This window comes from Streptomyces sp. NPDC057099 (genome assembly GCF_042671245.1).
GTDB classification, from domain to species: domain Bacteria; phylum Actinomycetota; class Actinomycetes; order Streptomycetales; family Streptomycetaceae; genus Streptomyces; species Streptomyces purpurascens.
Window position 1 is genome coordinate 1 of record NZ_JBHUTX010000036.1, and the last position, 54,968, is coordinate 54,968.

Genomic DNA, 54,968 nt, shown 5'->3' on the forward strand with positions numbered 1-54,968 from the left:
CCCGATCCGGGTGGCCGCCCCTTTGGCATCACTGCGCGCGCTCTACGGCTGCGCTCGCCCGGGGTACGACCGACGCCCGGGGTCATGCCCCGGGCGTCGGTTCGGGCGGGCGTCGGGCCCGTGTGGGGTCAGCCCAGGGCCTTGCCCGGCAGTTCGACCTTCGCGCCCAGCTCCATGAGCTTCTCCATGCTGTGCTTGCCCGGGGGACGACCCCCGGACCCCCAGCCGTACGACTGACGCCCGGGGTGATGCCCCCGGGCGTCTGGTCGTACGGGCGTCGGGCCCGTGTGGGGTCAGCCCAGGGCCTTGCCCGGCAGTTCGACCTTCGCGCCCAGCTCCATGAGCTTCTCCATGAAGTTCTCGTAGCCGCGGTTGATGAGGCCGATGCCGTGGACACGGGACGTGCCCTGGGCGGCGAGGGCCGCGATGAGGTACGAGAAGCCGCCGCGGAGGTCGGGGATGACCAGGTCCGCGCCCTGGAGCTTGGTCGGGCCCGAGACGACGGCCGAGTGGAGGAAGTTGCGCTGGCCGAAGCGGCAGTCGGAGCCGCCCAGGCACTCGCGGTAGAGCTGGATGTGCGCGCCCATCTGGTTCAGGGCGGAGGTGAAGCCGAGGCGGGACTCGTAGACCGTCTCGTGGACGATGGACAGGCCCGTCGCCTGCGTCAGGGCCACCACCAGCGGCTGCTGCCAGTCGGTCTGGAAGCCGGGGTGGACGTCCGTCTCCAGCGCGATGGACTTGAGCTGCCCGCCGGGGTGCCAGAAGCGGATGCCCTCGTCGTCGATCTCGAAGGCCCCGCCCACCTTCCGGAAGGTGTTCAGGAACGTCATCATCGAGCGCTGCTGCGCGCCGCGGACGTAGACGTTGCCCTCGGTCGCCAGCGCCGCCGACGCCCAGGACGCGGCCTCCAGCCGGTCCGACAGGGCGTGGTGGGTGTAGCCGCCGAGCTTGTCCACACCGGTGATGCGGATCGTCCGGTCGGTGTCCATCGCGATGATCGCGCCCATTTTCTGCAGAACGCAGATCAGGTCCTCGATCTCCGGCTCGACGGCCGCGTTGGACAGCTCCGTGACGCCCTCCGCGAGGACCGCCGTCAGCAGCACCTGCTCGGTCGCGCCGACGGACGGGTACGGCAGGCGGATCTTCGTACCGCGCAGCCGCTGCGGCGCCTCCAGGTACTGCCCGTCGTCCCGCTTCTCGATGCGCGCGCCGAACTGCCGCAGCACGTCGAAGTGGAAGTCGATGGGCCGGCCGCCGATGTCACAGCCGCCGAGGCCGGGAATGAAGGCGTGGCCGAGGCGGTGCAGCAGCGGACCGCAGAACAGGATCGGGATACGGCTCGAACCGGCGTGGGCATCGATGTCAGCGACGTTCGCGCTCTCCACGCGCGTCGGGTCCATCACCAGTTCGCCGGGCTCGTCCCCCGGACGGACCGTCACACCGTGCAGCTGCAGCAGACCCCGCACAACCCGTACGTCACGGATGTCCGGAACATTGCGCAGCCGGCTCGGAGCGCTGCCCAGCAGCGCCGCCACCATGGCCTTCGGTACGAGGTTCTTCGCACCGCGGACACGGATCTCGCCCTCCAGCGGGGTCCCGCCGTGGACAAGCAGTACGTCTTCAGTGCCGTTGACGGTCATGAATCTCGCGTTCCGTGGAGTCGGGCAGGGGCCAGAAGGGAAAGGGTAATCGCCCACCACCCCCCTTCTGTAAGCCTGAGTCAGACCCAGACACGTCATAGCTCTGTCACAACACGAACGGTTCCGTGCCGGGCACATGGGGTCACGGTCACTTTCGTGCGCGCACGACGCACCCGTGTGCCCTGAGCTGCATGCCCTCGCGTCCCCCCATTGCCTCCCCACGCGGAGGGAAGATGCGGGATCATGTCTGCCATGACCGAGGTGTCCTCGCTCACAGGGCGGTTGCTCGTGGCCACCCCCGCCCTGGCGGACCCGAACTTCGACCGCGCGGTGGTGCTGCTCCTCGACCACGACGAGGAGGGCTCCCTCGGTGTCGTCCTCAACCGTCCCACCCCGGTGGATGTGAACGACATCCTGGAGGGCTGGGGCGACCTAGCCGGCGAGCCCGGCGTCGTCTTCCAGGGCGGTCCGGTCTCGCTGGACTCGGCCCTCGGGGTCGCGGTCGTCCCCGGCGGCGCGTCCGGGGAGGCCGGCCCGCTGGGCTGGCGCCGGGTGCACGGCGCGATCGGCCTGGTCGATCTGGAGGCCCCGCCGCAGCTGCTGGCCTCCGCCCTCGGCTCCCTGCGGATCTTCGCCGGATACGCCGGCTGGGGCCCGGGCCAGCTGGAGGACGAGCTGGTGGACGGCGCCTGGTACGTCGTGGAGTCGGAGCCCGGCGATGTCTCGTCCCCGTGTCCCGAGCGGCTCTGGCGCGAGGTCCTGCGCCGCCAGCGGGGCGAGCTGGCGATGGTGGCGACGTATCCGGACGACCCTTCGCTCAACTGATGCGTGTGAGCTTCAGTACCCTGGGGCCTATGAGCACTCTCGAGCCCGAGCGCGGGACTGGTACGGGGACCCTCGTAGAGCCGACGCCGCAGACCTCGCACGGTGACGGTGACCACGAGCGCTTCGCCCATTACGTCCAGAAGGACAAGATCATGGCGAGCGCCCTCGACGGCACCCCCGTCGTGGCGCTGTGCGGCAAGGTGTGGGTGCCGGGCCGCGACCCGAAGAAGTACCCCGTGTGTCCCATGTGCAAGGAGATCTACGAGTCCATGGGCTCCGGCGACGACGACAAGGGCAAGGGCGACAAGTAGTCGGCGCCCGGCCCGTGTGACCTGAGGCCTCCAGGGTGCGTTTTGCGCGCCCTGGAGGCTTTTGTGCTGTCCGGGCGTTGCGCGGGACGCTTCAGCCGGTCACAGAGTGGTTGAGACCTCTTGTGGTCGTGTTCATGCAGTCCCTAGCCTCCGATGTGTTGTGCACAGCGAAACCTTCATTGCGCATGTTGCAACACTCCCTCGGAGGAGCACTTCATGAAGCTGTCCGTCCGTTTTGCCGGGCTCACGGCGCTCGCCGCCCTGCTGGCCACCGCCTGCGCGCCCCAGACCTCCGGTAACTCCTCCTCCGACAAGGACGAGAAGACCGGCTCGCTGCGTGTCTGGCTCTTCCAGGAGGTCGGCAACACCCCCAAGGAGAAGGTCGTCGACTCGGTCGTCGCCGACTTCGAGAAGGCCCACAAGGGCACCGAGGTCAAGGTCGAGTACATCCCGATCGAGACCCGCGCCCAGCGCGTCAAGGCCGCCTTCAACGACCCCGCCTCCGCTCCCGACGTCATGGAGTACGGCAACACCGACACGGCCGGCTATGTGAAGGACGGCGGACTCCTCGACGTCACGAAGGACTTCGGCGACTGGAGCGAGGCGAAGGACACCGACCCGACCGCGAAGCAGTCGGTGACGGTGGACGGCAAGATGTACGGCGCCCCGTTCTACGTCGGCGTCCGCGCCCTCTACTACCGCACGGACGTCTTCGAGGAACTGGGCCTGAAGCCCCCGAAGACGATGGACGAACTGGCCTCCACCGCCCGGGCGATCCGCGCCGCGAAGCCCGACCTCTACGGGCTCGTCGTCGGCGGCGCCTACACCTATGGCGCGATGCCGTTCGTCTGGGCCAACGGCGGTGAACTCGCCAACGGCAAGGGCGGTTCCTACGCCTCCGGCATCGACAGCCCGGAGGCCCGGAAGGGCATCAAGGCGTACACGTCCCTCTTCGGCGACGACAACTGTCCGGCCGCCAAGTGCGCGGGCATGGGCGGCAACGACACGGTCTCCGCCTTCGCCGCCGGGAAGGCCGGGATGGCGATCGGCGGCGACTTCAGCCACGCCGCCGTCGAGGCCGGGAAGGTCAAGGGCAAGTACGCCGTCGTCCCGCTGCCGGGTGTGAAGTCCGGCTCGATCGCGCCCGCCTTCGCCGGCGGCAACAACATCGGCGTCCTGAAGAGCACCTCGCACCGCACCCTCGCCGTCGAGCTGATGGAACAGCTGGCCTCGAAGAAGACACAGACCGAGCTCTTCGGCGCGATGGGCTTCCTGCCGACCTTCACGGACGTACGGCAGCAGGTCGCGACCGAGGAGCCGTTCGTGAAGCCCTTCGTCCAGACCCTCTCGGCCGGCACCAAGTTCGTCCCCGCCTCACCCGCCTGGGCCCAGATCGACTCCTCGCTCGTCCTGCCGACGATGTTCCAGGAGGTCATCGCCGGCAAGAAGGACGTGCCCGCCGCCTCCGAGGCCGCCGCGAAGAAGATGAACGCCGCGTTCGGCTCCGCCGGGTGACCCGGATGGACGACCGTACGGAATCGGCGGAAGCCGGCCTGGCCGGGACCGACACCGCCGGGGTCGATTCGCCTGGTGCCGGCTTGGCGGGAACTGCCGGGGCGGCGGGCGGTCCTGTCGGGAAGGTCACGGCGGGAGCCGCGCGTGACCTGCCCGGCGGCCATGCCGCGCCCGCTTCCACGAGCGTCGCCGCAGCGCCCGGCGGTCCGGCCGGGTCGGTCGGGTCGGTCGGGGATCGTTCCCGCGAGGCCCGCGCAGAGGAGGGCGGCGGTTCGCCGCGCCGGCTTTCGGGCAAGGTCGCCGGCGGGGCGCGGAGCGGGCGACCGGGGTCGCGACGGGCCGCGCCCGGCAGATCCGTCGGCGCCTCCGGCGGCTGGACGCCCTGGCTGTATCTCGCGCCCGCGCTCGTCGTGCTCGGCGGGCTGCTCGTCTACCCCATCTATCAACTCGGCCTGATCTCGTTCTTCGAGTACACCCAGGCACAGGTCAGCGGCGGGGAACCGACCACGTTCCAGGGGTTCGGGAACTACGCCGAGCTGTTCGGGGACCCGCAGTTCTGGCAGGTGCTGCTCGCCACCGTGCTGTTCGCGGCGGCCTGTGTCGTCTCCACGCTCGCGGTCGGCTGCGCCCTCGCCGTGCTGCTGACCCGCGTGCGGGCCGTACCGCGGCTCGCGCTGATGCTGGCCGCGCTGGGCGCGTGGGCGACCCCGGCCGTCACCGGCTCCACGGTCTGGCTGTTCCTCTTCGACCCGGACTTCGGCCCGGTCAACCGGATGCTGGGCCTCGGCGACCACTCGTGGACGTACGGGCGTCTGAGCGCCTTCTTCCTCGTCCTGCTCGAAGTGGTGTGGTGCTCCTTCCCGTTCGTGATGGTGACCGTGTACGCCGGGATCCGCGCCGTACCCGCCGAGGTACTGGAGGCCGCCGCCCTGGACGGCGCCTCGCAGTGGCGCATCTGGCGCTCCGTACTCGCCCCGATGCTCCGGCCGATCCTGGTCGTCGTCACCATCCAGTCGGTCATCTGGGACTTCAAGGTCTTCACCCAGATCTACGTCATGACGAACGGCGGCGGCATCGCGGGCCAGAACATGGTCCTGAACGTCTACGCCTACCAGCAGGCGTTCGCGTCCTCGCAGTACAGCCTCGGTTCGGCGATCGGCGTCGTGATGCTGCTGATCCTGCTCGCCGTCACGCTGGTGTACCTGCGGCTGCTGCGCCGGCAGGGGGAGGAACTGTGAATCTTCTACGCGCCCGTGTCCGCCGCCCGGGACGGCTGGCCGCCGAGGCCTCGGCCCTGCTGATCGCGGTCGTCGTCGCCTTCCCCCTCTACTGGATGGTGCTGAGCGCCTTCAAACCGGCCGGGGAGATCGAGTCGAGCGAGCCCCGGCCGTGGACTCTCGCACCCTCCCTGGATTCCTTCCGGCGCGTCTTCGGGCAGCAGGAATTCGGCCGTTACTTCCTCAACAGCCTCGTCGTCGCGAGCTGTGTCGTGATCGCCTCCGCGCTGATCGCGTTTCTCGCCGCGACCGCCGTGACACGATTCCGCTTCCGCCTGAGGACCACCCTGCTGATCATGTTTCTGGTGGCCCAGATGGTGCCCGTGGAAGCCCTCACGATCCCCCTCTTCTTCCTCATGCGGGACTTCGGCCAGCTGAACACCCTCGGCTCGCTGATCCTGCCCCACATCGCCTTCTCGCTGCCCTTCGCGATCTGGATGCTGCGGGGGTTCGTGAAAGGTGTTCCGGAGGCGCTGGAGGAGGCCGCCTACATCGACGGGGCGAGCCGGGCGCGATTCCTCTGGCAGATCCTTTTCCCCCTCGTGCTGCCGGGCCTCGTGGCCACCAGCGTGTTTTCGTTCATCTCCGCATGGAACGACTTCCTCTTCGCCAAGTCGTTCATCATCAGTGACACTTCCCAGTCGACGCTGCCCATGGCGCTGCTGGTCTTCTACAAGCCCGACGACCCGGACTGGGGCGGCGTCATGGCCGCCTCCACGGTGATGACGATCCCGGTCCTGGTCTTCTTCGTACTCGTGCAGCGGCGGCTCGTGTCGGGGCTGGGCGGGGCGGTAAAGGACTGACGTGACTGATCTGATTCCGGCACCCCGCAGCGTCGTCACCGGCTCAGGCTCAGGCTCAGGCTCCGGCTCCGGTGAGGTGCGGCTGACGGCGCACTCCCGGCTCTCCGCCGGCCCCGGGACGGAGGGCGTCGGCCACTGGCTGCGCACGGCCCTGGGGCAGGCCACCGGCCTGCCCCTCCACGAAGGGAGCGAACCCGGCGACGACGGCATCCGGCTCCGGCTCGCCCCCGAACTCTGCCCCGAGGAGTACCGCCTCGGCAGTGACGCCGACGGCCTCCTCGTCGAGGGCGGCAGCGCGGCCGGCGTCTTCTGGGGCGCCCAGACGCTGCGGCAACTCCTCGGCCCCGACGCCTACCGCAGGGCCCCGCTCGGCCGCGACCGCGCCTGGACGGTGCCGCACCTCACGATCGAGGACGCGCCCCGATTCCGCTGGCGCGGCCTGATGCTCGACGTCGCCCGGCACTTCATGCCCAAGGAAGGCGTCCTGCGTTACCTCGATCTGATGGCGGCGCACAAACTCAACGTCTTCCACTTCCATCTGACGGACGACCAGGGCTGGCGCATCGAGATCGAGCGGCATCCGCGGCTGACGGAGATCGGCTCCTGGCGGGCCCGTACGAAAACCGGCCACCGCGCCTCACCGCTGTGGGAGGAGAAGCCGCACGGCGGCTACTACACCCGGGACGACATCCGGGAGATCGTCGCCTACGCCGCCGAGCGGCATATCACCGTCGTCCCCGAAATCGACGTACCCGGCCACTCGCAGGCCGCCATCGCCGCGTACCCGGAACTCGGCAACACCGACGTCATCGACACCAACAGCCTCTCCGTCTGGGACACCTGGGGAATCAACCCGAACGTACTCGCACCCACTGACAACACCCTGCGCTTCTACGAGGGCGTCTTCGAGGAAGTCCTCGAGCTGTTCCCGTCGGAGTTCGTCCACATCGGCGGCGACGAATGCCCCAAGGAGCAGTGGCGTAGCTCGGCGACCGCCCAGGCGCGCATCAGGGAACTCGGGCTCGCGGACGAGGACGAGCTCCAGTCCTGGTTCGTCGGGCACTTCGACGCGTGGCTCTCCGCGCGCGGACGCCGGCTGATCGGCTGGGACGAGATCCTGGAGGGCGGGCTGGCGAAGGGCGCGGCCGTCTCCTCCTGGCGCGGCTACGCCGGAGGCATCGCCGCCGCCCGGGCCGGCCACGACGTCGTGATGTGCCCCGAGCAGCAGGTGTATCTGGACCACCGTCAGGACCCGGGCCCCGACGAGCCGGTACCGATCGGGTGGGTGCGCACCCTGGAGGACGTCTACCGGTTCGAGCCGGTGCCGCCGGAGCTGACGCCCGAGGAGACCCGGCACGTGCTGGGCACCCAGGCCAACCTGTGGACCGAGGTGATGGAGGACCACGCGCGCGTGGACTACCAGGCGTTCCCCCGGCTCGCGGCCTTCGCCGAGGTCGCCTGGAGCGCCCTGCCCGCCCCGGCGGAACGGGACTTCACCGGCTTCGAGCAGCGGATGACGGCCCACTGCCGGCGACTCGACGCCCTGGGCGTCGCCTACCGGCCCCCCGCCGGACCGCTGCCCTGGCAGCGGCGCCCCGGAGTGCTGGGGCGCCCGGTCGACGGCCCGCCGCCCCACCGGTAGGGACCTGCCCGCGACGACCGAACAGCTCGAACAGGCCACGGAAAAAGCGCACAAGGGTCACCGAAAGTGCCAATCGGCATGCACTGGTGAACCCGTACGAAAACGGACCATCTCCCCGATGAGGTGGGCGAATGCCTCCTAGCGGACCCGTGTCTTCGGCTCTCGCCAAGATGTGCCAGAGTTGCCACGTCCGCCCTGTCAGCACGTACCGTACGGCAGCACAGGTGGGACCAGGTGGGGCAGCGGGAAGGGGCAGCCGGTTTGACCACGCACGCACCGCAGGCGGCGCAGGCCGTCACGCTGCCCACGACGCTGGACGAGGCCGTCGCGGCACTCACCGCCGTGCCCGCCGCCGTGCCCGTCGCGGGCGGCACCGACCTGATGGCCTCCGTCAACTCCGGGCAGCTCAGGCCCGCCGCGCTGGTGGGACTCGGCCGGATCAGCGAGATCCGCGGCTGGCAGTACCAGGACGGTCACGCGCTGCTCGGCGCGGGCCTCACCCACGCGCGCATGGGACGCCCCGACTTCGCGGCCCTGATCCCGGCGCTCGCCGCCGCCGCACGCGCCGCGGGCCCGCCGCACATCCGCAACGCGGGCACCCTGGGCGGCAACATCGCCTCGGCCGCCCCCACCGGTGACGCGCTGCCGGTCCTGGCGGCCCTGGAGGCGACACTGATCATCGCGGGCCCGGGCGGAGCCCGCCGGGAGATCCCGGTGTCGCACCTGCTGGCCGGGATGGACATGCTGCGCGCCGGTGAACTCATCGGCTACGTGCGCGTGCCGCTGCTGCACGCCCCGCAGGTCTTCCTGAAGGCGACCGGCCGTACCGGCCCCGGGCGCGCGGTGGCGTCCGTGGCCCTGGTCCTGGACCCCGCGCGCCGGGGTGTGCGCTGCGCGGTGGGCGCCATAGCGCCGATGGCGCTGCGGCCCCTGGAGGCCGAGGAGTGGGTCGGCCGGCTCATCGACTGGGACAACAACCGCGCGATCGTGCCGGAGGCGCTGAACGCCTTCGGGGAGTACGTCGCCACGGCCTGCATCCCCGACGCGGCCCCGGCCGAGGACGGCTCCGTACCGCAGCTTCCGCCCGCCGTACTGCACCTGCGGCGCACCGTCGCCGCGCTGGCCCGACGAGCACTGGGGAGGGCGCTGTCGTGACCGACGACCAGCACGGACAGGGCACGCCCCGGGGCGGCAGCCGCTGGGACCCGCTGCCCCAGGGCGAGTACGACGACGGCGCCACCGCCTTCGTCGAGCTCCCCGAGGGGGGGATCGACGCCCTGCTGGCCGCCGACAGCCCCCTCGCCGCGCCCGGCCACGGCTACGTACCGCCGCAGATAACGGTCGACCCCGCCACGACCGCCGGAACCGACCCGGCCGCCACGAGCGCGTGGCCCGTGCCCGGCGCGCCCGTCGACGGCGCCCAGTGGCACGACCCGCACGCGGCACACCAGCAGCAGGGCCACGAGCTCGCGGAGCAGCCCTACGGAGCCGACACGCCCTACGGCTCCGACGCGCCCTACGGCTCCGGAACGCCGTACGGATCCGACCCCGGGGCGGGGCAGCACGGCGGGGACGACCGCTTCACGTACAACCCGGGATCCACCGGGCAGTGGAACTTCGAGGAGGCCGCGGCGGCGGAGGCCGCGCCCGGCCATGACGTGACCGGGCAGTGGTCCATCCCCGTCGCCGGGGGCGACCTTCCGGACGAGTCGGGCGAGTTCACCACGTCCTCGCTGGTCGAGCAGTGGGGCGGCAACCCGCCGGCCACGCTCCCGGGCGGCGCGCCCGCGCCGTGGGCGACACAGGCGCCGGGCGAGCCGTGGGGTCAGCAGGCCCCGGAGGACGCGCCGGGCCACGAGCACGCCGGACCGGGCTACCCGCAGGAACACGAGCAGGGCCACGGGCAGCAGGGCCTCGCCGGAGCGCCCTCCGCCTACGCACCGGACCAGAGCGCACACGCCCCGGAGCAGCCGCCCGCCGGACCCCTGCCGCAGGAGACCCGGCCCGGGGGGCTCGGTCATGCGCCGGAGCCGTCCGGCTTCGCCGACCACGGTGTCGATCACAGCGCCGATCACAGCGCCGATCACCCGGCGGAGCCGTCCGGCGTACCCGGCCACGCACCGGAACCGTCCGGCCCCTCCGGACACCCGGGCGAGTACCGCGCGCCCTCCGAGGCCTCCGAGCCGTACGAGGCACACGCCGCCGAACACCCCGCGCCCCCGGAGGCCGTTCAGGACGCCTCACAGGCCGCTCCCGGGACCGGTGAGGCCGACGGGCCCGCCGAGGACGCCCCGGACGCCGCAGAGGGCGCTGACGGCCCCGCCGAGCCGGTCGCCGTGCCCCTCCCCGACACGGCGGACGCGGACACGGACGCCGGACCGGAGGCCGCCGAGGGCGAGTCCCCGGACGCCCCGGCGCCGGAGGACCCCTCCGGCGCCCCGGACGACGAGGCCGGCGCACCCCAGGACGGACCCACCCTCCCGCAGGAGGAACACCCCCTCGCCTCCTTCGTCCTGCGCGTCAACGGCACCGACCGCCCCGTCACCGACGCGTGGATCGGCGAGTCCCTGCTGTACGTGCTGCGCGAGCGGCTCGGGTTGGCCGGCGCCAAGGACGGCTGCTCGCAGGGCGAGTGCGGGGCGTGCAACGTCCAGGTCGACGGGCGGCTCGTCGCGTCCTGCCTGGTCCCCGCAGTGACCGCCGCCGGCAGCGAGGTCCGCACCGTCGAGGGCCTGGCCGAGGACGGACAGCCCTCGGACGTACAGCGGGCGCTCGCGCGCTGCGGCGCCGTGCAGTGCGGCTTCTGCGTACCGGGCATGGCGATGACCGTGCACGACCTCCTGGAGGGCAACCCGGCGCCCACCGAGCTGGAGACCCGCCAGGCGCTCTGCGGCAACCTGTGCCGCTGCTCCGGCTACCGGGGCGTGGTCGACGCCGTGAAGGACGTCGTCGCCGAACGCGAGACACACGCCGCGCCCGCCGCGGGCGACACCGACGAGGCCCGTATCCCGCGCCAGGCGGGCCCGGGCGCCGGCGGCGTCCACCCGTCGGCCTTCGGATCGCCCCCGGACGCGCACGCCCAGGACGGCGGGCACGCCCCGGACGGGCATGCCCCGGACCCGCACGACCAGCCCTACGGCCAGGACGGAGGCCCCGCGTGAGCAACGAAGCAGCCACCGCTCAGCCCGCGGAGGCCGCCCCCGCCCCCGAACCACTGCCGCACGGCCTCGGCGTGTCCCTCCCGGCCGCGGACGCCCGCGCCAAGACGGAGGGCACCTTCCCGTACGCCGCCGACCTGTGGGCCGAGGGACTGCTGTGGGCGGCCGTGCTGCGCTCACCGCACCCGCACGCGCGCATCGTGTCGATCGACACCTCCCACGCGCGCGAGATGGCCGGCGTACGCGCCGTCGTCACCCACGAGGACATCCCCGGCAGCCCGTTCCACGGCCGCCGCACGGCCGACCGCCCGGTCTTCGCCTCCGAGGTCGTACGCCACCACGGCGAGCCCATCGCCGCCGTCGCCGCCGACCACCCCGACACCGCGCGCATGGCCGCCGCCGCCGTCATCGTCGAGTACGAGGTGCTCGACCCGGTGACCGACCCGGAGCACGCCTTCGAGGCCGAGCCCCTGCACCCCGACGGCAACCTGATCCGGCACATCCCGCTGCACCACGGCGACCCGGACGCGGCCGGCGAGATCGTCGTCGAGGGCCTGTACCGCATCGGCCGCCAGGACCCCGCGCCCATCGGCGCCGAGGCGGGCCTGGCCGTACCGCGCCCGGACGGCGGCGTGGAGCTGTACCTCGCCTCCACCGACCCGCACTCCGACCGCGACGCGGCCGCCGCCGCCTTCGGCCTGGAACCCGAGCGCGTCAAGGTCGTCGTCACCGGCGTCCCCGGCGCCACGGCCGACCGCGAGGACCAGGGCTTCCAGCTCCCGCTCGGCCTGTTGGCCCTGCGGACCGGCTGCCCGGTGAAGCTCACCGCCACGCGAGAGGAGTCGTTCCTCGGCCACGCCCACCGGCACCCCACCCTCCTGCGCTACCGCCACCACGCGGACGCCGAGGGCGCTCTCGTGAAGGTCGAGGCGCAGATCCTGCTCGACGCGGGCGCCTACGCCGACAGCTCCGCCGAGGCCCTCGCCGCCGCGGTGGGCTTCGCCTGCGGCCCGTACGTCGTCCCGAACGCCTTCATCGAGGGCTGGGCCGTACGCACCAACAACCCCCCGTCGGGCCATGTACGCGGCGAAGGGGCCATGCAGGTCTGCGCCGCCTACGAGGCGCAGATGGACAAGATCGCCAAGAAGCTCGGCATCGACCCGGCCGAGGTGCGGCTGCGCAACGCCATGGCCACCGGCGACGTACTCCCGACCGGCCAGACGGTGACCTGCCCGGCCCCGGTCGCCGAACTGCTCCAGGCCGTACGGGACTTCCCGCTGCCGCCGCTGCCCAAGGACACGCCCGAGGACGAGTGGCTGCTGCCCGGCGGCCCCGAGGGCGCGGGCGAACCGGGCGCGGTACGCCGGGGCGTGGGCTACGGCGTGGGCATGGTGCACATGCTCGGCGCGGAGGGCGCGGACGAGGTCTCCACTGCGACCGTCAAGGTCCAGGACGGGGTCGCGACGGTCCTGTGCGCGGCCGTCGAGACCGGCCAGGGCTTCACGACCCTGGCCCGGCAGATCGTCCAGGAGACGCTCGGCGTCGACGAGGTGCACGTGGCGCCGGTCGACACCGACCAGCCCACGGCGGGCGCGGCCTGCCACGGCCGGCACACCTGGGTGTCCGGCGGTGCGGTGGAGCGCGCGGCCAAGATGGTCCGTACGCAGCTCCTCCAGCCGCTCGCCCACAAGTTCGGCATGTCCACGGAACTGCTCCAGATCAACGACGGCAAGATCACGTCGTACGACGGAGTCCTCTCGACGACCGTCACCGAGGCGCTGGACGGCAAGGAACTGTGGGCCACCGCCCAGTGCCGCCCCCACCCGACCGAGCCGCTGAACGAGGCCGGGCAGGGCGACGCCTTCGTGGGCATGTCCTTCTGCGCGATCCGCGCGGTGGTCGACGTCGACATCGAGATCGGCTCCGTACGGGTCGTGGAACTGGCCGTCGCCCAGGACGTGGGGCGGGTCCTGAACCCGGCCCAGCTGAACGCCCGCATCGAGGCGGGTGTGACCCAGGGCGTGGGCATCGCGCTGACCGAGAACCTGCGCACCCCGCGCGGCCTGATCCGCCACCCGGACCTGACCGGTTACGCCCTCCCGACGGCCCTCGACGCGCCGGACATCCGCATCGTCCGGCTGGTCGAGGAACGGGACGTGGTCGCCCCCTTCGGCGCGAAGGCGGTCAGCGCGGTGCCGGTGGTGACGTCCCCGGCGGCCGTCGCGTCCGCCGTACGGGCCGCCACGGGCCGCCCCGTGAACCGGCTGCCGATCCGCCCGCAGGCCGCGGTGGTCACGGAACGCTCCTGACGTCCCTGCCGGAGGGGGGTCGTCCTCGTGGAGGCGATTCCGGCGGGAACGGAACGCGTGAGGGGTGTCTGAGCGTCTGGTGAGGTGGACGCGCGGCCGCTCGACGTGAAGGCGCTCGACGTGAAGTCGCTGGGCGCGTCGCTGTTCCGGGGCGTTGTCAGTGGTGGGGCGTACTGTTCTGGGCAGTGGGGGACGGCTGCCGGGCCTGGCCGGGCGGTCTGCCGTGCTCCGCCTGGGGACGCTGAGCAAGCACATGCGGGGGAGCCCATGAGTACGACCGACGCCGGTTCCGCGGTGATCACCCTGACCGAGTCCGAGCTGGACCCGTGGGTGACGCACGCGTCGACGCGGCACTGGCTGACCGGCCCGGGACTGCCCTGCGAGAACGGCGTGCTGAGCTTCGCGGAGCTGAGCCGGGAGGGCCTGCGCACGGTCGCGGACTCGACGGGCGACCCGGCCGACCGGCTGTCGGCGGAGCTGCGCGAGCAGCTGGTGATAGGCGGACTGCTGGGCCCCGGAGGCCTGGAGACGGAGTCGGTCCTGCTGGACGGCGCGACGGGCGAGATCTCGACGACGTCCTTCCTGCACGACCGCCCCGACCTGATGGACCGCCGCCCCCTGGCGCCCTCGCTGCGCACCCTGGTCCGCTTCGCCGAGGCCACGGACGAACTGGCGGGCCTGCGCGGCCAGTTCGCCTCCTACGCGGGCCGCTACGGCCCGAAGGCGGTGGCCCAGGCGTCCCAGCACCTCCTCGCGGTCTTCCAGGACGGCACGGACGGCGAGCCGGCCCCCTTCTGGAAGATGGCGGCCCTCATCCGCCCCCTCTCCCTGGTCGCGGGCCGCGGCGGCACCTCCGGCCTCTCCCTGGACCTCCCCCACCGCCTGCTGGACCAGGAGTTCGGCCCCGGCAAGGTGGCCCGCTTCGAGGACGTCGACTTCCCCGCGACCCTCACCCACGAACCGACCCGCCGCTTCCTCCGCGAGGTGGGCCTGCCCGAGGACGCCCATGTCTTCTCCCTGGACACGGACGTGCCGCTGGCGACGCTGGCCGAGTACTACGCCGACTGCGACGTCCCGACGCAACTCCCTCCGCACGCCCACCGACTGCTGCGGCTCGGCCACCTCATCGAGGACAACAGCCTCGTCGTCGACGGCGAGACCGGAGCGGTCCTCAACTGGAGCGAACCCGACGCGACCCTGCACCCCCTCAACACCGACGTCTCCACCCTCGCCTTCACTCTCTGGCTCCTCCACCGCGAACGCGCCATCGACTCCCAGTCGGACCACGAGCTGACGACCGAGACGTACGACCAGCTGGCCATGACGATGCTCCAGGTCTTGTCGGCGGTCGACCCTACGGGGGTTCTGGAGGGCAGATCAGGTCGCCACTACTGGACGGAAGCGTTCCAGGACGAGGCGGGTGGGGTGTTGTAGGGGGCGGGTTTGTGGGCTGGAGGGTGGTCCAGCCGGACCAGCCCCGCTGCGTCAGCAGCTCGATGAGCCGACGAGCGGACGGCACGGTGTCGAAGACGAACGCGTCCATCAACTCGGCGAGCGCCGGCTCGATGCCGCCCGGGTCGCCGACGTATTCCTCGCCTCGTTCCTCGGCCAGCTTCGTGACGTAGGCCGCCACCCGGTCAGCCAGTTCGACCAGCCGCGGATTGCCGTCGCTCCACCCGAGAGCCGCACTCAAGGCCAAGTAGAAGTCGACGAACTCCGGATCGGCGATCTGCTCCCGCTTGCGGGCGATCCACTCCGACACCCGCTCGGGTGAGCGCGCGACCAGCGGGATCCAGCCGTCGCGTTCGGCCTCGACGATCCGCTCGTCGACGCCGAGTGCCCGCAGCCGGTTGAGGAACTCGACCACCTCAGGGGGCAGCGCCAGACCGTCTCCGGAGGTGAGGCGGGCGATTCGCGCGCGATGCCGCTGCCGCTCCCGGATCTCCGTTTCCAGCCGCCCGTCGATGTCCGCGACGGCCGAGGCGAACTCCTCCTCGCCGGCCTGGAGCAACTCCCGCACACGCGCCAGTGGAACCCCGGCCTCGGCGAGAGTCCGGATCCTGATCAGCTCCACCACGGCCCCGGCGTCGTACCGCCGATAGCCGGAGTGATCCCGCTCGGGCTCCGGCAGCAGTCCCTTGGCGTGATAGTGCCGCACGGCGCGCACGGTCACCCCTGCGTAGGCCGCGAGCTCGCCGATGGTCAGCATGGGCCCAGTCTGGCTCAGGAGGCCGGCCCGCCGACCGGCTGGTGCGCGCTCCGCACGATCTCGGCGATGTCCGGTGCGTGGGTGAAGACCAGCCGGTGGTCGGCGTCGAGCCAGGAGACGGAGACGTTCGCCCGCTCCCGGACGAGCCGCTCGACGCCGTCCCGCCAGAGCCGGTTGTGCCGCGGCGCACGCCCCGCGCCGCTGCGGCCGGCGATCGCGCTGGACATGACCATGCGCACGGCTCCATCAACCTTCCGGTACCGGTCGAGGATCCCGGCCCGAACGCCATCCATCTCAAGCCCCAGCTCGAAGACTTCCTCGGCGCTGAGCACCACCTGACGCGCACGCTCGCGGCCCTTGCTCTGCTCGACTGTCTGCCGCGCCATCTCCCGGAACTCCGCGAGGTCGATGTCGGTGACGAACGGCTCGGGCAGCGGATTCGCCCCGTCGATGAGCACAAGCCCGGCGACGGTGTCGGCACACTCGGCCGCGTAGTGCACGGCCAGATCCGCGCCCAAGGAGTACCCCACGAGCAAGGGCGGCGACAGCAGCTCGAGTTCCCTCATCACGGCACGCAGATCACCCAGAAACGCGTCGAAGGTGTACCGCTCGGCGGCGGAGGAGAGGCCGTGCCCCCGAAGATCGAAGGCCACGACATCATGATCGCGCCGCAGCAGATCGATCAGTTCGTGCAGGTCGGCCTGTGTGCAGTTCAGCCCCGGGCACAGAACCAGGGGTCGTCCCCGGCCGCCACGGGACACCGGGATGGTGACGCCGTCGTGCTGAACGGTGAGGTGGTGCGTGGTGCTGTCGCTTGTGGCAGTCATGCGGATCAGGTTGGGGGCTTGCCCGTGCGTCAGGGTCAACCGCAAGGCGGGGGAGCGGAGCGGTGATCTGCGCCTTGCCCCACCCGACTGCTCCCGTTGCGCCCTGATTGCGCCCTACCCCGGTCCCGAACACCCCCTGATGCTCGCTTCCATGGGGGATACAGCCGAGTCGAGCATCATCCCGTTACCCGACCCCGACGGACACCGGCAGGCGCCGCCGGGCGTGCCGCAGCCGTGGGAGAAGACCGACCGGGCCCAGGCCGCGATGGAAGGCGCCACCGGGCCCGAGCCGCCCGCTCCGCCCGTCTGCCCCAACTGCGGACTCGTCGGTGATCGGCGCATCACCTATTACGGCTGGCATGTCCTGCTCGAACCGGACATGCCGGTCCCCGCGCACATGGTGCCCGCCTGGCACCGCTGGTTCGTGGACTCCAACGGAACGGCCTGGAACAGCCGCGCGGACGAGCCCACGCCCGGTGCCGTGTGCCGCGTACCGCACCGGATCGCCTGTCCCGGTCTGAGACTCGAGGAGATAGGCCTCTGGCGGTGGCTGGACGCCGTACGCGCGGAGAACGCGCGCCGGGCATGGCGGAAGGCCGACGAGGAAGCCGCCCGAGAGCGGCTTCCGGATGCCGGTTGATGCTGTGGAGGCCGTGGCGGGATTCGAACCCACGTAACTCGCTTTGCAGGCGAGCCCCTGAACCACTCGGGCACACGGCCGTGACCAAGTTCGAACTTCGACCGCCGTGGTGGGATTCGAACCCGCGTAACTCCCCGCGAGCGGAGCTCGCTGATGGATGCAGCGCAGGCGAGCCCCTGAACCACTCGGGCACACGGCCGTGTTCCAACTCGATGTCCTGACAGTAGGGCGGTGGGGAAGCCGTGCTCAAGGGCATCGGGTGGGTCGCAATGGGACTGCCATACGGCGTTCACAGAGCGGGGGTCCGGCCAGGGGCGTACGACCAAGGTCGGGGTGGTTTGCCGTCTTGCGACAGGGGTCAACGGGCCGTGTGGAACTTACGCTGGCGGGCATGACCGCCCCCAAGCCGAGTGACCCAGAGGTCGTAGACGCCACCGACGAACCCTCGTTCGCCGAGACGCAGGAGTCCGTGCTGGGGCGGGACTATCGGGCGTTGAGCGTCGGGATCGTTTCCGTCGTGCTGCTCATCGCCTTCGAGGCGACGGCCGTGGGGACGGCGATGCCGGTCGCGGCGCGGGAGCTGGACGGGGTGTCGCTGTACGCGTTCGCGTTCTCCGGGTACTTCACGACCAGTCTGTTCGGGATGGTGCTCGCGGGGCAGTGGTCCGATCTGCGGGGGCCCCTCGGGCCGTTGGCGGTCGGCATCTCCTCCTTCGGGGTCGGGCTGCTGTTGTCGGGGACGGCCGGGGTGATGTGGCTGTTCATCCTGGGGCGGGCCGTGCAGGGGCTCGGCGGTGGGCTGGTGATCGTCGCGCTGTACGTCGTCGTCGGGCGGGCCTATCCGGAGCGGCTGCGGCCGGCGATCATGGCGGCGTTCGCGGCGAGCTGGGTCGTGCCGTCGATCGTCGGTCCGCTCGCGGCCGGCACGGTGACGGAGCAGCTGGGCTGGCGCTGGGTGTTCGTCGGGATTCCGGTGCTCGTCGTCTTCCCGCTGGCGCTCGCGCTGCCGCAGATACGGCGCCGTGCCGCCGGTCCGGTCGGTGAGGCGGGCCCGACGTCCTTCGACCGTCGGCGTATTCGTCTCGCCCTGGCCATCTCCCTCGGCGCGGGGCTGCTCCAGTACGCCGCCCAGGACTTGCGTCTCCTCTCGCTCCTGCCGGGCGCCGCGGGCGTGGCCCTGCTGGTGCCCGCCGTGCTCGGGCTGTTGCCGAAGGGGACGTACCGGGCCGCCCGCGGGCTGCCGTCGGTCGTGTTGTTGCGCGGTGTCGCCGCGGGGTCGTTCATCGCCGCCGAGTCGTTCGTGCCGCTGATGCTGGTGACCCAGCGCGGGCTCAGTCCGACCCTGGCCGGGTTCTCCCTCGCCGCGGGCGGCGGGACGTGGGCGCTGGGCTCGTGGGTGCAGTCGCGGTCGCGGTTCGAGGCGTACCGGGAGCGGTTGACGACCGTCGGGATGCTGCTGGTGACGGCGGCCATCGCCACTGCGCCGAGTGTGCTGATCGACTCCGTGCCCGTCTGGACCCTGGCCGTCGCCTGGGCCTTCGGCTGCCTCGGCATGGGGCTCGTCATCTCCTCCACGAGCGTGCTCCTGCTCCAGCTCTCCGCCCCGGCGGAAGCCGGCTCCAACTCCGCCGCCCTGCAGATCTCCGACGGTCTCTCCAACGTCGTCCTCCTGTCCGCCGGGGGAGCCGCCTTCGCCGCCCTCGGCGGAGGCACGGTGAGCCACACGGCCGCGCATGCCTCCGGCTCTCATCCGGCCGCCTTCGCCGCGGTGTTCCTGCCGATGGCGGGAGTGGCCTTGGTGGGGGTCTGGGTGACGACGCGGCTGCGGGAGCGGTGAGGACAGCTTCGGGAGTGGTGAGTACGGTTCGGACGTGGCGTGTTCGGCACCGGGTGGTCGTAAGGCATTCGCCGGTTCCCGGCCGCCGTTCCCCGAGGACATCGCCCTGGACGCCGTACTGCACCGGCTCGCGCGGGAGTCGTCGCCGGTGCGGGTCACGGCGGAGTCGCTCGCCGGCGCGCACGCCGAGCTGTTGCGGAGGCTCGGCGAATGACCAGGCACCTCACCGTCGCGGAGGTCACGGCGATCGCCCGGATCGCCTTCGGCGGGCCGGGCGACGGGCCCGCCCCCGAGGTCCGGGAGGCCGGACTGTTCGTGTCCGCCGTGCACCGGCCGCGCGCCCGGATGTTCGGTACGGCGGCCTACGAGGACCTGCACGCGCAGGCGGCCGCGCTGCTGCACGCCATCGCGACGAACCACCCGCTCGTCGACGGGAACAAGCGCACGGCCTGGCTGGCCGCCGCGACCTTCCTGGGTGTGAACGGCGTCGATCTCACGGGCTGCGACCAGGACATCGCGTACGACCTGGTCATCGATGTGGCCTCCGGGGACGAGAGCGACATCTCCGTGATCGCGGGTCGGTTGAGGGGGCTGTGACGTGGATCCCACCCGTGGGTGGTCCGGGCTTGTCCGCGCATTGACGGGGCCGGGCCGCCGGTAGGGTGGCCCGGTTGTCATACGTAGCCGAGCCGTTTGGCTCGCTCGCACGAGCCGCCCGACCCCCTTACGGAGACCGTGACTACCACCGCCGGCACCAGTTCTGCCTCGCACCACCTGTCCCCGGCGTTCCCCGGCCGCGCCCCCTGGGGTACCGCCAGCAAGCTGCGCGCCTGGCAGGAGGGCGCGATGGAGAAGTACATCCAGGAGCAGCCGCGGGACTTCCTGGCGGTCGCCACCCCCGGCGCCGGCAAGACGACCTTCGCGCTGACGCTGGCCTCCTGGATGCTGCACCACCACGTCGTCCAGCAGGTCACCGTCGTCGCGCCCACCGAGCACCTGAAGAAGCAGTGGGCGGAGGCGGCCGCGCGGATCGGCATCAAGCTGGATCCCGAGTACAGCGCGGGGCCGCTCGCCAAGGACTACCACGGGATCGCCGTGACGTACGCCGGTGTCGGTGTGCGGCCCATGCTGCACCGGAACCGGGTCGAGCAGCGCAAGACCCTCGTCATCCTCGACGAGATCCACCACGCCGGTGACAGCAAGTCCTGGGGCGAGGCGTGCCTGGAGGCCTTCGAGCCCGCGACCCGTCGGCTCGCCCTGACGGGTACGCCCTTCCGGTCCGACACCAACCCCATCCCCTTCGTGACGTACGAGGAGGGGAACGACGGGATCCGGCGGTCCGCCGCCGACTACACCTACGGTTACGGCAACGCCCTCGCCGACAACGTCGTGCGGCCCGTCATCTTCCTCTCCTACAGCGGCAACATGCGCTGGCGCACCAAGGCCGGTGACGAGATCGCGGCGCGGCTGGGCGAGCCGATGACCAAGGACGCCATCAGCCAGGCCTGGCGTACCGCCCTCGATCCGCGCGGCGAGTGGATGCCCTCCGTGCTGCGCGCCGCCGACCAGCGGCTGACCGAGGTGCGCAAGGCCATCCCGGACGCGGGTGCGCTCGTCATCGCCGCGGACCAGGACTCCGCCCGCGCCTACGCCAAGCTGATCCGGGAGATCACCGGCAGCAAGGCCACGGTCGTGCTCTCCGACGACACCGGCGCCTCGAAGAACATCGACGACTTCAGTGCGAGCACCGACCGGTGGATGGTCGCGGTGCGGATGGTGTCCGAGGGTGTCGACGTGCCGCGGCTCGCGGTCGGCGTGTACGCCACGACCATCTCGACGCCCCTCTTCTTCGCCCAGGCCGTGGGCCGTTTCGTACGGTCCCGGCGACGCGGCGAGACCGCTTCCGTGTTCCTGCCGACCGTGCCCGATCTGCTCTCCTTCGCCAACGAGATGGAGCGCGAGCGGGACCACGTCCTCGACAAGCCCAAGAAGCAGGGCGAGGAGGACCCCTACGCCGAGTCCGAGAAGGAGATGGACGAGGCGAACAGGGAGCAGGACGAGGACACCGGCGAGCAGGAGCAGTTCTCCTTCGAGGCGCTGGAGTCCGAGGCCGTCTTCGACCGGGTCATGTACAACGGCGCCGAGTTCGGCATGCAGGCCCACCCGGGCAGCGAGGAGGAGCAGGACTACCTCGGGATCCCGGGTCTCCTGGAGCCCGACCAGGTCCAGCTGCTGCTCCAGAAGCGGCAGGCCCGGCAGATCGCGCACAGCCGCAAGAAGCCGGACGAGGACGCCGACCTGCTCGAAATGCCCGCCGAGCGGCGGCCGGTGGTCTCCCACAAGGAGATGATGGAGCTGCGACGTCAGCTCAACGGGCTGGTCGGCGCGTACGTCCACCAGAGCGGCAAGCCGCACGGGGTGATCCACACCGAGCTGCGGCGCGTGTGCGGGGGGCCTCCGGCGGCGGAGGCGACGCCGGGGCAGCTGCGGCAGCGGATCGCCAAGGTGCAGGAGTGGGCGACCCGGATGAAGTGAGTTCCCGTCGGTTGTCGGCTGCGGCTTGTGTGTGGCTGTTCGCGCAGTTCCCCGCGCCCCTATGGGGGCGCTCATACCGCCGCAAATTCGAGCAGTATTCCGCACTCACTGCCCGGATTCTGGACGGAGCCTTCCGCTCAGCGAACCCGCCCCGCTACTGTCCGGCTACGCACACGCCCCGTGGCAGCGCCGCCGCGGAGCGCAGCCGTGAAGCGACGCGGTCCGGACTGGCCGGGCCGCCGGCCGATCGGCGGCCTCTGAAGCGCGTTGCCGACGGGACTCGGTGACGCACCAGCCGCCAGAGGGCCGCCGACCTCACCACTAAGGAGTGGGCGTCGTGACCGCGGAGACCTCTCAGACGCTCGACCGGGGACTGCGTGTCCTCAAGCTGCTCGCCGACACGGACCACGGGCTGACCGTGACCGAGCTCTCCGTCCGGCTGGGCGTGAACCGGACCGTGGTGTACCGGTTGCTCGCCACCCTGGAACAGCACGCGCTCATACGTCGTGACCTGGGCGGACGTGCCCGGGTCGGGCTCGGTGTGCTGGGGCTGGGGCGGCAGGTCCATCCGCTGGTGCGGGAGGCCGCGATGCCGGCGTTGCGGTCGCTGGCCGAGGACATCGGCGCCACGGCCCACCTGACCCTGGTCGACGGGGCGGACGCGCTGGCCGTGGCCGTGGTGGAGCCGACCTGGACGGACTACCACGTCGCCTACCGGGCCGGATTCCGGCACGCCCTGGACCGGGGCGCGGCAGGCAAGGCGATCCTCGCGGCCCGGCAGCGCCCGATGGCGGACCCGGGCTACATCCTCACGCACGGGGAGCTGGAGGCGGGCGCGTGCGGGGCGGCGGCACCGCTGCTGGGTGTGACGGGCGTCGAGGGCAGCGTGGGTGTGGTGATGCTCGCGGACGTGGTGCCGGAGCGGGTGGGGGAGCGGGTCGTCGAGGCGGCACGGGAGGTCGCGGACGCGCTGCGCTGACCTCCGCCGTGTCCCCGGGCAGGGTCCGGACGCCCTGATCCGGGCCGTATCCCGCCCCCGCGTTAGATTGATCCCGTGTTCTCTCGTCTCACGCGCCCCCGGGCCATCGCCGTCTGTGCCCTGCCCGTCGCCGCCCTGCTCGCCACGGCGGTGTTCGCGCCGCTGCCGTTCTCGGTGGCGCAGCCGGGGATGACGGCCAACGTACTCGGGGAGAACAAGGGCGCCGAGGTGATCACCATCTCGGGCGCATCGGCCCGGGACACCCGTGGGCAACTGCGCATGACGACCATCGAGGCGACCTCCCCGGACACCCGCGTCTCGCTCCCCGACGTCATCGACGGCTGGTTCCGCACCGACCAGGCGGTCATGCCGCGCGACGCCGTCTATCCGAACGGGGACAGCGTCAAGGAGATCGAGCGGCACAACGAGGAGCAGATGAAGGAGTCCCAGGACGCGGCGACGCAGGCCGCGCTGGGCTACCTCGGTCTGAACGCCAAGGACGTCGAGGTGAGCCTGAAGCTCGCCGACGTGGGCGGGCCCAGCGCGGGGCTGCTGTTCTCCCTGGGGATCATCGACAAGCTCGACGGCGACGGCAGCGGCGGGGATCTCACGGGCGGCCGTGTCATCGCCGGTACGGGCACGATCGCCGAGGACGGGACGATCGGTGCGGTGGGGGGTGTCGCCCTCAAGACGCAGGCCGCGCGGCGTGACGGCGCGACCGTGTTCCTGGTCCCGAAGGCGGAGTGCGGGGATGCGCGGGCCGAGCTGCCGAAGGGGCTTCGGCTGGTTCCGGTGACCACGCTGAAGAGCACGGTGAGTTCGCTGGTGGCCCTGGAGACCGGGAAGGGCTCAGTGCCGAGTTGCTAGGGGACGGCGGCTGCCGTCCCCGGCCGGGTGGCGAGCCGTAGCCCGACCTCCACGAGGGTCCAGCCGAGGCGGGCGCGCAGGTGGTGAGCCTGCCTGGGTCTGACGGGCCTCGGGGCTTGGGCTTCGGCCTCGAGTTCGGCCGCGCGGGCGTGGTGCAGGGGCAGGTGGATGTCGGGGTGCATCTCAGTCCGTCCTGGTCGGGAACGCGTGGGTGTGGATGCGGACCTGCTCGGTGTTGGGGGTGTCCTCGGTGGGCGCGCGGTCGCGGTAGGACTCGACCAGGGCGTGCATCTTCTCGACGAGTTCCCCTGCCAGTTCGGGCGACAGACGCAGAGTGAAGCTGCTCATGTCCCCGACGTCGCGCCACTCGTCGGGCCATGAGTCACGGTTGCCCAGCCAGGTCGACAGATCCCGGGTCTGGGAGGTCGCGACCTCGTGGAGGTACAGATCCGCCGCCCCGCGTACCACCGGGTCCGAGTCCTTGAGCAGATCGCGGTTGAAGCGCAGTCCGCGGTAGACCGCTCGCCACCAGCGCTCACGCCCCTTGCCCCGCTCGGGGTCGTCCTCGACGAAGCCGTACTCCGCGAGTTGGCGCAGGTGGTAGCTGGTGGCGCCGCTGGACTCGCCCAGTTTGTCGGCCAGTTGCGAGGCCGTGGCCGGGCCGCCGAAGCGCAGGGCGTCCAGCAGCTGCATCCGCAGGGGGTGGGCGAGTCCGCGCAGGGAACGGGGGTCGAGCTCACGCACCTGAGGGTTCTGGGGTTCGGGCATGATGCAAAGCTATCCTTGCAAAGGAATGCTTGCAAGGGTTTCTTTGCAACGGTCTCTTTGGAAGTCATCCCTCCTTGACGAACCCCTCCTCCACCATCCAGTCGAGCGCCACCTGGTGCGGATCCTCCCCGTCCACATCCACCTTCGCGTTCAGCTTCCGCGCCACCGCGTTGTCCAGCTTCGCCGTGACCGGGTCGAGCACCTCCGCGATCGCCGGCCACTCCTTCAACGTCTTCGCGTTGATCATCGGGGCGGCGTTGTAGTTGGGGAAGAACTTCTTGTCGTCGTCCATCACGGCGAGGTTCATCGAGTTGATGCGCCCGTCGGTGGTGTACACCTCCCCGTAGGTGCAACTCCCCTTCGCCGCCTGGGTGTAGATGATCCCGGTGTCCATCTGCGTGATGTCCCGGGCCGGTACGTCCATGCCGTACGCCTTCTGCATGCCCGGCAGCCCGTCCGCCCGGTTGGCGAACTCGACCTCCACGCACAGGGACGCCGCCCCGGGGTCGGACTTCGCCAGCTTCGCCACGTCCGACAGGGTCTTCGTGCCGTACTTCCTCGCGTTCTCCTGGTTCATGGCCAGCGCGTAGGTGTTGTTGAGTTCCGCGGGCTGCAGCCAGGTCACCCCGTTGCGGGCGTCGTCCTTGCGCACCGCCTCCCACTGCTCGCGCGGGTCGGGGATGGGCTTGCTGTTGCCGAGGTACGTGATCCAGGCCGTGCCCGTGTACTCGTACCCGGCGTCCGCGTCGCCCTTCCGGACGGCCTCGCGGCTGCCGATGGAGCCCTGGATGCCGGTGCGGTCGATCACCTCCGCACCGGCCGCCTCGAACGCGATGCCCATGATCGAGCCGAGGATCAGCTGCTCGGTGAACGACTTCGACGTCACCGTCAACTGCGCCCCCTTCAGCGGCTCACCCCGCCCGATCGACCCCGGCTTCACGTCATCGGTCATGGGGGACCCACTGGTCAGCCCACACCCGGAGACCACGGCCAGCAGCCCGGCCACCACCAGCAGCCTCGCCACCGGCAGGGCACGTATGCCGTCCCGCACCGGTAGCTCCGCCGTCGGGCGTGTGGGGAGGCCGCCCCGCGCCGGCTGCCCCGCCGTCGGCAGTGCGGGGACGCCGTCCCGTGCCGACTGCCCCATCCCAGGCAGGGCGCGTGCACCACTCCACGACCGCAGCCCCGCCGTCGGCAGTGCGGAGACGCCGCCCCGCGTCAGCCGCCCCGCCGTGGGCAGGGCGCGTGCACCACTCCTCGACCACAGCCCCGCTGCCGACACGGCAGGGACGCCGCCCCGCGTCAGCCGCCCCGCCGCCCACAGGGCACCTACGCCACCCCTCGCCCACAGCCCCGCCGCCGACAGGGCAAGAACGCCACCCCAAACCAGCCACCCCACCCCCGCCCCTACCCCCAAGCCACCCCACCACCGCACCCTCACCCACCCACGCCCCCTCACGACTGCAACCCCCGAGGCCGCAGCAGCAACTCAGCGATCGACGCCAGCCAGTCGACCAGCAGCGCCAGTGCCACCGTCAGGATCGACCCCAGCACCAGCACCGGCATCCGCTGGTTGGTGATGCCGGTGGTGATCAGTACGCCGAGGCCGCCGCCCCCGCCGAAGACCGCCAGGGTCGCCGTGCCGACGTTGAGGACCAGGGCCGTACGGACACCCGCGAGGATCAGGGGGACGGCCAGTGGCAGTTCGACGCGGCGCAGTACGCCCCTGGGGGACATGCCGATGCCGCGCGCCGCTTCCAGCAGGGTCGGGTCGTTCGCCTTGAGGCCGGTGATCGTGTTCGACAGCACGGGCAGGATGGCGTAGATGATCATGCCGATCAGGGCGGCCCTGCGACCGATGCCCAGCCAGATGACGAGGAGCGCCAGGAGGCCGATCGCCGGGGTCGCCTGGCCCATGTTGGCGAACGCCATCGCCACCGGCGTGGCCCTGCTGAACGCCCCGCGGGTCAGGAGGATGCCCAGCGGGATCGCGATGATCAGCACGAAGAACGTGGAGATCACGGTCAGCTGGATGTGCTGCCACAGCGCCTTGGAGACCTGGCCGCCCGACAGGGCGTTCCGGGAGAGCGCGTCCAGGTCGGCCTGGAGGAACCAGAGCCAGGTGGCGAGCAGCAGGGCCACCAGCGCGGTGGGCAGGACGGTCAGCTTCTGCCAGCTGATGCGCGCGGGCCGGGGAGCCGGTGGCGTCCGGGGCGTCTCGGTCTTCTCCTCGGCCGGCGGCTCGGACGGGACGTCCCGCACCTCGGGCGCGGTCACGCCTTCCGCTCCACGCCGAGGCCCACGCCCGTGACGCTCGCGCCGCCCTCCTGCTCCGCGTGCGTCTGCGAGGCCCGCAGCGACTCCAGCTCGTGCTGGTGCTCCAGCGCGTCGAGCCGGTCGGCCTCCAGCAGTTCGTGCACGGAGTTGATGAGCGTCTCCATGTCGACGACGCCCGTGTACTCGCCGCGCCGCCCGGTCACCGCCACCCGACCCGCGTTGTCGGTGAGCACCGCCTCCAGCGCGTCCCGCAGCGTCGCGTCCCGGGTGACCGTGTCGTGCACCAGCGTCCCCGCCCGGGCCAGCGAACCCCGGGCCCGCATCAGATCGCCGCGCCTCAGCCACTTGTAGGGGCGGCCGCGCCGGTCGAGCAGCAGCACCTCGTTGGTGCCGCCGGCCCGCAGCCGGTTGAAGATCTGCTGCAACGGGTCGTCGATGGTGACGGTCGGATAGTCGGTGACCTCCACGTCCCGTACGCGGGTCAGGTTCAGCCGCTTCAGCGCCGCCCCGGCGCCCACGAACCCGGACACGAAGTCGTCCGCCGGGTTGGTGAGGATGGCCTCCGGGGTGTCGAACTGCGCGATGTGGGACCGCTCGCGCAGGACGGCGATCCGGTCGCCGATCTTGATCGCCTCGTCGAAGTCGTGGGTGACGAAGACGATCGTCTTGTGCAGCTCGTGCTGCAGCCGGATCAGCTCGTCCTGGAGATGGTCACGGGTGATCGGGTCCACCGCCCCGAACGGCTCGTCCATCAGCAGCACCGGAGGATCGGCGGCCAGCGCCCGCGCCACGCCCACGCGCTGCTGCTGACCGCCCGACAGCTGGCGCGGATAGCGACCGTGGAACTCGCCGGGGTCGAGGCCCACCAGGTCGAGGAGTTCCTCGGTCCGCTCCTTGATCCGGGCCTTCGCCCAGCCGATCATCTTCGGTACGAGGGCGATGTTCTGCGCGACCGTCATGTGCGGGAAGAGACCGGCCGACTGGATCGCGTAGCCGAGCTTGCGGCGCAGCTTGACCGGGTCCATGTCGGTGACGTCCTCACCGCCGATGCGGATCCGGCCGCCGGTCGGCTCGATCAACCTGTTGATCATCTTGAGCGTGGTCGACTTACCGCAGCCCGAGGGGCCGACGAGGATGACGACCTCGCCCGCCTTGATCTCCATGCTCACGTTGTCCACGGCCGGCTGCGCGCTCCCGGGGAACAGCTTGGTCAGGCTCTCCAGCTCGATGGAGGCCCCGTGGTCGCCGGACTCAGGCACGGATCCCCCTGGGAATGGTCAGCCGTCCGATCAGGACGTACGCGGCGTCGAACAGCAGCGCCAGGACGATGATGCCGAGCGTGCCCGCGAGGACCTGGTTGAGCGCGTTCGCGCTGCCCAGCGAGGCCAGGCCGCGGAAGATGACATTGCCGAGGCCGGGTCCTGAGGCGTACGCCGCGATGGCCGCGATGCCCATCAGCATCTGGGTGGAGACCCGGATCCCGGTCAGGATCGGCGGCCAGGCCAGCGGCAGCTCGATCCGCAGCAGCCGGGACGACCGGGACATCCCGATGCCCGTGGCCGCGTCCACCAGCGACGGGTCGACCCCGCGCAGGCCGACGATCGCGTTGCGCACGACCGGCAGCAGCCCGTACAGCGTCAGGGCGATCACCGTGGGCGGCACTCCGAGCCCCACGATCGGGATGAGCAGACCGATCAGGGCCAGCGCCGGGACGGTCAGGATGGTGGCGGTGGTCGTGGTCGCGAGGTTCCCGGCCCACTCGCTGCCGTAGGTGACGACGGCGATCAGCACCCCGATCAGGGTCGCCACGACCATGCACTGGAAGACGACGCTCGCGTGCTGGTAGGCGTCCGTGAGCAGCTGTTCTTTCCGGGTGCCCAGATACTCCAAGAAGTTCACACGCGCTCACCCCACGACTCAGGTCTCCTCCGCTGCCTGCTCCACCAGCGGGATGATCCGCAGCGGAACGGGGTTCTCCATGACGATCGCCGTGGAGGCCCGGACGATGCCATCAAAACCGACGACCCGGTCGATCACACGCTGGAGATCGGCGTTCGAGCGGGCCACGAGGCGGCAGAGCATGTCCCCGCTGCCGGTGGTGGTGTGCAGCTCCAGCACCTCCGGCACGGTCGCCAAGTGGGCCCGTACGTCGGCCCCTTGGCCCTGTCGGATCTGGAGCGTCGCGAACGCCGTGACCGGGTAGCCGAGCGCCGCCGGATCCACCTCCGGACCAAAGCCGCGGATGACTCCGTTCGACTGAAGCCGGTCGAGGCGGGCCTGTGCCGTGCCCCGGGCCACGCCCAGCCGCCGGGACATCTCCAGCACCCCGATCCGCGGCTCCCGGGCCAGCAGCAGGATGATCCGGCCGTCCAGATGATCGATCGCCACAGCAGCCTCCCGGAGTGGTCATCCTGTACAGAAAGGCCGTTGCGGCGGCCCTATCGCTAAGCAGATTGCCCAGCAGAAACGCAAACTATTGCGCACCTTGCCGAGCGGGGGGACCCTGCGGCTATGACGCAGACCACACACCACACTCCCGACACCGCCCGGCAGGCCGACCCCTTCCCGGTCAAGGGAATGGACGCGGTCGTCTTCGCCGTGGGCAACGCCAAGCAGGCGGCGCACTACTACTCCACCGCCTTCGGCATGAAGCTGGTCGCCTACTCCGGACCGGAGAACGGCAGCCGCGAGACCGCTGCGTACGTCCTGGAGAACGGCTCCGCCCGCTTCGTCCTCACCTCGGTCATCAAGCCCGCGAGCGACTGGGGTCACTTCCTCGCGAAGCACGTGGCCGAGCACGGCGACGGCGTCGTCGACCTCGCCATCGAGGTCCCGGACGCGCGCGCCGCGTACGCCTACGCGCTCGAACACGGCGCCCGCTCGGTCGCCGAGCCGTACGAGCAGAAGGACGAGCACGGCACGGTCGTCCTGGCCGCCATCGCCACCTACGGCGAGACCCGCCACACCCTCGTCGAGCGCTCCGGCTACGACGGCCCCTATCTGCCCGGCTATGTGGCGGTCGAGCCGATGGTCGAGCCGCCCGCGCAGCGCACCTTCCAGGCGATCGACCACTGCGTCGGCAACGTCGAGCTCGGCCGGATGAACGAGTGGGTCGGCTTCTACAACAAGGTGATGGGCTTCACGAACATGAAGGAGTTCGTGGGTGACGACATCGCCACCGAGTACAGCGCGCTGATGTCGAAGGTCGTCGCCGACGGCACGCTCAAGGTCAAGTTCCCGATCAACGAGCCGGCCATCGCCAAGAAGAAGTCCCAGATCGACGAGTACCTGGAGTTCTACGGCGGCGCGGGCGTGCAGCACATCGCGCTCAACACCAACGACATCGTGCAGACGGTCCGCACGATGCGCGCGGCCGGCGTCGAGTTCCTGAACACGCCGGACTCCTACTACGACACCCTGGGGGAGTGGGTCGGCGAGACCCGCGTCCCGATCGACACCCTGCGCGACCTGAAGATCCTCGCCGACCGCGACGAGGACGGCTACCTGCTGCAGATCTTCACCAAGCCGGTCCAGGACCGTCCGACCGTCTTCTTCGAGATCATCGAACGCCACGGCTCGATGGGCTTCGGCAAGGGCAACTTCAAGGCCCTCTTCGAGGCGATCGAACGCGAACAGGCCCGCCGCGGCAACCTGTAGCCCGATCGCCCTGAGACGGTGCGGGTGTCACGGGGCACCCGCACCCTCTCATTCCCCTTCCGGCTCCGGGCCCATCACCGGCACCTCCGTGTCCGGGGGCTCGCCCAGCGACTCCATCGCCGCCCGCGCCGCGGGCACCTGCAGCGGTGAGAAGTGCGGGTTGATCCGCAGAGCCTCCGCGAGGTGGCGGCGGGCCGGGCCGTAGCGTTCCAGTTCTCTTTCGATCATGCCGCGGTGAAACATGTACGCCGCGCTGCGCACCCCGCCCCCGTGCTTCTCCTCCGTCGCCCGCGTCGCGAACGCCAGCGCCTCCTCATGTTCCCCGGCCCGGTGCAGTGCCCACCCCAGGGCGTCGGCGACCGCCGTCCCGGGCTGCCGTTCCCACTCCGCGCGCAATCGTCGTACCGCGGCCTCCGGATCGCCGTGGTCCGCCTCGAACTGCCCCAGCACCAGTTCCTCGTCGGCCCCGGCCGCGGTCGCCTCGCGCACCCCCTCCCGCAGCAGGTCGTACTGCACCCGGGCCGCCTCCGGCATCTCCAGCGACTCGTACAACTCGCCCAGCTCCAGGGCGTACTGCGGACACGGCTGCTTGGCGAGCGCCACCCGGTAGGCGTTCAGCGCCTCCGTCGTCCGGCCCAGGGCCGCCAGCGCCCGGCCCTGCCCGGCCTGCGCGGCCCGCTGGTCCGGGTCGAGACGCACCGCCTTCTGGAAGTGCCGCAGCGCGTCCTCGAGGTCCCCGCGCTCCCAGGCCAGCTGCCCGGCCCGCTCCAGATAGGCCGCCCGCTCGGCCGGAGCCCGCGCGCCCGCCGCCGCGTCCGCCAGCGAGGCCGCCGCGTCCTCCCGCCGGCCGTGGTCCCGGTAGACGGCGGCGGCCCGCGCCAGCACGGCGGGCCCGGCCCGCAGCTCCGTCAGCCGGCCCAGCGCCCGCTCGGCCGCCTGGTGCTCGCCCAGCCCGGTGTAGGCGTCGATGAGCAGCGGATACGTCGTCCAGCGCCGAGGCTGGAGCTTCAGCGCCGCCTCACCCCACTGGCGTGCGGCGGGGAAATCCCGGCGGGCGTTGGCCAGCGCGGCGAGACCGTCCAGCGCACGGGCGTTCCGCTTCGGCCGCACCTTCAGCGACGTACGCAGCGCCTTCTCGGCACGCGGGTAGTACGCCGGGTCCGCCAGCCGCCGCCCCTGCTCCACATAGGCGCAACCGAGCACCGCCCAGGACCGCGCGTCCCTCGGGTGCGTCCGCAGCCGCTTCTCCCGAGCGTCGATCAGCTCGGCCAGGCCGGGCAGCGCGGCCGGCACCCCGCCCGCGACCGCCGCCATGGCCTGCGCCCCGGGCGACGGCGGAGCCGGCGGGGCGGGCCGGTCCCACGGCATCAGCACCAGCGCCCCGCCGAGCACGGCACATCCCGCGACGGAGGCGATCAGCACATGCCGACGCCGCACCCGCCGGCTGCGAAAGGGGTGTTTCGAACTCCTGCTCTCCTGTCGCTCCGGGCCCTCCTGATGGTTCTCCATGGCGCTCACTGTGCGTCAGTACGACGACCACACCCGGGCAGGCGAAGGGTGCCGCAGACGGGGTTCACACCGATGGCCCCGGGTGCGAACCTGTGATCATGAGCCGTATCGAAGCGCGCAGCCCCGAGGACACCGAAACGAACGGCGACCTGGTCGGCCTCCTGCTCGGCGGCCTCCCCGCCGAGGCGGTTCTCACCGACTCCGACGTCACGGCCGCCTACGCCAACGACATGGCGAGCTTCTGCCCGGCCGGCACCCCGGCCGTGGTCGTCCTGCCCCGCACGGTCGAGCAGGTCCAGCACGTGATGCGCACCGCCACCGCCCTGCGCGTCCCGGTCGTCCCGCAGGGCGCCCGCACCGGACTGTCCGGAGCCGCGAACGCCTCCGACGGCTGCATCGTGCTCTCCCTGACGAAGATGGACCGGATCCTGGAGATCAACCCGGTCGACCGCATCGCCGTCGTCGAACCCGGCGTGATCAACGCCGCCCTGTCCCGCGCCGTCGGCGAACACGGCCTGTACTACCCGCCGGACCCCTCCAGCTGGGAGATGTGCACCATCGGCGGCAACATCGGCACGGCCTCGGGCGGCCTGTGCTGCGTGAAGTACGGAGTGACCGCCGAGTACGTCCTCGGCCTCGACGTCGTACTCGCCGACGGGCGGCTCATGTCCACCGGCCGCCGCACCGCCAAGGGCGTCGCCGGCTACGACCTCACCCGGCTGTTCGTCGGCTCCGAGGGCTCGCTCGGCATCGTCGTACGGGCCGTCCTCGGGCTGCGCCCCAAGCCGCCCGAGCAGCTGGTGCTGGCCGCCGAGTTCTCCTCCGCTGCCGCCGCCTGCGACGCCGTGTGCCGGATCATGGAGGGCGGCCACGTCCCGTCACTCCTCGAACTCATGGACCGTACGACGGTCAAGGCCGTCAACGACCTGGCGCAGATGGGCCTCCCCGAGAGCACGGAGGCGCTGCTCCTGGCCGCGTTCGACACCACCGTCCCGGCCGCCGACCTCGCCGCCGTCGGCGCGCTGTGCGAGGCCGCCGGCGCCACCCAGGTCGTACCGGCCGACGACGTGGCCGAGTCCGAACTGCTGCTCCAGGCGCGGCGGCTGTCGCTCACCGCGCTGGAGGCCGTCAAGGGCGTGACGATGATCGACGACGTGTGCGTGCCCCGCTCCCGGCTCGCCGAGATGCTCGAAGGGGTCGACCGGATCGCCGAGAAGTACCGGCTCACCATCGGGGTCGTCGCCCATGCGGGCGACGGCAACACCCACCCGACCGTGTGTTTCGACGCGGCCGACCCGGACGAGTCCCGGCGTGCCCGCGAGTCCTTCGACGAGATCATGGCCCTCGGCCTGGAACTCGGCGGCACCATCACCGGCGAGCACGGCGTCGGCGTCCTGAAGAAGGAGTGGCTGGCGCGCGAGATCGGCCCCGTCGGGCTGGAGATGCAGCGGGCCGTCAAGCAGGCCTTCGACCCGCTGGACATCCTCAACCCGGGCAAGCTGTTCTGACCCGCCCCTCCCACTGAACGAGTCACTGGGCGAGCAACTGGTCCAGCTCGTCGTCGAGACCGAGCCGTTCACCCTCCGCCCCCAGCGGGACCACCCGGAGCGTGCGCTCCAGCCAGGCCGACACCTGGGCCGCCGGGGCCTCGAGCAGGGCGTCCCCGTCGGGTGAACTCAGTCCCATCAGCACGACGCCGCGCCCCTCGGACTTCGCCGGCCACACCCGCACGTCCCCCTGCCCGCACGGCCGGAACACGCCCTCCACGAGCAGCTCGCGGGCGAACGTCCAGTGCACCGGGTTCCGGGTGTCGATGTGGAAGGTGACGTGGACGGCGTACGGATCGTCGGTGAGATACCCGAGCCGGGCCGGCACCGGGATCCTGCGCTCCGGCGACAGGACGAGTCTCAGCTCCAGTTCCCGCTCCACAACGGTGTGCATGGCGGTCTTCCCTTCTCCTGACGGCTGCCCGTGCGGGCCGGTCAGGGAGGGAGAGCGGGCGGGGGCCTCCGCATTACGCGGCTTGCCGGAAGTTTTTTCGCTTTTTCGCCGCGTAGCACATCGGTGCTCGAAAGGGGTGGGTCCGGTGGGAGCGGCCGTGGGGCTTGCCCTCGTCTGATAGATGTGGAGGCCCCCAGTTGACCCCCGAGCAGATACGGGACCGACGGACATGAGCGCCCCAACCCCGGCCCCCGGTGACGACCGGCCCCGCGAAGGGTATTACCCGGACCCGTCCATTCCTGGATATGTCCGGTACTGGAACGGTGCCTCCTGGGTGCCGGGCACCAGCCGTCCGGCGCCCAAGGACGGCGAGACGCTCGCGCCGCCGCCCGGTGCGGGGTCCGGCTCCGCCGCCTCGGTCGAGGAGACCGGCCCGCACTTCTTCGACGAGGACCCGGCTGACCCCGCCCAGGAGCCGTCGGCCGCCGACGCCCAGCACGGCAGCCGTCCCGAACCCGCGACCGCCTGGGGCGCCGACCGCTCCCGCCAGTCCGGCTTCGGAGGCGACCAGGACCGCCGTGTCTCGTGGGGCTCCCCGCAGGGAGCACAAGGGGCCGCCGCCGCGCAGGGGTCCGACCCGAGGGTGCCGAGCGCCGACCGCGGGCCGGACGGCGAGTCCGCCGGCCGGCAGGACGACGCCGCGTCCGCCGGCGGCACGTTCGTCTTCCGCCGCCCGACGGGGAAGTCCGGGGGAGGGGCGGCGCCGTCCGCCGACGTTCCCGACGAGGGCACGATGACGTTCCGCGCGGTCTCGCCGCGTCAGGGCCCGGGGAGCCCGGCGTCCGGTTCCGGCGCGCAGGGAGGCCCGGCGGCCTCCGACGGTGGTGCGGGGGCCGGGGGCTTCGGGCCGGCCGGCAGCGGCTCGGCGGGTCCCGTCTTCGGTGGTCAGGTCGGCGCCGGTGGCACCCCGGCCTCCGACGGCAGTGCGGGAGCCGGGGGCTTCGGAGCGGCGGGCGGAGGCTCGGCCGGACCCGCCTTCGGCGCGCAGCCCGGGGCGGCCGGTCCCGGGGCCAACGCGGGGTCGCCCGGCTTCGGTGCCGGCAAGGCGGCCGCCGCCCGGGCCGCCGCCGCGCAGGCGGGCGCCCAGTCCTCTTCGGCCGCCCCGACGGCGCTGTCCGGGCCCCAGGCGGCCCCCACCGTTCCCCCGCAGTCCGGCGGACCCCAGCAGCAGGGGGCCGCCCCCCTCAGCGCGGGCCCCGGCGGCGGTCAGTCGTCCTGGGCGCAGCAGGTGCACCGGCTCGCCGGAACCGGCGACGAGCAGCCCGTCGCGCCCTGGAAGCCGCCGACCGAGGACCTGTTCCAGGCGGCCGCCCGGCGCCAGGCGGCGGCCCGCCCCGCCGGGCTCGGCAAGCGCCTGGCCGCGAGGCTGCTGGACACGGTCGTCCTGCTGGGCGTCACCGCCGCGGCCGGCGTGCCGCTCGGCACCAAGGCGATCGACCACGTCAACGAGAAGATCGACGCGGCCAAGCTCTCCGGCGAGACCGTCACGGTCTGGCTGCTCGACGGCACCACATCGGTCTACCTCGGCATCATCGTGGCCGTCCTGCTGCTCGTGGGCGTCGTCTCCGAGGTGCTGCCCACCGCCAAGTGGGGCCGCACCCTCGGCAAGAAGCTGATGGGTCTCGACGTCCGGGACATCGAGGGCCACGAGGCCCCGGACTTCGGCTCCGCCCTGCGCCGCTGGCTGGTCTACAGCGTGCCCGGGCTGCTCGTCGTCGGGATCGTCGGCGTCGCCTGGTGCCTCTTCGACAAGCCGTGGCGCCAGTGCTGGCACGACAAGGCCGCCCACACGTTCGTGGCGGGCTGAGTACCTCGTACGGCCGTCTGCCGGATGCGGAGGCGGGGGGTTCGCGGTCGACTCGGGCCATGAGCAGTGAACCGCCCCCCGGCTCCGGGCAGCAGCCCCCGGAAGACGACCCGTTCAGGAAGCGGCCCCCGAACGAGCCGCCCGGCGGGGGCGCGGGCTCGCCCTACGGCAGTGAACCCCCGCCGTACCAGGGCGGCGGCGGGCCGTCCGGCGGCCCCGGCGGCGGTCCCTACGGCGGGGACCCGTACGGCGGCGGCTCCTACCCCACCGATCCCCTCGCCGGCATGCCCCCGCTCGCCGACAGCGGCAAGCGCACGCTCGCCCGCATCCTCGACATGATCCTGGTGGGTGTCGTCGTCTGGCTGATCACCTGGGGCTTCGACGTCAACGAGTACGACGTGGACAGCGACCGCATCGAGGTCGGCAAGTCCTTCTGGCAGTCGGGCGTCGCCGCCGTCCTCTACATCGCCTACGACACCATCCTCACCGCCAGGACCGGCCAGACCCTCGGCAAGAAGCTGCTGCACCTGCGCGTGGCCAACCTCGACAACGGCGCCACGCCCTCCGTGCAGAACTCGCTGATGCGTGCCGCGGTGCTGTGGATCCCGTTCGCCTTCTGCTGCGCCTGTGTCTGGACCGCGGTCTGCGGCGGCTGGAGCTTCTTCGACCGGCCCTACAAGCAGGGCCTGCACGACAAGGCGGCCAAGACGGTCGTGGTCAGCACCGGTTGAGAGCCGGAGGGATCAGCCCGCGGTCAGGAGGCGGCTCGCTCGCGCACCGGCTCGGGGGCCGGGGCCGGTGCGGGGACCGAGGCCCGCAGGGGTTCCACGCGGGCGGGTTGTTCCACCGGGGTCCGGCGTTTGCCGGGCAGCGGCACCGTCATGGCGACCAGCAGCCCGAGGGCGAGCGCCGCGAGGGCGATGATCGCGACCCCCACGCCCGAACTCGTCTGTGACAGCAGCAGCATGGCGAGGGTCGAGAAGATCACGGTGCACGAACCGTAGGCGAGCTGTGCGGCAGTCGGACGGGGCATGGCCATCATGTCCTCGAAAGTGGGGGTCCACGGGGGTGTCAGCCTGGCTTTCCGCCGCCTTCCGAGCGTTCCGCCAAACGACATTCTCACGGGCAGGGTGCCCGAGCGGAACGCGCGGTAAGCGTGACCTAATCAACAGGTCCGGAGCACAGGGGGCGCACGGGGTCATGGCGTCCACCTAGTGGACATATGCGCGCGCCTGCTGCCAGATGGGCATGCGGTTGGTTGTCCGCAAAACGAACGTGGACTCCGCATAGTGCACTTGACCTGTCCAAGTCAAGGTCTGTCTTTTCTGCTTAACCTCTAGTCAAATGTCGTCACTTGACTACACGCGTTGATCACGCGCGCGCGGACTCCTGCACATACGAGACCCCTTCCCCCGCGCGCTCGGACGCGGGGGAGGAACTCAAGTGACCAGTAGACCCTGGACGTTCAGAGCGGCCGCCATCGGTGTGGCGCTCGCGGCGGCCACCGCCACCGTCTCCACCTATGCGGTGGCCCAGGCCGACGACGCATCCGCTCCCCGGTCCACCACCGTGGACCGGCACGACCCGGCGGAGCACAAGCACGACGAGCACAACCTCGAAGGCCCGCTGAGCAAGACCCAGGAGGCTCAGCGCCAGGAGGCCCTGAACCAGGTCATATCCGGCAAGTCCACGGTCAAGAACCGTGAGGGCTCCAAGGTCGTCCAGCTCAAGAGCAAGAAGGGCGACAGCAAGTACGTCGAGCTCGGCCGCGAGAAGACCGACAAGATCTTTACGATCCTGGTCGAGTTCGGCGACCAGATCGACAGCAAGTACGGCGGCACCCCGGGCCCGCTGCACAACAAGATAGCCAAGCCCGACCGCAAGAAGGACAACTCCACGGCCTGGCGGGCGGACTACAACCAGAAGTACTTCGAGGACCTCTACTTCGGCACCGGCAAGAACACCGAGTCGGTCAAGAAGTACTACGAGAAGCAGTCCTCGGGCCGCTACTCGGTCGAGGGCGAGGTCTCCGACTGGGTCAAGGTCCCCTACAACGAGGCCCGTTACGGCAACAACGCCTGCGGTGACACCAACTGTCCGAGCGTGTGGAACGTCGTCAGCGACGGTCTGACCTCGTGGGTCGCCCAGCAGAAGGCCGCCGGCAAGACCGACGCCGAGATCAAGGCGGACGTCAAGCAGTACGACCAGTGGGACCGCTACGACTTCGACGGCGACGGCGACTTCAACGAGTCCGACGGCTACATCGACCACTTCCAGGTCGTGCACGCCGGTGAGGACGAGTCCGCGGGCGGCGGCGTACAGGGCACCGACGCGATCTGGGCCCACCGCTGGTACGCCTTCGGCACCGACGCCGGAGCCACCGGCCCCGCGGACAACAAGCTCGGCGGCGCGAAGATCGGCGACACCGGGATCTGGGTCGGCGACTACACCGTCCAGCCGGAGAACGGCGGACTCGGCGTCTACGCCCACGAGTACGGCCACGACCTCGGCCTGCCGGACCACTACGACACCACCGGTGCCGGCGACAACTCCACCGGCTTCTGGACCCTGATGTCCTCCGGCTCCTGGCTCGGCACCGGCAAGAACGAGATCGGTGACCTGCCCGGCGACATGACCGCCTGGGACAAGCTGCAGCTCGGCTGGCTCAAGTACGACACCGCGAAGGCCGCGACGAACTCGTGGCACAAGCTGGGGGTCGCCGAGTACAACACGAAGCACAAGCAGGGCCTCGTGGTGGAGCTGCCGAAGAAGGCCGTCACCACCGAGCTGGTCACCCCGGCGCAGGGCGCCACCCAGTGGTGGAGCGGCAGCGGCAACGACCTCAAGAACACGCTGGCCCGGTCCGTCGACCTGACCGGCAAGAAGTCGGCGTCGCTGACCCTCGACGGCTGGTACGAGATCGAGGCCAACTACGACTACCTCTACGCCGAGGTCTCGACCGACGGCGGCGCCAACTGGACCGCTCTGGACGGCACGGTGGACGGTCAGCCGATCCCGCGTGACGGCAGCGACAAGCCGGCGCTGACCGGCACGGTCGACGGCTACAAGAAGCTGGCGTACTCCCTGGACGCCTACGCGGGCAAGAAGATCGACCTGCGCTTCCGCTACCAGACCGACGGCGGCCTGGCGATGAAGGGCTTCGCGGGCGACCGCATCACCGTCACCGCCGACGGTGCGGCCGTCTTCTCCGACGACGCCGAGTCCGCGGACGCGGCCTGGACGGCGAAGGGCTTCTCCCGCATGGGCGCGTCCTTCACCAAGGACTACGCGCAGTACTACATCGCGGAGAACCGCCAGTACGTGTCGTACGACAAGACCCTCAAGGTCGGCCCGTACAACTTCGGCTTCTCCAAGACCCGTCCGGACTGGGTGGAGCACTACGCGTACCAGAACGGTCTGTTGATCTGGAAGTGGGACACCTCCCAGGCGGACAACAACACCAGTGACCACCCGGGCACGGGTCTGCTGCTGCCCGTCGACTCGCACCCGAAGGCGATGAAGTGGTCCGACGGCACGCTGATGCGCAACCGGATCCAGGCCTACGACTCGCCCTTCAGCCTGTACGGCACGGACGGCATCAAGCTGCACAACGCCGACGTCGTGACGCGCGTCCCGTCGTCGAAGGGGGTGTCGGTCTTCAACGACCGGAAGAACACCTACTACGACGAGACGAACGAGACCGGCGGCGTCAAGATCACTGACACCAACACGAAGATCAAGATCATCAAGGAGGCGAAGGACGGCTCGACGATCGAGCTCGAGGTCGCCCCCGCAGCGAAGTAAAACGCGTTTTCCCAGCTCAGAGCATGATCGGCGGTGACCCCCTGGCGGGTCACCGCCGATCCGTGTTTAGGTGCGTCCTGTGGTTCTCTTATTGACACCGACCGACACGGGGGGATGACCGCATGGCCGCAGGAGGCTTCTGCAAGTTGCCGAACGGCACGGTGGTGGTGGCACTGAACCTGCCCCGCCCCGCCGCCGACGGCCCCGGCTGCGTCCGCGTGCTCGTCCACTCGGCCAACCGCGCCCGAGCCCTGACCAGGCTCCGCAACCTCGGCCTGCGCGCCGTCTACCTGCGCGGCAACGCCGCCCCACCGACCCCCGACGAGATCACGGCGGTCCTCCACCACCCCGACGGCCTCATATGGCGCACGGCCCCTGACAACGGTGTCCTGCCCCCTGACCTCGCCACGGAACTCTGGCGCCCGATCAGATCCCTCCTGAGACGCCCGACGGCCCAGACCTGACCCCGGGACCGCTCCCGGGCCGCACAGCCTGGGAGCGGGCCCACACCCCTACTGGACGACCGGCTTCCCCGACAGTTCCACGCCCGCCTCGCGGAGCTCCTCCAGGGCCCGTTCGGTGGTCTCCTGGGAGACGCCTGCCGTCAGGTCCAGGAGGACCTGGGTGCGGAAGCCCTCGCGGGACGCGTCCAGGGCGGTGGCGCGGACGCAGTGGTCCGTGGCGATGCCGACGACGTCCACCTCCGTCACGTCGCGCGAGCGGAGCCAGTCGGCCAGGTTCGTGCCGTTCTCGTCCGCCCCCTCGAAGCCGCTGTACGCCGCCGAATACGCTCCCTTGTCGAACACGGCATCGATCGAACCGGAAGCGACCGCGGGGGCGAAGTTGGGGTGGAAGCCGACGCCCTCCGTGCCCGCGACGCAGTGCGCGGGCCAGGAGTGGACATAGTCCGGGTTCGTGGAGAAGTGGCCGCCGGGAGCGATGTGGTGGTCGCGCGAGGCCACGATGTGCTGGTAGCCGGACCCGGCCGCCTGCCCGATCAGCTCTGTGATGGCGGCGGCCACATCGGCGCCGCCGGCCACGGCGAGGCTGCCCCCCTCGCAGAAGTCGTTCTGCACGTCTACGACGATCAAGGCGCGGCGCATGGTCGGTGTCCTTCGGCTATGAGGTCGGCAAGCCCGGCCGGTGAACGTCCGAGCCTATGGACGAGGAGGAGAGGGCGGGAGGTGGTACGGGTCGGCGCACTGCGGCACACCGCAATTAGCTACCCGAGGCCCCGTGCGCGTACTCCGTCGGAAGGACAGGCTCCCCGCGCGAGAGCTGCGTCGCCGACATCGGAAGCCCCGCGCGTGCGGCCGCGTGCCGGTCGCGGACCGCGTCCAACGGCTCGCGGGCCACGACCTCACCACCCTTGACCAGCTCCACCAGCAGCTGCCGGTCCGCGAGAGAGGCCGGCACCGGCCCCGTGCCGATCACCTCGGCCTCGGCGACCCCGTACGCGTCCAGCCGCCGCGCGGCCCACTTGCGCCCGCCCACCGACGTCTTCCCCCCGGTCGACCTCTTCGCCACCGGCACCAGCGGCGCCTTCGGATCGGTGGACTCGGCCCGCGCGACCAGCTTGTAGACCATCGAGGACGTCGGATGCCCGGAGCCGGTCACCAGCTGCGTACCGACGCCGTACGCGTCCACCGGCGCCGCCGCCAGCGAGGCGATCGCGTACTCGTCCAGGTCCGAGGTCACCACGATCTTCGTGCCGGTCGCCCCCAGCTCGTCCAGCTGCTGCCGCACCCGGTGCGCCACCAGCAGCAGATCGCCGGAGTCGATCCGCACGGCCCCCAGGTCGGTGCCGGCGACCTCCACGGCCGTACGCACGGCCTCGGCGACGTCGTACGTGTCGACGAGCAGGGTCGTGCCCCGCCCCAGCGTGTTCACCTGGGCCTGGAAGGCGTCCCGCTCGCTGTCGTGCAGCAGGGTGAAGGCGTGCGCGGAGGTGCCGACGGTCGGGATGCCGTAGCGGAAACCGGCGGCGAGGTCCGAGGTGGTCGCGAAGCCGCCGACGTACGCGGCCCGGGAGGCCGCCACCGCCGCCAGCTCGTGCGTGCGCCGGGCGCCCATCTCGATCAGCGGCCGGCCACCGGCGGCCGACGACATCCGCGAGGCCGCCGCGGCGATCGCCGAGTCGTGGTTGAGGATCGACAGGATCACGGTCTCCAGCAGCACGCACTCGGCGAAGGTGCCCTCGACCCGCATGATCGGCGAGCCCGGGAAGTACACCTCGCCCTCGGGGTAGCCCCAGATGTCCCCGCTGAAGCGGTAGCCGGCGAGCCAAGCGAGGGTCTGCTCGTCCACGATCTCCCGCTCGCGCAGGAAGCCGAGGACGGCCGGGTCGAAGCGGAAGTTCTCCACCGCGTCCAGCACCCGCCCGGTGCCCGCCACGACGCCGTAGCGGCGCCCGTTCGGCAGCCTGCGGGTGAAGACCTCGAACACGCTCCGCCGCTCGGCCGTGCCCGCCGCCAGCGCGGCCCGCAGCATCGTCAGCTCGTACTGGTCCGTGAAGAGCGCCGTCGAGGGAACGTCCACCGGCAGCCCAAGGTCCGCTGTGTTCATGGCAGGATCGTACCCCCATTTCGTCAGTCTGACGATTTGCATCAAGACTCCGTGCCCGCAAGCCGGTTTGTGCGACTACCCCCCTCGGGTGGCAGCATGGGCATGTGACGTCACCCGCACCCCTGGAGATCGAACGCACCGAGTCGGCGGAGGAGGTCTTCGCCGTCCCCGAGCCGGACCTCCCCTGGGTCACCATCGTCCACAACGACCCGGTCAACCTCATGAGCTATGTGACGTACGTCTTCCAGACGTATTTCGGCTACTCCAAGGACAAGGCCACCAAGCTCATGATGGACGTCCACCACAAGGGCCGGGCGGTCGTCTCCAGCGGCAGCCGCGAGGAGATGGAGCGCGACGTGCAGGCCATGCACGGCTACGGCCTGTGGGCCACTCTCCAGCAGGACCGCAAGTAGCCAGCAGCCCGCCCAGCAGCGAAAAGGCGTTCATGCCCGGAACCTTCGAACCGCTTCCCGGCGGCGGCGCGGCCGTCGCCCTCGACGACGTCGAGATCTCCATCATCCGGTCGCTGGCCGTCCAGCTCCTGGAGCTCATCGGCCCCGGCCCCGCCGAGGATGCCCCCGACGACCCGCTCGCCGAGCTGTTCGCGGACGGCCCGAGCGAGCCGCCGAGCGACCCGGTGCTCAAGCGGCTCTTCCCGGACGCCTACAGCGACCCCGAGCAGCCCGCCTCGCCCCGGGACGCCGAGGAGCAGCGGGCCTACTCCTCCGAGTTCCGCCGGTACACCGAGAACGACCTGCGGGCCGGCAAGCGGGACAGCGCCCTCGCGGTGATCCGCTCCCTGGACGCGCTCTCCTCCGCCTCGGCCGGTGAGGGCGGGGCCGTGCTGAAGCTGTCGCCGGAGGAGTCGCAGCAGTGGCTGGGCGCCCTGAACGATCTGCGGCTCGCGATCGGCTCGCGGCTGGAAATCACCGATGAGGAGGACAGCGACCTCCTCTATCGCCTCCCGGACGAGGACCCGCGCAAGCCGATGGTGATGGCCTATCTCTGGCTGGGCGGTCTCCAGGAGACGCTGGTCGGAACGCTGATGCCTTGATCATTTGACGCTGATGCCCTGATCAGTGCAGGTCTTGTGACCGGCGGGTGACCGATCGGTGTTCGCTCAGAGGACACTCAAATCCGGATAACGATCGCGTCACCGCGCCCGCCTTCTATGCCGTCTTCGGCTGCGCTTTGTCCGGTTCTCCCTGTGTGGTGCGTCACAAATCAGCCATGTGATCAATGTTGCGGCCGTGATAAATCTTCACGACCGCCCGGCCGACACCACCCGAATGTCCGGCCGGGTGCGCCACCGAGCCGACAACCGTCGGCCAGGCACGAGCGGCCCTCCGGGGCCCGCTCAGCTCCATCATTCCGGGGGGATCGAGACCCGATCCGAGGCCGAGGAGAGGCCAGGATCGGCATGGAGAAAGGCGCACCACACATGACCTCTGCGCAGGTCGACACGGAAAACGTCCCCGAAGAGGGGTACGAGCGCGGACTCGGCAGCCGTCAGGTCCAGATGATCGCCATCGGCGGCGCCATCGGCGTCGGCCTGTTCATGGGCGCCGGGGCGAACATCGCCAAGGCCGGCCCCAGCATCATCCTCATGTACGCCCTCGCGGGCGTCGTCATCTTCTTCATCATGCGGGCGCTGGGCGAACTGCTCCTCTACCGGCCCGTCTCCGGCTCCTTCGCCGAGTACGCCCGTGAGTTCCTCGGCCCGTTCTTCGGGTTCGTCACGGGCTGGACGTACTGGCTCATGTGGGTGGTCACCGGCATGGCCGAACTCACGGCCGCCGCGATCTACATCCACTTCTGGTTCCCGGAGATCCCGCAGTGGGTCAGCGCCCTGGTCTTCCTGGTGGTGCTCTTCGGCGTCAACCTGATCTCCGTCAAGATCTTCGGCGAGGTCGAGTTCTGGTTCTCGATGATCAAGGTCACGGCCATCATCGGCATGATCGTCATCGGCCTCGGCGTGCTCACCCTCGGCTTCTCCGACGCCGGTGACACCGCCACCGTCTCCAACCTCTGGGCACACGACGGCTTCTTCCCGAACGGCATCGGCTCCAGCCTGATGACGCTCCAGGGCGTCATGTTCGCCTACCTCGCCGTCGAGCTCGTCGGCGTCACCGCGGGTGAGTCCGAGAACCCCGAGAAGACCCTGCCCAAGGCCATCAACACCCTGCCCTGGCGCATCATCGTCTTCTACGTCGGCGCGCTGCTGGTGATCCTCTCCGTCGTCAAGTGGACCGAGTTCTCCGCGGGCGAGAGCCCCTTCGTCCACGCCTTCGGCAAGATCGGCATCCCGCTCGCCGCGGGCATCGTCAACTTCGTGGTGCTCACCGCGGCCCTGTCGTCCTGCAACTCCGGCATGTACTCGACCGGCCGCATGCTGCGCGACCTGGCGGCCAACAGCGAGGCCCCGCAGGCGTTCGGCAAGCTCAACGCCCGCAAGACGCCCGCCGTCGGCATCACGGTCTCCGTGGCGCTCATGGGCATCGGCGTCGTCCTGAACTACGTCGTCCCGGAGAAGGCGTTCCTCTACGTCACCTCCGTCGCCACCGCGGCAGGCATCTGGACCTGGATGATGATCCTCGTCAGCCACATCCGCTACCGCGCCGCGGTCGACGCGGGCCGGCTGCGCGCCTCGTCCTTCCCCGCCCCCGGCGGAGCGCTCTTCAGCTGGGTCGCGCTCGTCTTCCTCATCGGCGTGACCTGCATGATCGCGTACGACAAGGACGCGCGGGTCTGCCTGTACGTCGCCGCCGGCTGGGCCGTCGCCCTCGGTATCGGCTGGGCGGTCCTCAAGAGCCGCAACCCGCAGATCGCCGAGCGCCGCGACCCGGACTTCGAGAAGGTCGGCTGACCAAGCCGCCGTAACCGAACCAGCCAGGACGCCCAGCGGCAGGGAGTACTCGTGGCACTCCCTGCCGCTGCCGCTCAGGGCGTCCGGCATATGGGCCGTTCCGTACCAACCCTCGGTACGGAACGGCCCTTCTGCTTATCCTGACCAGCATGCTGACCATCACCCAGGCCCTCGTCGACCAGATCGTCGCCCACGCGCGCAAGGACCACCCCGACGAGGCGTGCGGCGTGATCGCGGGCCCCGAGGGCTCGGACCGCCCCGAGCGCTTCATCCCGATGCTGAACGCGGCCATGTCGCCCACGTTCTACGAGTTCGACTCCGGCGACCTGCTCAAGCTCTACCGCGAGCTGGACGACCGCGACGAGGAGCCGGTGGTCATCTACCACTCCCACACGGCGACCGAGGCCTACCCCTCCCGCACCGACATCTCCTACGCGAACGAGCCGGGCGCCCACTACGTCCTCGTCTCCACCGCCGACACCGACGGGGCCGGCGAGTTCCAGTTCCGCTCGTTCCGTATCGTCGAGGGCGAGGTCACGGAGGAAGAGGTCCAGGTCGTCGAGGCCTACTGACCAGGCCCGAAGCAACCTCTGCGCAAGCCCTGAGCAGCACGGTCTCACTCCCCGGCCCGCAACCGTCCGCGATGTGGGATCACATTCCAGTACCCGGACCGGGAATCGATACGATGACCCCATGGTTTTCCACGACGTGAGCGACAAGACGCCGGGCGAGCTGCTCGTGGCGCGGCTGCACGTCGACCTGTGCAGGCTCGCCAGCGCCATCTGTTGACGCAGGTCCCTGCCGCCGTACGGCCGTGAGCCGCGGCGCTGCACACACGCACAACCAGCCGTTCCTGCGCTGCCGCGCGCCCCGACTGACTACTCCCGACAGGAGCCCTGAAGCCATGGCCATCGAGGTCCGCATCCCGACCATCCTCCGCACGTACACCGACGGTCAGAAGGCGGTGGAGGCCAGCGGTGACACCCTCGCCGAGCTGTTCACCGACCTCGAGACCCGGCACGCGGGCATCCAGGCCCGCATCGTCGACGGCGACCAGCTGCGCCGCTTCGTCAACGTGTACCTGAACGACGAGGACGTGCGCTTCCTCGACGGCATCAACACCAAGCTGTCGGACGGCGACAACGTCACGATCCTGCCGGCCGTGGCCGGCGGCATGGTCTGATCAACCATGCGCTACGACTCACCCCTGGCCGCGGTAGGCAACACCCCCCTGGTGCGCCTGCCGCGGCTGTCGCCGTCCCCCGACGTCCGCATCTGGGCGAAGCTGGAGGACCGCAACCCGACCGGCTCGGTCAAGGACCGTCCGGCCCTGCACATGATCGAACAGGCGGAGAAGGACGGCCGCCTGACCCCGGGCTGCACCATCCTGGAGCCCACGTCGGGCAACACCGGCATCTCGCTCGCCATGGCGGCCAAGCTCAAGGGCTACCGCATCGTCTGCGTGATGCCGGAGAACACCTCCCAGGAGCGCCGGGACCTGCTGGCCATGTGGGGCGCCGAGATCGTCTCCTCCCCGGCCGCGGGCGGCTCCAACACCGCCGTACGCGTCGCCAAGGAGCTCTCCGCCGAGCACCCGGACTGGGTGATGCTGTACCAGTACGGCAACCCGGACAACGCCGGCGCCCACTACGCGACGACCGGCCCGGAGATCCTCGCCGACCTGCCCTCCGTCACCCACTTCGTGGCGGGCCTCGGCACCACGGGCACGCTCATGGGCGTGGGCCGCTTCCTGCGCGAGCACAAGCCGGACGTCCAGATCGTCGCCGCCGAACCGCGCTACGACGACCTCGTCTACGGCCTGCGCAACCTCGACGAGGGCTTCGTCCCCGAGCTGTACGACGCGTCCGTCCTCACCAGCCGCTTCTCGGTCGGCTCGGCCGACGCGGTCACCCGTACCCGGGAGTTGCTCCAGCAGGAGGGCATCTTCGCCGGCGTCTCGACGGGCGCCGCGCTGCACGCCGCGATCGGCGTGGGCCGCAAGGCCGTGAAGGCCGGTGAGCAGGCCGACATCGTCTTCGTCGTCGCGGACGGCGGCTGGAAGTACCTGTCGACGGGCGTCTACACGGCGGCCACGACGGAAGCGGCCATCGAGACGCTCCAGGGACAGCTCTGGGCGTAGCGCACACCGTGCCGACAGACAGGAAGGGCTGGAGCCATCGCGCTCCAGCCCTCTTGCGTTTCACCCCGCCAGGTACCGCACCCGGTCCCACAGCGCCGGGTCCACGACCCCGACCCGTCGCCGGAAGCCCCACACCGGGACCTCCCGCAGCTCGTCCGTCTCCAGGAAACTCGCCCGGCCCCTGGCATCGCCGACCGAGCCCGGCGGCAGCGGGATGACCCCGCCCCGCTCGTCCCGGAACCGTGTGGTGATCTTCGCGACGGTCGCCCGCTCCCCGCGCACCGCCAGCACCAGACACGGCCGGTCTTTCGTCCGCGCCGCGTCCTCGTAGGGCACGTCGGCCCACCAGATCTCCGCCGGCTGCGGCAGGCCCGCCACCGCGGTGGCCGGTGCCGCCGGCCGGCCCCGCCGCGCCGACGACCGGCGTCCCCAGCCGTCGACGAGCGTGGCAACGAGCGCGAGCAGTACCACCGCGGCGAGCGCCAGCCACCAGGACGTGTCCATACTGAGACGTTACCGGCGCCATCCCTCCCATGCGCCCTTCCTCACAAGGATCACGCCCGGACCTGCCGCCCGAACCGGTGACACCACAGGTGAGTTCGCCCACAACAGCCCTTGGCGGAGGAGCTACCGGAGGTTTTGCGCCTTACGCTCGACAAACCGCACGACCCCCGACGCCCCTACACAGACTTTCCCCGCCAGCGGAGGTTTCTGCTTCATGAAGCTCACCGTCGTCGGCTGCTCGGGGTCGTTCCCGTCCGCGGAATCGGCCTGCTCGAGCTACCTCGTCGAGGCCGACGGCTTCCGGCTGCTTCTCGACATGGGCAACGGTGCCCTGGGCGAGCTGCAGCGCCACTGCGGTCTCTACGACCTCGACGCGATCTTCCTCAGCCATCTGCACGCCGACCACTGCATCGACATGTGCGCGTACTTCGTCGCGCGCTACTACCGCCACGACGGCGGCCGCTGCGACCCGCTCCCGGTCTACGGACCCGAGGGCACCGAACACCGGCTGACCACCGCCTACGCGGACACCCCCTCCGCCTCCTCCATGAGCGAGGTCTTCGACTTCCACACGGTCAAGCCGTCCACGTTCGAGATCGGCCCGTTCACGGTCCACACCGAGCGGGTGGCCCACCCCGTGGAGGCGTACGGCATCCGCATCGAACACGACGGCAAGGTGCTGACGTACTCCGGCGACACGGGCATCACCCCGGCCCTGGACGAACTCGCCCGGGACGCCGACCTGTTCCTGTGCGAGGCGGCGTTCACGCACGGCAAGGAGAACATCCCCGACCTGCACCTCAACGGCCGCGAAGCGGGCGAGACAGCCGCCCGGGCAGGCGCCCGGCACCTGGTCCTCACCCACATCCCGCCGTGGACGGACCCTCAGGTCAACGTCGACGACGCCCGCGCGGTGTACGACGGGCCGGTCGACCTCGCGGCACCGAGGCAGACGTACGAGGTCTGACGTACGCGATCTGAGGTCTATGCGCGCGAAGGCCCCGGAACCAACAGTCGGTTCCGGGGCCTTCGTCGTGCGGCGTGTTACTTCGCCTCCGCCTTCTGCAGCTCGGCGAGCTCCTCGTCGGACTCGCGGCCCGGCGTCGGCAGGTTGAACTTGGTGATCGCGAAGCGGAAGACCACGTAGTAGACCGCCGCGAAGCACAGACCCACCAGGGCCAGGCCCCACGGGTTGGTCGCGATGCCCAGGTTCAGACCGAAGTCGATCGCGCCGGCCGAGAACCCGAAGCCGTCCTTCATGCCGAGCGCCCAGGTCAGCGCCATCGAGACACCCGTGAGCACGGCGTGGATCGCGTACAGCACCGGGGCGATGAACATGAACGTGAACTCGATCGGCTCGGTGACACCGGTGACGAAGGAGGTCAGCGCGAGCGAGAACATCATGCCGCCGACTACCTTGCGGCGCTCCGGCCGGGCGCAGTGCACGATCGCCAGGCAGGCGGCGGGCAGGGCGAACATCATGATCGGGAAGAAGCCGGTCATAAACTGCCCGGCGGTCGGGTCACCGGCCAGGAAGCGCGCGATGTCGCCGCTCTTGCCCTCGTACGTGCCGGCCTGGAACCAGGGGAAGGAGTTCAGCAGGTGGTGCATGCCGATCGGGATCAGCGCGCGGTTGGCGACACCGAAGATGCCCGCGCCCACGGCTCCCGAGCCGACCAGCCACTCGCCGAAGTTGTGCAGCGCCGTGCCGAGGACCGGCCAGATGTAACCGAAGACGATGCCGATGATCAGGCCCGCGAAGGCGGACAGGATCGGAACCATGCGGCGACCGCCGAAGAAGCCCGCCCAGTCAGGCAGCTTGGTGCGGTAGAAGCGCTGGTAGAGCAGGGCGACCACGAGGCCCATCACCACACCGCCGAGCACCTTGGCGTCCACCGGCGCGTCCACCATGACGACCTTGCCGTCGACGGCCGTCGCCACCTGCGGCAGGTTCGGGTCGGTGAAGGTGGCGAGCACGTTCTTGAAGACGAGGTAGCCGACCACGGCCGCCAGGGCGGTGGAGCCGTCCGACTTCTTGGCGAAGCCGATCGCGATGCCCACGGCGAACAGCAGCGCCATGTTGTCGAGGATCGCGTTGCCGCCGGCGGCCATGAAGCCGGCGATCTTGGTGATGAAGGCGGGGAACGACTCCCGCCCCAGCATGTCGGTGTTGCCGAGGCGGACCAGGAGGGCGGCGGCCGGCAGCACGGCGACGGGCAGCATGAGGCTGCGGCCGATACGCTGCAGGACCGCCATCACGGCAGTCCCCTTCTTCGGGCTCGCGGGCGCGGCAGTGTCTGTGGACATGAACTTCCTCCATGGGGCACGGTGCCGCGCAGTGAGTGGTGTAGACCAGTTGTAGCACGGTAGGCCGAACGAGTGGAACCCGCGAATTCCACCCCCTTTGTCGAGAGGTGGAATTGTGGTGTAGACCAGTCGTCGGCACGGTCGCGCGCCATAGCCGCTCGCGAAGATGGGCCAACTGTGGGTTACTGCGACAAAGCGGTTCGGATCAGGGAGAACAGAGATGGCCAGCAAGGCTGAGAAGATCGTTGCCGGGCTCGGCGGCATCGACAACATCGAAGAGGTCGAGGGCTGCATCACCCGCCTGCGGACCGAGGTCGTGGACCCCGCCAAGGTCGACGAAGCCGCCCTGAAGGCCGCCGGAGCCCACGGCGTCGTCAAGATGGGCAGCGCCATCCAGGTCGTCATCGGCACCGACGCCGACCCCATCGCGGCGGAGATCGAAGACCTCATGTGAAGAGCCGGCGTCGTCCCCGGCTTCACACCCTGAAACGGGCCCCTCACCACCGCGGGAGGGGCCCCTTCCGCTCGTACGGCTAGGCTCAGCGGCATGTCTCGAATCGACGGCCGCACCCCCCAGCAGCTCCGCCCGATCACCATCGAACGTGGCTGGAGCAAGCACGCCGAAGGCTCCGTCCTCGTCTCCTTCGGCGACACCAAGGTCTTCTGCACCGCCTCCGTCACCGAAGGCGTCCCGCGCTGGCGCAAGGGCAGCGGCGAAGGCTGGGTCACCGCCGAATACTCCATGCTGCCCCGCTCCACCAACACCCGCGGCGACCGCGAGTCCGTCAAGGGCCGCATCGGCGGCCGCACCCACGAGATCTCCCGCCTCATCGGCCGCTCGCTGCGCGCCGTCATCGACTACAAGGCACTCGGCGAGAACACGATCGTCCTCGACTGCGACGTCCTCCAGGCCGACGGCGGCACGCGGACGGCGGCCATCACCGGCGCCTACGTGGCACTGGCCGACGCCGTCGCCTGGGCCCAGCGCAAGAAGCTCATCAAGGCCGGCCGCCAGCCCCTGACCGGCACGGTCTCCGCCGTCTCCGTCGGTATCGTCGGCGGCGTCCCGCTCCTCGACCTCTGCTACGAGGAGGACGTCAAGGCCGACACCGACATGAATGTCGTCTGCACCGGCGACGGCCGCTTCGTCGAGGTCCAGGGCACCGCCGAGGCCGAACCCTTCGCCCGCGACGAACTCAACGCCCTCCTCGACCTCGCCGTCGCCGGCTGCACGGAACTCGCGGCCCACCAGCGCACCGCGCTTGATACCGTCCTCGAAAAGTAAAGGGCGCACCAAGACAGATGCTCGGCGCGGGCAACCGCGCCGAGCATGCTCGCGTCTGAAGAGGTACGGGCGCACGGGCTCATCCCTGTGCGCTCGGCCAGCCGCACGGGCCGACCGGCCCGACCGACGAGAGGGACCGTTCCATGGCCGCGAGCCGCCGACGCCGCACCGCAGCCGTCGCCGCCACCCTGGCGGCCGTCGCGCTGACCGCCGGACTCACCACCGGCTGCGCCGCCGTCGACAAGGCGCTGGACTGCGTCCAGACCGCCGACGCCATCGCCGACAGCGTCACGGAACTCCAGCAGGCCGTGGACAACGCGGCCAACGACCCGACGCAGCTCGACAAGTCCCTCGACTCGATCGACAAGAACCTCGGCGAGATCGGCGACAAGACCGACAACACGGACGTCAACAAGGCCGTGGACGATCTGAACAAGGCCGTGGACAACGTCCGTACGTCGGTGAAGAACGGCGACGAGACGCCCGACATCAGCCCGGTCACGGACGCGGCGGGCGAACTGACGAAGGTCTGCACGCCGTAACACTGAGCCGGCTGGGCCGGGTGCGTGGGGGCTGATCGCGCAGTTCCCCGCGCCCCTGTCAGGTTGCTCTACGGCGATACTGGGGGCCATGACCCGCCTGATCCTCGCCACACGCAACGCCGGAAAGATCACCGAACTCCGGGCGATCCTGGCCGAAGCCGGACTGCCCCATGAGCTCGTCGGTGCCGACGCCTACCCGGACATCCCCGACGTCAAGGAAACGGGCGTCACCTTCGCGGAGAACGCACTGCTCAAGGCCCACGCCCTGGCGCAGGCGACGGGCCTCCCCGCGGTCGCCGACGACTCGGGCCTCTGCGTCGACGTCCTGAACGGCGCCCCCGGCATCTTCTCCGCCCGCTGGTCCGGCCGCCACGGCGACGACCAGGCCAACCTGGACCTGCTCCTCGCCCAACTCTCCGACATCGCCGACACCCACCGCGCCGCCCACTTCGCCTGCGCGGCGGCCCTGGCCCTCCCCGACGGCACGGAACGCGTCGTCGAGGGCCAACTCCCCGGCACCCTCCGCCACGCCCCGTCAGGCTCGGGCGGCTTCGGCTACGACCCGATCCTCCAGCCGAACGACGAATCCCGCACCTGCGCGGAACTGACTCCCCAGGAGAAGAACGCGATCAGCCATAGGGGGAAGGCGTTCCGGGGGTTGGTGCCGGTGGTGCGGGAGCTGCTCGGCTGAGGAACGCTGAGGGGACACCCACCCGCGTGGGTGTCCCCTCAGCGCATGTGCGGCCGGTGGGATTCGAACCCACACGGGCTTTCGCCCAAGGGCTCCTAAGGCCCTCGCGTATACCCTTTCGCCACGGCCGCGTGTGGCCGCCATGCTACCGGTCGATGGCCACTCGCCTACGTCGCCCTCCTCGGCACCAGGTGTCTGTGGACGCGTGGCAGTTGGGGCACAGCAACCGCAGGTTCTCCCGCCGGTCGTCGCTCCAGTCCCCATTGATGTGGTCGATCTCCAGCGTCATGGGTTTGCCGAGCCACTGAGGGCCGGTGCCACACCTTGCGCACCGCTCGGGCACGCCAATCTCCAGGAGTGCACGGCGTAGCAGGGTGGTTTTCGTCCGGCGCTTGCCGTCGTGCTGGACCAGGATTTCCTCAGGCCGCTTGGCCGGTGTCGGGCCAGCCTTCCCGCGCTGGTGTGCTTGTCCTAGGAAATGCGCGGTCGAAACGCCGTCCTCGGCGATCCATGCCCGCAGCTTGTCGCGTTCCCAGCCGTGGTTCGGGCGTCCCAGACGGCGGAGGACTTCCGCCAGGGAAAGCGAGTCGGCAACAGCCTCGCGCAGATCGTCCGGCGTGGGCCTGGCGGGTCTTCCGCAGGGGCGGAAGTGGGAGATGTCGATGCCGAAATGGGCGAAACGTTTGATGAGGTGCCCGCGGAGGTGGCTGTCCGGCCGGGTGCCGAGGAAGGCGATGACCTCGTCGATGTCCGAACACCGTGTGGCTGCTTCAGCGAGCCGATCGCGGTCGTACCGCAGGCCGCCGGTCATGAGGCACGACCCCTGCCCCGCCTTTTGCCCCTGCCTCGATAGCTGTCAGTCGTGGAGTGGCAGTTGGGGCAGAGCATGCGCAGGTTGTCGATGCGGTTGTTCCGCCAGTTCCCGTCGATATGGTCGATCTCGAGAGGGAGGGGCTCTCCGAGCCAAAGGGGCTCCATTCCGCAGAGCTCGCAACGCTCCTCCGCTCCCAGCTCGACCATCGCCCTCTTGAGCCGGGTGCCGGGGATGCGCCTGGCGTGTGGCGAAGTGTCCTCGACAAGGATTTCTCCAGCGGTTCGACGGCGCTGGTTGTGCCTCATATTCTCCGTGCGGACAACAGGTACGAAGTGCGATGTGTCGATGCCGAATGCCTTGATGCGTCGGCTGATGTGCGTGTGGTGTCCCCCGACCAGCTCGAGCCCGAGATGTCGCAGCACGTCGTGCACATTGGCCGAGGCCGCCACGGCTGCTTGCAGGAGCTCTCTTGTCCACTTGGATCCCTCCCGCTCGAAGTGCGAGGTGTCCACTCCCAGCCTTTTCATCCGCTGCCTGATGTAGTTCCGCGAAGAACTCCCCGGATCCACCCCCAACCTCCCCAACGCCTCCGACAGAGTCCGCGCCCCTCGAGCCGCCGCCTCCAGTCGCTCCCTGCTGTACACACTGGCCCCCACAGCACCCCTCCGCCCTCGACCACCCGTTCGTGATCTCGCACGGAGTAACGAAGCGCTTATCGGACAGTCACGCCCGGAATCGCGCCCGAAATGCGGAACGGCTCGTACCGGGCAACCCCGGTACGAGCCGTTCCGCGACGGAATGCAGGGACTCAGATCCCCAGATCCTTGATGATCTTGGCTACGTGGCCCGTCGCGCGGACGTTGTAGAGGGCGCGTTCGACCTTGCCCTCCTCGTCCACGACGATCGTGGAGCGGATGACGCCCATGTAGGTCTTGCCGTAGTTCTTCTTCTCGCCGAAGGCGGCGTACGAGTCCAGGACCTTCTTGTCCGGGTCGGCGAGGAGGGTGACCTTCAGGGACTCCTTGTCGCGGAACTTGGCCAGCTTCTCGGGCTGGTCGGGGGAGATGCCGATGACGTCGTAGCCCGCGCCCGTCAGCAGCTCCAGGTTGTCCGTGAAGTCGCAGGCCTGCTTGGTGCAGCCGGGGGTGAGGGCAGCCGGGTAGAAGTACACGATGACCTTGCGGCCCTTGTGGTCCGCCAGGGACACCTCGGTGCCGTCGGCGTCGGGCAGGGTGAAGGCGGGGGCCACGTCCCCCGGCTGGAGTCGCTCGCTCATCGGACCAGCCTAACCGGGGGTGCTGACGGTGCTATGAGCCGTGGAGCTGACAGACTGTCCGGCACAGGCTTTATACCGACTTCGGAGGCGACACGGTGGCGGACACGGCGGACACCAGGACCCCGGCGCAGATCGAGGCGGACATCAGGCGCCGCCGCGAGACCCTGGCCGAGACCCTCGACGAGATCGGGGTGCGGGTGCACCCGAAGACGATCGTCGGGGACGCCAAGGCCAGGGTCGCGTCCAATATCGATCACACCCTCGGACGGGCGTACGTGGGGGTCAACCGGGCCGTCACCGATGTGCGGGCCCGGTTCGTGGGCGAGGACGGGGCGCCGCGCCTGGAGCGGGTCGTGCCGGTCGCCCTCGTGGTGGTCGGTGTGGTCGGCCTGCTCGCCCTCGGCACGCGGCGGCGCAAGGGCTGACCCGACTGCGTACGTTCGCGGCGAAGACAGGTAGGTTTCAGGGCGTGAGCGCCAACAGGAACGAGCACAGCACCCATCCGGACAAGCTGCCCATCCGGATGCTGCACGACCGCGTACTCGTGCGGCAGGACACCAGCGAGGGCGAGCGGCGCTCCGGCGGCGGCATCCTGATCCCCGCCACGGCGGCGGTCGGCCGGCGGCTGGCCTGGGCCGAGGTCGTCGCGGTCGGGCAGAACGTGCGGACCGTGGAGCCGGGCGACCGGGTTCTGTTCGACCCGGAGGACCGTGCCGAGGTCGAGGTGCGGGGCATCGCGTACGTGCTCATGCGCGAGCGTGATCTGCACGCCGTGGCCGCG

At 70.6% G+C, this 54,968-nt stretch carries 57 protein-coding genes and 3 tRNA genes (1 of these 60 running past the window's edge); 37 read left to right on the plus strand and 23 right to left on the minus strand.

What is annotated here, in order from left to right; all coding sequences use genetic code 11:
• Nucleotides 1–293 precede the first annotated feature (293 nt).
• Nucleotides 294–1,640, minus strand: a complete 1,347-nt coding sequence (gene murA, locus ACFT4A_RS31055; protein WP_382836577.1) for a UDP-N-acetylglucosamine 1-carboxyvinyltransferase — start codon at nt 1,638–1,640, stop codon at nt 294–296.
• Nucleotides 1,641–1,892: 252 nt separating this feature from the next.
• Here murA and ACFT4A_RS31060 point away from each other — a divergent pair, with 252 nt between their 5' ends.
• From ACFT4A_RS31060 to ACFT4A_RS31105, 10 genes are all read left to right on the plus strand, one after another.
• Nucleotides 1,893–2,465 (plus strand): YqgE/AlgH family protein, encoded by a 573-nt coding sequence (locus tag ACFT4A_RS31060; protein ID WP_184593481.1) that lies wholly within the window; start codon nt 1,893–1,895, stop codon nt 2,463–2,465.
• Nucleotides 2,466–2,494: 29 nt separating this feature from the next.
• Entirely contained in the window at nt 2,495–2,776 is a 282-nt protein-coding gene (locus tag ACFT4A_RS31065) for a DUF3039 domain-containing protein (RefSeq protein WP_010039914.1), read from the plus strand.
• Between the two features lie 216 nt (nt 2,777–2,992).
• Nucleotides 2,993–4,291: an extracellular solute-binding protein gene (locus ACFT4A_RS31070; RefSeq protein WP_382836580.1), complete on the plus strand. Its 1,299-nt coding sequence runs from the start codon at nt 2,993–2,995 to the stop codon at nt 4,289–4,291.
• A gap of 386 nt (nt 4,292–4,677) precedes the next feature.
• A complete protein-coding gene (locus ACFT4A_RS31075; RefSeq protein ID WP_382836753.1) occupies nt 4,678–5,529 on the plus strand; it encodes a carbohydrate ABC transporter permease in 852 nt (283 codons plus the stop codon).
• Nucleotides 5,526–6,371 carry a carbohydrate ABC transporter permease gene (locus tag ACFT4A_RS31080; protein WP_193478365.1) on the plus strand — a complete coding sequence of 282 codons (846 nt, stop codon included), beginning with the start codon at nt 5,526–5,528 and terminating at the stop codon, nt 6,369–6,371. The genes ACFT4A_RS31075 and ACFT4A_RS31080 overlap by 4 nt, the downstream gene beginning before the upstream one ends.
• Nucleotide 6,372: 1 nt before the next feature.
• Nucleotides 6,373–8,013 (plus strand): beta-N-acetylhexosaminidase, encoded by a 1,641-nt coding sequence (locus ACFT4A_RS31085; protein ID WP_382836583.1) that lies wholly within the window; start codon nt 6,373–6,375, stop codon nt 8,011–8,013.
• Nucleotides 8,014–8,274: 261 nt separating this feature from the next.
• Complete coding sequence (locus ACFT4A_RS31090; protein ID WP_382836586.1) at nt 8,275–9,168, plus strand: FAD binding domain-containing protein; 894 nt, start codon at nt 8,275–8,277, stop codon at nt 9,166–9,168.
• Nucleotides 9,165–11,174, plus strand: a complete 2,010-nt coding sequence (locus ACFT4A_RS31095) for a 2Fe-2S iron-sulfur cluster-binding protein (RefSeq protein WP_382836589.1) — start codon at nt 9,165–9,167, stop codon at nt 11,172–11,174. The genes ACFT4A_RS31090 and ACFT4A_RS31095 overlap by 4 nt, the downstream gene beginning before the upstream one ends.
• Nucleotides 11,171–13,480 (plus strand): xanthine dehydrogenase family protein molybdopterin-binding subunit, encoded by a 2,310-nt coding sequence (locus ACFT4A_RS31100; protein ID WP_382836591.1) that lies wholly within the window; start codon nt 11,171–11,173, stop codon nt 13,478–13,480. The genes ACFT4A_RS31095 and ACFT4A_RS31100 overlap by 4 nt, the downstream gene beginning before the upstream one ends.
• Before the next feature lie 267 nt (nt 13,481–13,747).
• Nucleotides 13,748–14,914: an SUKH-4 family immunity protein gene (locus ACFT4A_RS31105; protein WP_382836594.1), complete on the plus strand. Its 1,167-nt coding sequence runs from the start codon at nt 13,748–13,750 to the stop codon at nt 14,912–14,914.
• On the opposite strand, the gene ACFT4A_RS31110 is transcribed toward ACFT4A_RS31105, so the two are convergent.
• Both ACFT4A_RS31110 and ACFT4A_RS31115 read right to left on the minus strand, forming a co-directional pair.
• A complete protein-coding gene (locus ACFT4A_RS31110; RefSeq protein ID WP_382836596.1) occupies nt 14,835–15,689 on the minus strand; it encodes a MerR family transcriptional regulator in 855 nt (284 codons plus the stop codon). The genes ACFT4A_RS31105 and ACFT4A_RS31110 overlap by 80 nt on opposite strands.
• A 14-nt stretch (nt 15,690–15,703) precedes the next feature.
• Nucleotides 15,704–16,516 carry an alpha/beta fold hydrolase gene (locus ACFT4A_RS31115; protein ID WP_382836599.1) on the minus strand — a complete coding sequence of 271 codons (813 nt, stop codon included), beginning with the start codon at nt 16,514–16,516 and terminating at the stop codon, nt 15,704–15,706.
• Between the two features lie 151 nt (nt 16,517–16,667).
• Here ACFT4A_RS31115 and ACFT4A_RS31120 point away from each other — a divergent pair, with 151 nt between their 5' ends.
• On the plus strand, nt 16,668–17,156 hold the full coding sequence (locus ACFT4A_RS31120) for a DUF6083 domain-containing protein (protein WP_382836602.1): 489 nt from the start codon (nt 16,668–16,670) through the stop codon (nt 17,154–17,156).
• Between the two features lie 5 nt (nt 17,157–17,161).
• On the opposite strand, the gene ACFT4A_RS31125 is transcribed toward ACFT4A_RS31120, so the two are convergent.
• Both ACFT4A_RS31125 and ACFT4A_RS31130 read right to left on the minus strand, forming a co-directional pair.
• Nucleotides 17,162–17,236: transfer RNA gene (locus ACFT4A_RS31125), tRNA-Cys, on the minus strand.
• 21 nt (nt 17,237–17,257) lie between these two features.
• A tRNA-OTHER gene (locus ACFT4A_RS31130) sits at nt 17,258–17,355 on the minus strand.
• 192 nt (nt 17,356–17,547) lie between these two features.
• Between ACFT4A_RS31130 and ACFT4A_RS31135 the strand changes: the two genes are divergently transcribed.
• From ACFT4A_RS31135 to ACFT4A_RS31160, 6 genes are all read left to right on the plus strand, one after another.
• Nucleotides 17,548–18,993, plus strand: coding sequence for an MFS transporter (locus ACFT4A_RS31135; RefSeq protein WP_382836605.1), 1,446 nt, complete (start codon nt 17,548–17,550; stop codon nt 18,991–18,993).
• A 34-nt stretch (nt 18,994–19,027) separates the two neighbouring features.
• Nucleotides 19,028–19,207, plus strand: coding sequence for a hypothetical protein (locus ACFT4A_RS31140; protein ID WP_382836607.1), 180 nt, complete (start codon nt 19,028–19,030; stop codon nt 19,205–19,207).
• Nucleotides 19,204–19,590 carry a type II toxin-antitoxin system death-on-curing family toxin gene (locus tag ACFT4A_RS31145; RefSeq protein WP_382836610.1) on the plus strand — a complete coding sequence of 129 codons (387 nt, stop codon included), beginning with the start codon at nt 19,204–19,206 and terminating at the stop codon, nt 19,588–19,590. Before ACFT4A_RS31140 ends, ACFT4A_RS31145 begins: the two co-directional genes overlap by 4 nt.
• A gap of 138 nt (nt 19,591–19,728) precedes the next feature.
• Nucleotides 19,729–21,528, plus strand: coding sequence for a DEAD/DEAH box helicase (locus ACFT4A_RS31150; RefSeq protein WP_382836613.1), 1,800 nt, complete (start codon nt 19,729–19,731; stop codon nt 21,526–21,528).
• 337 nt (nt 21,529–21,865) lie between these two features.
• Nucleotides 21,866–22,507, plus strand: a complete 642-nt coding sequence (locus tag ACFT4A_RS31155; protein WP_382836616.1) for an IclR family transcriptional regulator — start codon at nt 21,866–21,868, stop codon at nt 22,505–22,507.
• Between the two features lie 75 nt (nt 22,508–22,582).
• A complete protein-coding gene (locus ACFT4A_RS31160) occupies nt 22,583–23,374 on the plus strand; it encodes a S16 family serine protease (protein WP_382836619.1) in 792 nt (263 codons plus the stop codon).
• Here the strand turns inward: ACFT4A_RS31160 and ACFT4A_RS31165 are convergent.
• The 7 genes from ACFT4A_RS31165 to ACFT4A_RS31195 all read right to left on the minus strand — a co-directional run bounded on the left by ACFT4A_RS31165 (nt 23,371) and on the right by ACFT4A_RS31195 (nt 28,807).
• Entirely contained in the window at nt 23,371–23,556 is a 186-nt protein-coding gene (locus ACFT4A_RS31165) for a hypothetical protein (protein ID WP_382836622.1), read from the minus strand. The two genes, ACFT4A_RS31160 and ACFT4A_RS31165, sit on opposite strands and share 4 nt — an antisense overlap.
• 1 nt (nt 23,557) lies before the next feature.
• Complete coding sequence (locus tag ACFT4A_RS31170; RefSeq protein WP_382836624.1) at nt 23,558–24,142, minus strand: ArsR/SmtB family transcription factor; 585 nt, start codon at nt 24,140–24,142, stop codon at nt 23,558–23,560.
• Nucleotides 24,143–24,206: 64 nt separating this feature from the next.
• Nucleotides 24,207–25,094, minus strand: a complete 888-nt coding sequence (locus ACFT4A_RS31175) for a glycine betaine ABC transporter substrate-binding protein (RefSeq protein ID WP_382836755.1) — start codon at nt 25,092–25,094, stop codon at nt 24,207–24,209.
• A gap of 503 nt (nt 25,095–25,597) precedes the next feature.
• Nucleotides 25,598–26,419 carry an ABC transporter permease gene (locus ACFT4A_RS31180; RefSeq protein ID WP_382836627.1) on the minus strand — a complete coding sequence of 274 codons (822 nt, stop codon included), beginning with the start codon at nt 26,417–26,419 and terminating at the stop codon, nt 25,598–25,600.
• Entirely contained in the window at nt 26,416–27,678 is a 1,263-nt protein-coding gene (locus ACFT4A_RS31185; RefSeq protein ID WP_382836630.1) for a betaine/proline/choline family ABC transporter ATP-binding protein, read from the minus strand. Before ACFT4A_RS31185 ends, ACFT4A_RS31180 begins: the two co-directional genes overlap by 4 nt.
• Nucleotides 27,671–28,318: an ABC transporter permease gene (locus ACFT4A_RS31190; protein ID WP_382836632.1), complete on the minus strand. Its 648-nt coding sequence runs from the start codon at nt 28,316–28,318 to the stop codon at nt 27,671–27,673. Before ACFT4A_RS31190 ends, ACFT4A_RS31185 begins: the two co-directional genes overlap by 8 nt.
• 18 nt (nt 28,319–28,336) lie before the next feature.
• Complete coding sequence (locus ACFT4A_RS31195) at nt 28,337–28,807, minus strand: Lrp/AsnC family transcriptional regulator (RefSeq protein WP_003990570.1); 471 nt, start codon at nt 28,805–28,807, stop codon at nt 28,337–28,339.
• 123 nt (nt 28,808–28,930) lie between these two features.
• Between ACFT4A_RS31195 and hppD the strand changes: the two genes are divergently transcribed.
• The gene (hppD, locus tag ACFT4A_RS31200) at nt 28,931–30,076 is read left to right on the plus strand and encodes a 4-hydroxyphenylpyruvate dioxygenase (RefSeq protein ID WP_382836635.1); all 1,146 of its coding nucleotides are present in this window, start codon (nt 28,931–28,933) and stop codon (nt 30,074–30,076) included.
• Nucleotides 30,077–30,124: 48 nt separating this feature from the next.
• On the opposite strand, the gene ACFT4A_RS31205 is transcribed toward hppD, so the two are convergent.
• Nucleotides 30,125–31,585 (minus strand): tetratricopeptide repeat protein, encoded by a 1,461-nt coding sequence (locus tag ACFT4A_RS31205; RefSeq protein ID WP_382836638.1) that lies wholly within the window; start codon nt 31,583–31,585, stop codon nt 30,125–30,127.
• A 92-nt stretch (nt 31,586–31,677) separates the two neighbouring features.
• Here ACFT4A_RS31205 and ACFT4A_RS31210 point away from each other — a divergent pair, with 92 nt between their 5' ends.
• A complete protein-coding gene (locus tag ACFT4A_RS31210) occupies nt 31,678–33,093 on the plus strand; it encodes an FAD-binding oxidoreductase (protein ID WP_382836641.1) in 1,416 nt (471 codons plus the stop codon).
• Between the two features lie 22 nt (nt 33,094–33,115).
• On the opposite strand, the gene ACFT4A_RS31215 is transcribed toward ACFT4A_RS31210, so the two are convergent.
• Nucleotides 33,116–33,526: an SsgA family sporulation/cell division regulator gene (locus tag ACFT4A_RS31215; protein WP_382836644.1), complete on the minus strand. Its 411-nt coding sequence runs from the start codon at nt 33,524–33,526 to the stop codon at nt 33,116–33,118.
• Nucleotides 33,527–33,755: 229 nt separating this feature from the next.
• Here ACFT4A_RS31215 and ACFT4A_RS31220 point away from each other — a divergent pair, with 229 nt between their 5' ends.
• Both ACFT4A_RS31220 and ACFT4A_RS31225 read left to right on the plus strand, forming a co-directional pair.
• Nucleotides 33,756–35,393, plus strand: a complete 1,638-nt coding sequence (locus tag ACFT4A_RS31220) for an RDD family protein (protein ID WP_382836647.1) — start codon at nt 33,756–33,758, stop codon at nt 35,391–35,393.
• Nucleotides 35,394–35,452: 59 nt separating this feature from the next.
• Nucleotides 35,453–36,124: an RDD family protein gene (locus ACFT4A_RS31225; protein WP_382836650.1), complete on the plus strand. Its 672-nt coding sequence runs from the start codon at nt 35,453–35,455 to the stop codon at nt 36,122–36,124.
• 23 nt (nt 36,125–36,147) lie between these two features.
• Here ACFT4A_RS31225 and ACFT4A_RS31230 read toward each other — a convergent pair whose 3' ends face one another.
• Nucleotides 36,148–36,432, minus strand: coding sequence for a hypothetical protein (locus ACFT4A_RS31230; protein ID WP_382836757.1), 285 nt, complete (start codon nt 36,430–36,432; stop codon nt 36,148–36,150).
• A 404-nt stretch (nt 36,433–36,836) separates the two neighbouring features.
• Here ACFT4A_RS31230 and ACFT4A_RS31235 point away from each other — a divergent pair, with 404 nt between their 5' ends.
• Complete coding sequence (locus ACFT4A_RS31235; protein WP_382836653.1) at nt 36,837–39,197, plus strand: immune inhibitor A domain-containing protein; 2,361 nt, start codon at nt 36,837–36,839, stop codon at nt 39,195–39,197.
• Between the two features lie 122 nt (nt 39,198–39,319).
• Nucleotides 39,320–39,661: a hypothetical protein gene (locus ACFT4A_RS31240; RefSeq protein WP_382836654.1), complete on the plus strand. Its 342-nt coding sequence runs from the start codon at nt 39,320–39,322 to the stop codon at nt 39,659–39,661.
• A gap of 48 nt (nt 39,662–39,709) precedes the next feature.
• On the opposite strand, the gene ACFT4A_RS31245 is transcribed toward ACFT4A_RS31240, so the two are convergent.
• Together ACFT4A_RS31245 and ACFT4A_RS31250 are read right to left on the minus strand one after the other, a co-directional pair.
• Complete coding sequence (locus ACFT4A_RS31245; RefSeq protein ID WP_382836657.1) at nt 39,710–40,300, minus strand: isochorismatase family protein; 591 nt, start codon at nt 40,298–40,300, stop codon at nt 39,710–39,712.
• A gap of 115 nt (nt 40,301–40,415) precedes the next feature.
• Nucleotides 40,416–41,762 (minus strand): nicotinate phosphoribosyltransferase, encoded by a 1,347-nt coding sequence (locus ACFT4A_RS31250; RefSeq protein WP_382836660.1) that lies wholly within the window; start codon nt 41,760–41,762, stop codon nt 40,416–40,418.
• 104 nt (nt 41,763–41,866) lie between these two features.
• Between ACFT4A_RS31250 and clpS the strand changes: the two genes are divergently transcribed.
• The 7 genes from clpS (at nt 41,867) to ACFT4A_RS31285 (ending at nt 46,768) form a co-directional block, all read left to right on the plus strand.
• Nucleotides 41,867–42,175, plus strand: coding sequence for an ATP-dependent Clp protease adapter ClpS (clpS, locus tag ACFT4A_RS31255; protein WP_184593217.1), 309 nt, complete (start codon nt 41,867–41,869; stop codon nt 42,173–42,175).
• A 32-nt stretch (nt 42,176–42,207) separates the two neighbouring features.
• Nucleotides 42,208–42,816 carry a DUF2017 domain-containing protein gene (locus ACFT4A_RS31260; RefSeq protein ID WP_382836663.1) on the plus strand — a complete coding sequence of 203 codons (609 nt, stop codon included), beginning with the start codon at nt 42,208–42,210 and terminating at the stop codon, nt 42,814–42,816.
• 387 nt (nt 42,817–43,203) lie between these two features.
• Complete coding sequence (locus ACFT4A_RS31265) at nt 43,204–44,628, plus strand: amino acid permease (RefSeq protein ID WP_189723942.1); 1,425 nt, start codon at nt 43,204–43,206, stop codon at nt 44,626–44,628.
• Nucleotides 44,629–44,777: 149 nt separating this feature from the next.
• Nucleotides 44,778–45,200, plus strand: a complete 423-nt coding sequence (locus tag ACFT4A_RS31270) for a Mov34/MPN/PAD-1 family protein (protein ID WP_382836666.1) — start codon at nt 44,778–44,780, stop codon at nt 45,198–45,200.
• 121 nt (nt 45,201–45,321) lie between these two features.
• Nucleotides 45,322–45,417 carry a putative leader peptide gene (locus ACFT4A_RS31275; protein ID WP_311125941.1) on the plus strand — a complete coding sequence of 32 codons (96 nt, stop codon included), beginning with the start codon at nt 45,322–45,324 and terminating at the stop codon, nt 45,415–45,417.
• 115 nt (nt 45,418–45,532) lie between these two features.
• The gene (locus ACFT4A_RS31280) at nt 45,533–45,811 is read left to right on the plus strand and encodes a MoaD/ThiS family protein (RefSeq protein WP_184593209.1); all 279 of its coding nucleotides are present in this window, start codon (nt 45,533–45,535) and stop codon (nt 45,809–45,811) included.
• Nucleotides 45,812–45,817: 6 nt separating this feature from the next.
• Complete coding sequence (locus ACFT4A_RS31285; RefSeq protein WP_382836669.1) at nt 45,818–46,768, plus strand: PLP-dependent cysteine synthase family protein; 951 nt, start codon at nt 45,818–45,820, stop codon at nt 46,766–46,768.
• A gap of 60 nt (nt 46,769–46,828) precedes the next feature.
• On the opposite strand, the gene ACFT4A_RS31290 is transcribed toward ACFT4A_RS31285, so the two are convergent.
• Complete coding sequence (locus tag ACFT4A_RS31290) at nt 46,829–47,272, minus strand: type II toxin-antitoxin system PemK/MazF family toxin (protein ID WP_382836672.1); 444 nt, start codon at nt 47,270–47,272, stop codon at nt 46,829–46,831.
• A 214-nt stretch (nt 47,273–47,486) separates the two neighbouring features.
• Between ACFT4A_RS31290 and ACFT4A_RS31295 the strand changes: the two genes are divergently transcribed.
• Nucleotides 47,487–48,239 carry an MBL fold metallo-hydrolase gene (locus ACFT4A_RS31295; RefSeq protein WP_382836675.1) on the plus strand — a complete coding sequence of 251 codons (753 nt, stop codon included), beginning with the start codon at nt 47,487–47,489 and terminating at the stop codon, nt 48,237–48,239.
• A 77-nt stretch (nt 48,240–48,316) separates the two neighbouring features.
• Here ACFT4A_RS31295 and ACFT4A_RS31300 read toward each other — a convergent pair whose 3' ends face one another.
• On the minus strand, nt 48,317–49,579 hold the full coding sequence (locus ACFT4A_RS31300; protein ID WP_382836678.1) for a PTS transporter subunit EIIC: 1,263 nt from the start codon (nt 49,577–49,579) through the stop codon (nt 48,317–48,319).
• 220 nt (nt 49,580–49,799) lie between these two features.
• Here ACFT4A_RS31300 and ACFT4A_RS31305 point away from each other — a divergent pair, with 220 nt between their 5' ends.
• The 4 genes from ACFT4A_RS31305 (at nt 49,800) to rdgB (ending at nt 52,097) form a co-directional block, all read left to right on the plus strand.
• Complete coding sequence (locus tag ACFT4A_RS31305) at nt 49,800–50,033, plus strand: glucose PTS transporter subunit EIIB (protein WP_382836681.1); 234 nt, start codon at nt 49,800–49,802, stop codon at nt 50,031–50,033.
• Nucleotides 50,034–50,126: 93 nt separating this feature from the next.
• Entirely contained in the window at nt 50,127–50,864 is a 738-nt protein-coding gene (gene rph, locus ACFT4A_RS31310; RefSeq protein WP_020272543.1) for a ribonuclease PH, read from the plus strand.
• 143 nt (nt 50,865–51,007) lie between these two features.
• Entirely contained in the window at nt 51,008–51,406 is a 399-nt protein-coding gene (locus tag ACFT4A_RS31315; RefSeq protein ID WP_184593195.1) for a hypothetical protein, read from the plus strand.
• 88 nt (nt 51,407–51,494) lie between these two features.
• Nucleotides 51,495–52,097 carry an RdgB/HAM1 family non-canonical purine NTP pyrophosphatase gene (rdgB, locus tag ACFT4A_RS31320; RefSeq protein WP_382836684.1) on the plus strand — a complete coding sequence of 201 codons (603 nt, stop codon included), beginning with the start codon at nt 51,495–51,497 and terminating at the stop codon, nt 52,095–52,097.
• 48 nt (nt 52,098–52,145) lie between these two features.
• Here the strand turns inward: rdgB and ACFT4A_RS31325 are convergent.
• From ACFT4A_RS31325 to bcp, 4 genes are all read right to left on the minus strand, one after another.
• Nucleotides 52,146–52,228: transfer RNA gene (locus ACFT4A_RS31325), tRNA-Leu, on the minus strand.
• 14 nt (nt 52,229–52,242) lie between these two features.
• Nucleotides 52,243–52,908: an HNH endonuclease gene (locus ACFT4A_RS31330; protein WP_382836687.1), complete on the minus strand. Its 666-nt coding sequence runs from the start codon at nt 52,906–52,908 to the stop codon at nt 52,243–52,245.
• Nucleotides 52,905–53,567 carry an HNH endonuclease signature motif containing protein gene (locus tag ACFT4A_RS31335; protein ID WP_382836690.1) on the minus strand — a complete coding sequence of 221 codons (663 nt, stop codon included), beginning with the start codon at nt 53,565–53,567 and terminating at the stop codon, nt 52,905–52,907. Before ACFT4A_RS31335 ends, ACFT4A_RS31330 begins: the two co-directional genes overlap by 4 nt.
• A gap of 152 nt (nt 53,568–53,719) precedes the next feature.
• On the minus strand, nt 53,720–54,187 hold the full coding sequence (gene bcp / locus ACFT4A_RS31340) for a thioredoxin-dependent thiol peroxidase (RefSeq protein WP_382836692.1): 468 nt from the start codon (nt 54,185–54,187) through the stop codon (nt 53,720–53,722).
• Nucleotides 54,188–54,282: 95 nt separating this feature from the next.
• Between bcp and ACFT4A_RS31345 the strand changes: the two genes are divergently transcribed.
• Nucleotides 54,283–54,612 carry a DUF3618 domain-containing protein gene (locus ACFT4A_RS31345; RefSeq protein ID WP_189723931.1) on the plus strand — a complete coding sequence of 110 codons (330 nt, stop codon included), beginning with the start codon at nt 54,283–54,285 and terminating at the stop codon, nt 54,610–54,612.
• 44 nt (nt 54,613–54,656) lie between these two features.
• A protein-coding gene (locus ACFT4A_RS31350; RefSeq protein WP_094052261.1) for a co-chaperone GroES crosses the window boundary here: on the plus strand, nt 54,657–54,968 show its 5' portion. It continues 45 nt past the right edge of the window; 312 of the gene's 357 nt are visible here — the first part of the coding sequence; it begins with the start codon at nt 54,657–54,659; its stop codon lies off the right edge, out of view.

What these genes read in the sequence shown, in the direction of transcription:
- murA (WP_382836577.1), bottom strand. Translation starts at nt 1,640, where the DNA reads ATGACCGTCAACGGCACTGAAGACGTACTGCTTGTCCACGGCGGGACC.
- ACFT4A_RS31060 (WP_184593481.1), top strand. Translation starts at nt 1,893, where the DNA reads ATGACCGAGGTGTCCTCGCTCACAGGGCGGTTGCTCGTGGCCACCCCC.
- ACFT4A_RS31065 (WP_010039914.1), top strand. Translation starts at nt 2,495, where the DNA reads ATGAGCACTCTCGAGCCCGAGCGCGGGACTGGTACGGGGACCCTCGTA.
- ACFT4A_RS31070 (WP_382836580.1), top strand. Translation starts at nt 2,993, where the DNA reads ATGAAGCTGTCCGTCCGTTTTGCCGGGCTCACGGCGCTCGCCGCCCTG.
- ACFT4A_RS31105 (WP_382836594.1), top strand. Translation starts at nt 13,748, where the DNA reads ATGAGTACGACCGACGCCGGTTCCGCGGTGATCACCCTGACCGAGTCC.
- ACFT4A_RS31110 (WP_382836596.1), bottom strand. Translation starts at nt 15,689, where the DNA reads ATGCTGACCATCGGCGAGCTCGCGGCCTACGCAGGGGTGACCGTGCGC.
- ACFT4A_RS31115 (WP_382836599.1), bottom strand. Translation starts at nt 16,516, where the DNA reads ATGACTGCCACAAGCGACAGCACCACGCACCACCTCACCGTTCAGCAC.
- ACFT4A_RS31120 (WP_382836602.1), top strand. Translation starts at nt 16,668, where the DNA reads ATGGGGGATACAGCCGAGTCGAGCATCATCCCGTTACCCGACCCCGAC.
- ACFT4A_RS31135 (WP_382836605.1), top strand. Translation starts at nt 17,548, where the DNA reads ATGACCGCCCCCAAGCCGAGTGACCCAGAGGTCGTAGACGCCACCGAC.
- ACFT4A_RS31145 (WP_382836610.1), top strand. Translation starts at nt 19,204, where the DNA reads ATGACCAGGCACCTCACCGTCGCGGAGGTCACGGCGATCGCCCGGATC.
- ACFT4A_RS31165 (WP_382836622.1), bottom strand. Translation starts at nt 23,556, where the DNA reads ATGCACCCCGACATCCACCTGCCCCTGCACCACGCCCGCGCGGCCGAA.
- ACFT4A_RS31170 (WP_382836624.1), bottom strand. Translation starts at nt 24,142, where the DNA reads ATGCCCGAACCCCAGAACCCTCAGGTGCGTGAGCTCGACCCCCGTTCC.
- ACFT4A_RS31175 (WP_382836755.1), bottom strand. Translation starts at nt 25,094, where the DNA reads ATGACCGATGACGTGAAGCCGGGGTCGATCGGGCGGGGTGAGCCGCTG.
- hppD (WP_382836635.1), top strand. Translation starts at nt 28,931, where the DNA reads ATGACGCAGACCACACACCACACTCCCGACACCGCCCGGCAGGCCGAC.
- ACFT4A_RS31205 (WP_382836638.1), bottom strand. Translation starts at nt 31,585, where the DNA reads ATGGAGAACCATCAGGAGGGCCCGGAGCGACAGGAGAGCAGGAGTTCG.
- ACFT4A_RS31215 (WP_382836644.1), bottom strand. Translation starts at nt 33,526, where the DNA reads ATGCACACCGTTGTGGAGCGGGAACTGGAGCTGAGACTCGTCCTGTCG.
- ACFT4A_RS31220 (WP_382836647.1), top strand. Translation starts at nt 33,756, where the DNA reads ATGAGCGCCCCAACCCCGGCCCCCGGTGACGACCGGCCCCGCGAAGGG.
- ACFT4A_RS31225 (WP_382836650.1), top strand. Translation starts at nt 35,453, where the DNA reads ATGAGCAGTGAACCGCCCCCCGGCTCCGGGCAGCAGCCCCCGGAAGAC.
- ACFT4A_RS31230 (WP_382836757.1), bottom strand. Translation starts at nt 36,432, where the DNA reads ATGGCCATGCCCCGTCCGACTGCCGCACAGCTCGCCTACGGTTCGTGC.
- ACFT4A_RS31240 (WP_382836654.1), top strand. Translation starts at nt 39,320, where the DNA reads ATGGCCGCAGGAGGCTTCTGCAAGTTGCCGAACGGCACGGTGGTGGTG.
- ACFT4A_RS31245 (WP_382836657.1), bottom strand. Translation starts at nt 40,300, where the DNA reads ATGCGCCGCGCCTTGATCGTCGTAGACGTGCAGAACGACTTCTGCGAG.
- ACFT4A_RS31250 (WP_382836660.1), bottom strand. Translation starts at nt 41,762, where the DNA reads ATGAACACAGCGGACCTTGGGCTGCCGGTGGACGTTCCCTCGACGGCG.
- ACFT4A_RS31260 (WP_382836663.1), top strand. Translation starts at nt 42,208, where the DNA reads ATGCCCGGAACCTTCGAACCGCTTCCCGGCGGCGGCGCGGCCGTCGCC.
- ACFT4A_RS31265 (WP_189723942.1), top strand. Translation starts at nt 43,204, where the DNA reads ATGACCTCTGCGCAGGTCGACACGGAAAACGTCCCCGAAGAGGGGTAC.
- ACFT4A_RS31270 (WP_382836666.1), top strand. Translation starts at nt 44,778, where the DNA reads ATGCTGACCATCACCCAGGCCCTCGTCGACCAGATCGTCGCCCACGCG.
- ACFT4A_RS31275 (WP_311125941.1), top strand. Translation starts at nt 45,322, where the DNA reads ATGGTTTTCCACGACGTGAGCGACAAGACGCCGGGCGAGCTGCTCGTG.
- ACFT4A_RS31280 (WP_184593209.1), top strand. Translation starts at nt 45,533, where the DNA reads ATGGCCATCGAGGTCCGCATCCCGACCATCCTCCGCACGTACACCGAC.
- ACFT4A_RS31285 (WP_382836669.1), top strand. Translation starts at nt 45,818, where the DNA reads ATGCGCTACGACTCACCCCTGGCCGCGGTAGGCAACACCCCCCTGGTG.
- ACFT4A_RS31290 (WP_382836672.1), bottom strand. Translation starts at nt 47,272, where the DNA reads ATGGACACGTCCTGGTGGCTGGCGCTCGCCGCGGTGGTACTGCTCGCG.
- ACFT4A_RS31295 (WP_382836675.1), top strand. Translation starts at nt 47,487, where the DNA reads ATGAAGCTCACCGTCGTCGGCTGCTCGGGGTCGTTCCCGTCCGCGGAA.
- ACFT4A_RS31300 (WP_382836678.1), bottom strand. Translation starts at nt 49,579, where the DNA reads ATGTCCACAGACACTGCCGCGCCCGCGAGCCCGAAGAAGGGGACTGCC.
- ACFT4A_RS31305 (WP_382836681.1), top strand. Translation starts at nt 49,800, where the DNA reads ATGGCCAGCAAGGCTGAGAAGATCGTTGCCGGGCTCGGCGGCATCGAC.
- rph (WP_020272543.1), top strand. Translation starts at nt 50,127, where the DNA reads ATGTCTCGAATCGACGGCCGCACCCCCCAGCAGCTCCGCCCGATCACC.
- ACFT4A_RS31315 (WP_184593195.1), top strand. Translation starts at nt 51,008, where the DNA reads ATGGCCGCGAGCCGCCGACGCCGCACCGCAGCCGTCGCCGCCACCCTG.
- rdgB (WP_382836684.1), top strand. Translation starts at nt 51,495, where the DNA reads ATGACCCGCCTGATCCTCGCCACACGCAACGCCGGAAAGATCACCGAA.
- ACFT4A_RS31330 (WP_382836687.1), bottom strand. Translation starts at nt 52,908, where the DNA reads ATGACCGGCGGCCTGCGGTACGACCGCGATCGGCTCGCTGAAGCAGCC.
- bcp (WP_382836692.1), bottom strand. Translation starts at nt 54,187, where the DNA reads ATGAGCGAGCGACTCCAGCCGGGGGACGTGGCCCCCGCCTTCACCCTG.